Annotated in this window: 48 protein-coding genes, 1 tRNA gene and 2 riboswitches (1 of these 51 running past the window's edge); of the genes, 18 read left to right on the top strand and 31 right to left on the bottom strand. The window is 66.8% G+C overall.

Features of this window, described 5'->3' with window-relative positions:
- From PNO31109_RS10610 to PNO31109_RS10520, 19 genes are all read right to left on the bottom strand, one after another.
- On the bottom strand, positions 1–111 hold the beginning of the coding sequence (locus tag PNO31109_RS10610; RefSeq protein ID WP_150555576.1) for a replication initiator protein A. The gene continues 873 nt to the left of window position 1, outside the view; only the first 111 of its 984 coding nucleotides appear in the window; it begins with the start codon at positions 109–111; its stop codon lies off the left edge, out of view.
- Between the two features lie 3 nt (positions 112–114).
- Positions 115–450 carry a hypothetical protein gene (locus PNO31109_RS10605; RefSeq protein WP_084663995.1) on the bottom strand — a complete coding sequence of 112 codons (336 nt, stop codon included), beginning with the start codon at positions 448–450 and terminating at the stop codon, positions 115–117.
- Positions 451–753: 303 nt separating this feature from the next.
- Positions 754–829, bottom strand: a tRNA-Ala gene (locus PNO31109_RS10600).
- A gap of 224 nt (positions 830–1,053) precedes the next feature.
- Complete coding sequence (soxB, locus tag PNO31109_RS10595) at positions 1,054–2,763, bottom strand: thiosulfohydrolase SoxB (RefSeq protein WP_150555575.1); 1,710 nt, start codon at positions 2,761–2,763, stop codon at positions 1,054–1,056.
- A 159-nt stretch (positions 2,764–2,922) separates the two neighbouring features.
- A complete protein-coding gene (locus tag PNO31109_RS10590; RefSeq protein ID WP_150555646.1) occupies positions 2,923–3,369 on the bottom strand; it encodes a TlpA family protein disulfide reductase in 447 nt (148 codons plus the stop codon).
- A 332-nt stretch (positions 3,370–3,701) separates the two neighbouring features.
- The gene (soxX, locus tag PNO31109_RS10585) at positions 3,702–4,352 is read right to left on the bottom strand and encodes a sulfur oxidation c-type cytochrome SoxX (protein WP_150555574.1); all 651 of its coding nucleotides are present in this window, start codon (positions 4,350–4,352) and stop codon (positions 3,702–3,704) included.
- A gap of 19 nt (positions 4,353–4,371) precedes the next feature.
- Positions 4,372–5,157, bottom strand: a complete 786-nt coding sequence (gene soxA / locus PNO31109_RS10580) for a sulfur oxidation c-type cytochrome SoxA (RefSeq protein WP_150555645.1) — start codon at positions 5,155–5,157, stop codon at positions 4,372–4,374.
- 227 nt (positions 5,158–5,384) lie between these two features.
- Positions 5,385–5,696 (bottom strand): thiosulfate oxidation carrier complex protein SoxZ, encoded by a 312-nt coding sequence (gene soxZ / locus PNO31109_RS10575; RefSeq protein WP_150555573.1) that lies wholly within the window; start codon positions 5,694–5,696, stop codon positions 5,385–5,387.
- 32 nt (positions 5,697–5,728) lie between these two features.
- Positions 5,729–6,196 (bottom strand): thiosulfate oxidation carrier protein SoxY, encoded by a 468-nt coding sequence (gene soxY / locus PNO31109_RS10570; RefSeq protein WP_150555572.1) that lies wholly within the window; start codon positions 6,194–6,196, stop codon positions 5,729–5,731.
- A gap of 123 nt (positions 6,197–6,319) precedes the next feature.
- Positions 6,320–6,649: a c-type cytochrome gene (locus tag PNO31109_RS10565; protein ID WP_150555571.1), complete on the bottom strand. Its 330-nt coding sequence runs from the start codon at positions 6,647–6,649 to the stop codon at positions 6,320–6,322.
- 82 nt (positions 6,650–6,731) lie between these two features.
- Complete coding sequence (locus PNO31109_RS10560) at positions 6,732–7,934, bottom strand: c-type cytochrome (protein ID WP_150555570.1); 1,203 nt, start codon at positions 7,932–7,934, stop codon at positions 6,732–6,734.
- The gene (gene soxC / locus PNO31109_RS10555; RefSeq protein ID WP_150555569.1) at positions 7,918–9,282 is read right to left on the bottom strand and encodes a sulfite dehydrogenase; all 1,365 of its coding nucleotides are present in this window, start codon (positions 9,280–9,282) and stop codon (positions 7,918–7,920) included. The genes PNO31109_RS10560 and soxC overlap by 17 nt, the downstream gene beginning before the upstream one ends.
- A gap of 192 nt (positions 9,283–9,474) precedes the next feature.
- Positions 9,475–9,822, bottom strand: a complete 348-nt coding sequence (locus PNO31109_RS10550) for an ArsR/SmtB family transcription factor (RefSeq protein ID WP_150555568.1) — start codon at positions 9,820–9,822, stop codon at positions 9,475–9,477.
- Positions 9,823–10,311: 489 nt separating this feature from the next.
- Positions 10,312–12,099, bottom strand: a complete 1,788-nt coding sequence (locus PNO31109_RS10545) for a ShlB/FhaC/HecB family hemolysin secretion/activation protein (protein ID WP_150555567.1) — start codon at positions 12,097–12,099, stop codon at positions 10,312–10,314.
- A gap of 200 nt (positions 12,100–12,299) precedes the next feature.
- Positions 12,300–13,619, bottom strand: coding sequence for an NAD(P)/FAD-dependent oxidoreductase (locus PNO31109_RS10540; RefSeq protein WP_150555566.1), 1,320 nt, complete (start codon positions 13,617–13,619; stop codon positions 12,300–12,302).
- Between the two features lie 10 nt (positions 13,620–13,629).
- Entirely contained in the window at positions 13,630–14,157 is a 528-nt protein-coding gene (locus PNO31109_RS10535; RefSeq protein ID WP_241013766.1) for a c-type cytochrome, read from the bottom strand.
- 55 nt (positions 14,158–14,212) lie between these two features.
- Positions 14,213–14,992, bottom strand: a complete 780-nt coding sequence (locus PNO31109_RS10530) for a BON domain-containing protein (protein ID WP_150555565.1) — start codon at positions 14,990–14,992, stop codon at positions 14,213–14,215.
- Between the two features lie 118 nt (positions 14,993–15,110).
- A complete protein-coding gene (locus PNO31109_RS10525; RefSeq protein WP_150555564.1) occupies positions 15,111–15,698 on the bottom strand; it encodes a phosphoheptose isomerase in 588 nt (195 codons plus the stop codon).
- Between the two features lie 132 nt (positions 15,699–15,830).
- Positions 15,831–16,214 carry a YraN family protein gene (locus PNO31109_RS10520; RefSeq protein WP_370750090.1) on the bottom strand — a complete coding sequence of 128 codons (384 nt, stop codon included), beginning with the start codon at positions 16,212–16,214 and terminating at the stop codon, positions 15,831–15,833.
- A 66-nt stretch (positions 16,215–16,280) separates the two neighbouring features.
- Here PNO31109_RS10520 and rsmI point away from each other — a divergent pair, with 66 nt between their 5' ends.
- The gene (gene rsmI / locus PNO31109_RS10515) at positions 16,281–17,165 is read left to right on the top strand and encodes a 16S rRNA (cytidine(1402)-2'-O)-methyltransferase (RefSeq protein WP_150555562.1); all 885 of its coding nucleotides are present in this window, start codon (positions 16,281–16,283) and stop codon (positions 17,163–17,165) included.
- Positions 17,166–17,325: 160 nt separating this feature from the next.
- On the opposite strand, the gene PNO31109_RS10510 is transcribed toward rsmI, so the two are convergent.
- From PNO31109_RS10510 to PNO31109_RS10495, 4 genes are all read right to left on the bottom strand, one after another.
- Positions 17,326–18,120, bottom strand: a complete 795-nt coding sequence (locus PNO31109_RS10510; RefSeq protein WP_150555561.1) for an ABC transporter ATP-binding protein — start codon at positions 18,118–18,120, stop codon at positions 17,326–17,328.
- Positions 18,121–18,122: 2 nt separating this feature from the next.
- The gene (locus PNO31109_RS10505; protein WP_150555560.1) at positions 18,123–19,031 is read right to left on the bottom strand and encodes an ABC transporter permease; all 909 of its coding nucleotides are present in this window, start codon (positions 19,029–19,031) and stop codon (positions 18,123–18,125) included.
- Positions 19,032–19,262: 231 nt separating this feature from the next.
- Positions 19,263–20,249 (bottom strand): ABC transporter substrate-binding protein, encoded by a 987-nt coding sequence (locus PNO31109_RS10500; protein ID WP_150555559.1) that lies wholly within the window; start codon positions 20,247–20,249, stop codon positions 19,263–19,265.
- Between the two features lie 369 nt (positions 20,250–20,618).
- Positions 20,619–21,320 carry a septal ring lytic transglycosylase RlpA family protein gene (locus tag PNO31109_RS10495; protein ID WP_150555558.1) on the bottom strand — a complete coding sequence of 234 codons (702 nt, stop codon included), beginning with the start codon at positions 21,318–21,320 and terminating at the stop codon, positions 20,619–20,621.
- 361 nt (positions 21,321–21,681) lie between these two features.
- Here PNO31109_RS10495 and PNO31109_RS10490 point away from each other — a divergent pair, with 361 nt between their 5' ends.
- Together PNO31109_RS10490 and PNO31109_RS10485 are read left to right on the top strand one after the other, a co-directional pair.
- On the top strand, positions 21,682–22,338 hold the full coding sequence (locus PNO31109_RS10490) for an MBL fold metallo-hydrolase (RefSeq protein ID WP_150555557.1): 657 nt from the start codon (positions 21,682–21,684) through the stop codon (positions 22,336–22,338).
- Positions 22,335–23,084 carry a 3'-5' exonuclease family protein gene (locus PNO31109_RS10485; protein ID WP_150555556.1) on the top strand — a complete coding sequence of 250 codons (750 nt, stop codon included), beginning with the start codon at positions 22,335–22,337 and terminating at the stop codon, positions 23,082–23,084. Before PNO31109_RS10490 ends, PNO31109_RS10485 begins: the two co-directional genes overlap by 4 nt.
- Before the next feature lie 120 nt (positions 23,085–23,204).
- Here the strand turns inward: PNO31109_RS10485 and arsC are convergent, their stop codons facing one another.
- A complete protein-coding gene (arsC, locus tag PNO31109_RS10480) occupies positions 23,205–23,561 on the bottom strand; it encodes an arsenate reductase (glutaredoxin) (protein WP_150555555.1) in 357 nt (118 codons plus the stop codon).
- A 359-nt stretch (positions 23,562–23,920) separates the two neighbouring features.
- Between arsC and PNO31109_RS10475 the strand changes: the two genes are divergently transcribed.
- From PNO31109_RS10475 to PNO31109_RS10455, 5 genes are all read left to right on the top strand, one after another.
- Positions 23,921–25,159, top strand: a complete 1,239-nt coding sequence (locus tag PNO31109_RS10475; RefSeq protein WP_150555554.1) for a dienelactone hydrolase family protein — start codon at positions 23,921–23,923, stop codon at positions 25,157–25,159.
- Between the two features lie 145 nt (positions 25,160–25,304).
- Complete coding sequence (locus PNO31109_RS10470; RefSeq protein ID WP_150555553.1) at positions 25,305–25,811, top strand: energy transducer TonB family protein; 507 nt, start codon at positions 25,305–25,307, stop codon at positions 25,809–25,811.
- Positions 25,812–25,869: 58 nt separating this feature from the next.
- Positions 25,870–26,658: a 2-oxo-tetronate isomerase gene (otnI, locus tag PNO31109_RS10465; protein WP_150555552.1), complete on the top strand. Its 789-nt coding sequence runs from the start codon at positions 25,870–25,872 to the stop codon at positions 26,656–26,658.
- 822 nt (positions 26,659–27,480) lie between these two features.
- A complete protein-coding gene (locus PNO31109_RS10460) occupies positions 27,481–27,954 on the top strand; it encodes a CoA-binding protein (RefSeq protein ID WP_150555551.1) in 474 nt (157 codons plus the stop codon).
- A gap of 150 nt (positions 27,955–28,104) precedes the next feature.
- Entirely contained in the window at positions 28,105–29,043 is a 939-nt protein-coding gene (locus PNO31109_RS10455) for an alpha/beta hydrolase (RefSeq protein WP_150555550.1), read from the top strand.
- 86 nt (positions 29,044–29,129) lie between these two features.
- Here the strand turns inward: PNO31109_RS10455 and PNO31109_RS10450 are convergent, their stop codons facing one another.
- Positions 29,130–29,948 carry a transporter substrate-binding domain-containing protein gene (locus PNO31109_RS10450; RefSeq protein ID WP_241013789.1) on the bottom strand — a complete coding sequence of 273 codons (819 nt, stop codon included), beginning with the start codon at positions 29,946–29,948 and terminating at the stop codon, positions 29,130–29,132.
- Positions 29,949–30,243: 295 nt separating this feature from the next.
- Between PNO31109_RS10450 and hemE the strand changes: the two genes are divergently transcribed.
- The 8 genes from hemE to PNO31109_RS10410 all read left to right on the top strand — a co-directional run bounded on the left by hemE (position 30,244) and on the right by PNO31109_RS10410 (position 45,620).
- Positions 30,244–31,314, top strand: coding sequence for a uroporphyrinogen decarboxylase (gene hemE / locus PNO31109_RS10445; RefSeq protein WP_280525223.1), 1,071 nt, complete (start codon positions 30,244–30,246; stop codon positions 31,312–31,314).
- Positions 31,315–31,710: 396 nt separating this feature from the next.
- Positions 31,711–34,218: a primosomal protein N' gene (locus PNO31109_RS10440; RefSeq protein WP_150555547.1), complete on the top strand. Its 2,508-nt coding sequence runs from the start codon at positions 31,711–31,713 to the stop codon at positions 34,216–34,218.
- A gap of 152 nt (positions 34,219–34,370) precedes the next feature.
- Positions 34,371–35,726: a SorA family sulfite dehydrogenase catalytic subunit gene (gene sorA, locus PNO31109_RS10435; RefSeq protein ID WP_150555546.1), complete on the top strand. Its 1,356-nt coding sequence runs from the start codon at positions 34,371–34,373 to the stop codon at positions 35,724–35,726.
- Positions 35,727–35,740: 14 nt separating this feature from the next.
- Positions 35,741–36,082, top strand: coding sequence for a SorB family sulfite dehydrogenase c-type cytochrome subunit (sorB, locus tag PNO31109_RS10430; RefSeq protein WP_241013767.1), 342 nt, complete (start codon positions 35,741–35,743; stop codon positions 36,080–36,082).
- 336 nt (positions 36,083–36,418) lie between these two features.
- Complete coding sequence (locus PNO31109_RS10425) at positions 36,419–38,335, top strand: hypothetical protein (protein ID WP_150555545.1); 1,917 nt, start codon at positions 36,419–36,421, stop codon at positions 38,333–38,335.
- Between the two features lie 129 nt (positions 38,336–38,464).
- Positions 38,465–42,388, top strand: coding sequence for a trifunctional transcriptional regulator/proline dehydrogenase/L-glutamate gamma-semialdehyde dehydrogenase (gene putA / locus PNO31109_RS10420; RefSeq protein WP_150555544.1), 3,924 nt, complete (start codon positions 38,465–38,467; stop codon positions 42,386–42,388).
- Positions 42,389–42,721: 333 nt separating this feature from the next.
- On the top strand, positions 42,722–44,266 hold the full coding sequence (gene putP / locus PNO31109_RS10415; protein ID WP_150555543.1) for a sodium/proline symporter PutP: 1,545 nt from the start codon (positions 42,722–42,724) through the stop codon (positions 44,264–44,266).
- A 208-nt stretch (positions 44,267–44,474) separates the two neighbouring features.
- A complete protein-coding gene (locus PNO31109_RS10410; protein WP_150555542.1) occupies positions 44,475–45,620 on the top strand; it encodes a branched-chain amino acid ABC transporter substrate-binding protein in 1,146 nt (381 codons plus the stop codon).
- A gap of 203 nt (positions 45,621–45,823) precedes the next feature.
- Here PNO31109_RS10410 and PNO31109_RS10405 read toward each other — a convergent pair whose 3' ends face one another.
- From PNO31109_RS10405 to PNO31109_RS10385, 5 genes are all read right to left on the bottom strand, one after another.
- Positions 45,824–47,227, bottom strand: coding sequence for an L-serine ammonia-lyase (locus tag PNO31109_RS10405; protein WP_150555541.1), 1,404 nt, complete (start codon positions 47,225–47,227; stop codon positions 45,824–45,826).
- 137 nt (positions 47,228–47,364) lie between these two features.
- Positions 47,365–50,301, bottom strand: coding sequence for an aminomethyl-transferring glycine dehydrogenase (gene gcvP / locus PNO31109_RS10400; RefSeq protein ID WP_150555540.1), 2,937 nt, complete (start codon positions 50,299–50,301; stop codon positions 47,365–47,367).
- 179 nt (positions 50,302–50,480) lie between these two features.
- Positions 50,481–50,864, bottom strand: coding sequence for a glycine cleavage system protein GcvH (gene gcvH / locus PNO31109_RS10395; RefSeq protein ID WP_150555539.1), 384 nt, complete (start codon positions 50,862–50,864; stop codon positions 50,481–50,483).
- Between the two features lie 80 nt (positions 50,865–50,944).
- On the bottom strand, positions 50,945–52,051 hold the full coding sequence (gene gcvT, locus PNO31109_RS10390) for a glycine cleavage system aminomethyltransferase GcvT (protein WP_150555642.1): 1,107 nt from the start codon (positions 52,049–52,051) through the stop codon (positions 50,945–50,947).
- Positions 52,052–52,189: 138 nt separating this feature from the next.
- Positions 52,190–52,325: riboswitch (glycine riboswitch) on the bottom strand.
- Between the two features lie 8 nt (positions 52,326–52,333).
- Positions 52,334–52,430: riboswitch (glycine riboswitch) on the bottom strand.
- A 205-nt stretch (positions 52,431–52,635) separates the two neighbouring features.
- Positions 52,636–53,556 (bottom strand): zinc finger Ran-binding domain-containing protein, encoded by a 921-nt coding sequence (locus PNO31109_RS10385; RefSeq protein ID WP_150555538.1) that lies wholly within the window; start codon positions 53,554–53,556, stop codon positions 52,636–52,638.
- Between the two features lie 272 nt (positions 53,557–53,828).
- Between PNO31109_RS10385 and PNO31109_RS10380 the strand changes: the two genes are divergently transcribed.
- A complete protein-coding gene (locus PNO31109_RS10380; protein WP_150555537.1) occupies positions 53,829–55,940 on the top strand; it encodes a UvrD-helicase domain-containing protein in 2,112 nt (703 codons plus the stop codon).
- A 474-nt stretch (positions 55,941–56,414) separates the two neighbouring features.
- Entirely contained in the window at positions 56,415–57,191 is a 777-nt protein-coding gene (locus PNO31109_RS10375) for a metallophosphoesterase (protein WP_150555536.1), read from the top strand.
- Between the two features lie 131 nt (positions 57,192–57,322).
- Here the strand turns inward: PNO31109_RS10375 and PNO31109_RS10370 are convergent.
- Positions 57,323–57,671 (bottom strand): c-type cytochrome (locus tag PNO31109_RS10370; protein WP_150555535.1); only part of this gene is annotated, 349 nt, incomplete at its 5' end.

Here is a 57,671-nt window from a genome sequence, read left to right as displayed (position 1 = left end):
ATCTCGTTGCTGATGCCTGTGCGGTGCAAGGCGCGAGTGCGTCGATGCGGACGCATCGCAAGCACCGCCAGGCGACGCCAGCGGCGTCGCCTCGACGATGAATGCTTGCATGGCTTACACCTCGGCCGCGGCTTCGGTGGACGAGGATCGGATGCCGGATTGCTTATGACGTTGGCTTCGCTGTCGTGCAATCTGCTCAGCCTTGGTAGGCCGGCCTCGGCGCGGTCGCGAATCTTCCGCGACCACCGAGGCCACGGGTCGAGAGATGCCCTCGACATGCGCGGCTAGCCAGTGTTCAACGTCCTCAACACGCCAGAGTAGGCGCTTGGTGCTCGGAAGACGACAGATCGGAGGAAGAGATTGTGGATTGCGGGTCGCATCGCTTCGGATGCTCGCAACGGACTTGTGCAGATAGGCGGACAGCTGCTCGACCGTGATCAGTTCTTTCATCAAAGAGATCCCACGGCGGGTCGACAAGAAACCCGGCCGGATACTCTCTCCGCGCGCGATTGATGAAAGACGGTGCCAGCCGTCTGCTGCCGATGTAATCGGCTCGCGGCTAAATCATACAACGAATCGAAAGGATGCTGAGCATACGTGCGCACTTGATCGCAGCCCGGAAGACGCAGGGTCGTGGCGCGAGCGTTGCCGATTGGCACAAATTTGGCACACACGATGTGCCAAAACCTGCTTCCGAAAGCAAAACAACGCACTACATCGCAAGACGTAGTGCGTTGTTTTTAAACGAAATCTTGGTGGAGCGGAGGAGGATCGAACTCCCGACCTTCGCATTGCGAACGCGACGCTCTCCCAGCTGAGCTACCGCCCCACACGAAGCAACGATTATAGCGACTTTTTTGGACGCGGCGAGCACCCGACCAAAATGGTCGGGTTTTGGCCCCTGGACGGCCCGAAATCCCGCAACGAACGACGCTTCCCGTGCCGGGACAGCGACCTCAACGCCGCTCCGTTGCCCGGTCCTCACCTGCCCTCACCCCGCTCACGCCCGCCCATGCCTGCCCGCGTCCGTCAGGCGGAGCGGCCGAGCGGCCTTCAAGCCGCCCCGAGATTGCCCTTCATCCCCTTGATGACGGGCACCTTCGGCGCTTTCGCCACCACTGTCTTCTGCGCACGGAGATAACGCGCCACCACATCCCATACCGGCTCGCCCTGCGCCCCTTCGGCCACCGGCGCCCACCCGGCCACCTTGTACGTCTTGCCCGCCTCGATCGGCTTGCCGTTCAGGCGCATCTCCGTGATGCGCTGCCCCATCGGGGCCATCGGGTCGATCGCATAGTCCATGCCGCCCACGCGCACCATGTCCCCGCCCTGCTGGTAGTACGGGTCCGGGTTGAACAGGTTGTCGGCCACATCTTCGAGCACCGTCTTGATCGTCTCGCCGGTCATGGGCGTGAGCGTTGTATACGGATAGGTGATGGCCGTCTGGTCGAGCAACTGCTCCATCGTGATCGCCTGCCCCGGCAGCAGCGACGTCCCCCAACGGAAGCCCGGCGAGAAGCCGATCTCGGCATCCTTTTCCGCCATCACGGCGTCGAGCAGCAACTGGTCGAACGTGCCGTTGAAGTTGCCGCGGCGATATAGCACACCTTCGGTCACCGCCAGCGGCTCCGCGAGCTTCGCCGCGAACGGCGCACGCACGCGTTCGATGAGCGCCTGCATCTGGGCGTCGGCCGGCAGCAAATTGGCGAACACCGGCAGCAACTTGTAACGGAAGTCCACCGGCTTGCCGCCTTTCACGTCGAAGTCCAGCACCGCCAGGAACTTGCCGTTCGAGCCGGCATTGGTGACGAGCGTCTTGCCGCCGGCGTTCTCGACGATCACGGGCCTGGGCACGCCGTCGTGCGTGTGCCCGCCCATGATCGCGTCGATGCCGCGCACGCGCGACGCCAGCTTCAGATCCACGTCCATGCCGTTGTGCGAGAGCACGACAACGACCTGCGCGCCCTTGCCGCGCACTTCGTCGACCATCGACTGCAACCGCTCCTCCTGAATGCCGAACGTCCAGTCCGGCACGAAGTAGCGCGGATTGGCAATCGGCGTGTACGGGAACGCCTGCCCGATGATCGCCACCAGCACGCCGTTCATCGTCTTGATCGTATACGGCGCGAAGACGGGATCGCCGAAGTCGTTCGTCTGCACGTTCTGCGCAACGAAGTCGATCTTGCCCTTGAGCTGCTCCTCGACCACCGACTTCACGCGCTCGGCGCCATACGTGAATTCCCAGTGTGCCGTCATGACGTCAACGCCAAGCGCCAACGTGGCGTCGACCATGTCCTGGCCCTTGGTCCACATGGCCGTGCCGGAACCCTGCCAGGTATCACCGCCATCGAGCAGCAGCGCGCCGGGACGCGACGCCTTCATACGCTTGACCAGCGTGGCCAGATGCGCGAAGCCGCCAACCTTGCCATACGTGCGCGCCGCCGACGCGAAGTCCAGATATGTGAACGCATGGGCTTCGGGCGTTCCCGCGCGCAGCCCATACGCCTTGAGGAACGCCTCGCCCACCAAATGAGGCGGTTTGTTCGCCTGCTCGCCGATCCCGAGATTGACGCTCGGCTCACGGAAGTAAATCGGCAGCAGTTGCGCGTGACAGTCGGTGAAGTGGAGCAGGTGCACATTGCCGAACTTCGGCAGATCGTAGAACGCAGCGGCCGCCGTGGCAGCCGCCGTCTCGCGATGCGAGAGCGCCATTCCCCCGGCTGCCGCCACCGCCAACACCTGCATGAATTCGCGTCGATTCATTTCGTCTCCGTGGCAAGCGCATCCGGCGACGCACCGCCCTTGTCGTTATCCATTACGCGACGATGGCGTCGCGCGACATCCGTCCGGCATTCGCTGCCGGACCATAACCCTCTGCGCACCGCATCGGCGCGCGGCCGGTTTTCGCGTGCAGCCACCACCTCACTTGCCGGCATAGTCGGCAAGCGCCGCCACATCCTCGCCGAACATCTCACCGACTTCCTTGCGCAGCACACGCCCGTTTCGGCCGATCACATACAGCTCAGGCAAGCCGCGGCGCTTGCCGAGCGCCGCGCGCCATGCGTCGTTTTCCATCCCGGCGGGGAACGTGTAGCCATGTGTCCGGATGTAATCGGCCGCTTCCTTCGGCGTCTTGTCGATGGACAGCGTGACGATCTGGATCGGCTTGCCGCGCGTGGCTTCGTAGAGCCTTTGGACGTGCGGGTTCTGCTGCGCGCAGAACGGACACCACGACGCCCAGTATTCGACGATGACCGTGCGGTCCCTGAACGCGCTGGCCGGCAAGGTCTTCCCGTCGAGCAGGGTGAGCGACGGCAGCGTTACCGTATCGCCGACTTCCACGGCGTGCGCCGGCGCCCCGGCGAGCATGGCCAGCGCGCTCAGCGCGGCACCGAGCGCGCGCCTGGCACCCCGGAGCGGCCATGCAGGCGTTCTCGCGTGGCGAATCCAACCGGTCTCGGGTTTCATGCGGTACTCCGGAAGTCGACGGCGAACGAAATCTCACTAAACGGTGAATTCAACGGTGAATTCAACGACGAATGACGGCAACGGGCGGCCGCGAGGCTCGCGTGGGCGCCGTCCGGACAGATCGCCCGCCACGCAGTGGCACCGTGGTAGACGCCGATGCGCACGATCTCACGATCACGCGCACCGGCCGCGGACCTCGTCCATGTCGGCGGAACGGCGTCCGCCTCGCCGCCTTATTGATTGACCGGCGAGGCCGGATCGAGCAGCAGCGCCATGACGTCCTTCAACTGCTTCTCCGTGAGGATGCCCGCCGCGCCGAAGCGCGGCATGTTCGAGCACGCCATGTAGCTGTGCGAGTCGTAGACCTTCGCCCACGTGTACTTGAGAACCTCGGGCGAGTCGCCGCGCAGCTTGCCGTAGTTGTAGAGCGACGGGCCGATGTTGCCGAACGAGATCTCGCTCTTGGTCAGTTGATGGCACGCATAGCAGTTGCCGCCGTTGACGGTGTCGGCCTTGTCGGAGAACTGCATGCCGCGCCCGTTCTGCGCGACCTTCTCGCCCTCCTTCCAGTCGCCGAGATACTTCCCGTCGGCGGGCGCCTTCACGTTCGCCAGCTCGGCCTTTTGCAGGCGCTCGGCGATCTTCGCGGGCATCGGCTTGGTAGCGTACTGCGTACACAGCTTCTGCAATTCGCTCTGATCGATGCGGTCGAGCTGCGCAATGCCCGAGCCACGGAACGAATCGCGCAATTCCTGAACCACGGCCGCGTCGGACGTCCCGGTGACGAGTTTCACACCTTCGCCCTGAGCGAAGGCCATGCCGACGACGAGAGCCCCGGCCGCTGCCAGCGCGAGCCCCGTCGCGCGCAATGCGAATGTTTTCATGGGTATGCCTCGCGGTCGGTCAGCGCTTCAGGCCCGGGGCGTCCATCTTGCCGCCGTTGGCCATCACACCGAGGAAAGTAATGAGGTCGATCGACGCCTGCGAGCCGTAGTTGAGCTCCGGCATGCGCTGCTGGCGGAAGCAGTCGTACATCCGCCACTGGATGGTGCGCAGCGCGCCTTGCGAGACACGGTAGCCCGGCCACGTCGCGAACGCCTGACGCGCGGCCGCCGGCTTGGTCAGATTCGGCAGATCCTGCAGACGGATGCGCTTGTCGTCCGCTCCGTGGCACGACGCACACGAGAAGTCGTAGGGCCCGGCTCGGTAATAGAAAATCTTCTGCCCGCGCGCGTAGGCTTCCTTCTCTTCCTTGTGCGATTGCGGCACGCGAATGAGCGCCCCGCGCGACTGGCCCGCGACGTAAGCCGTCAACGATTCAAGGTCGGTCGGGTCCTGGCCTTCCTTGGAGAACGGCTGCTTGATGACGTCCGCGCGCTTGAAGCCCTGCAGGTTCACCATGCACTCGACGATGCGCGACTCGGCGTCGAGCACGCGCTTCGAGTCGGGGAAGTAGCGCGGCAGTTGCGCGTAAGCGTCCTTCACCACGCCCGCGCCAAGGCCGAGGTCGCATTGCGCGAGCGACACGTTGTTCGGGCCGCGCGGCGTCTTCCAGAGCTCCTCGCCACGCATTTCGATGAGTTCCGCCGGGTTGCCGTCGGCGAGCATCTCGCGGTATTGCGCGATGGCGTCGGCCGTCGAACTGTCGGCTGCGAATGCGGGGCCGCTGATGCCCCCGATGGCGAGCATGCCGCCGAGCACGCCGCGTCGCAGCCACTGGCCGCCTGCGGTGCCGGCTCGCGCAACGGCCCGTGCGCTGCTCGCTCGTGCGCTCTTCCGCGCCTCTTTCATCTGGCTCTCCTCTTGTGGGTTGGTTGGCACGACGACAGGGGCGGAACACCCCCGTGCACACAACGCGACGCGCACGACGCGCGTGCGAGCCGCGCGTCCTACTCGGCCGGGGCCGGCATTCGCCGTCAGGCGACAGTCGTCTCGTCCGTACGCGAGTCGCCCTTGTTGTCGGTCCACGTCACCGTGACCTTGTCGCCTTTCTTGGCGCCCTTGAACTTGAACGACAGGAACGGATCCTTCGACACCGCCGGCCCCCATTCGGCCGACAGCACCGTCTTGCCGTTGCAGGCGACCGTGACGTTCTGGATGAAGTGTGCCGGCACGATATTACCGGAAGCGTCCTTGCGCTGGCCGGTTTCCATGATGTGGCTCATCAGCACCTTGACCTCGACAACGCCGCCGGCCTCGGTTGCGCGAATGCGCATCGGATTACCCATGTTTTGGCTCCTCTTGTTCTACGATGCGCCGCTCAACCGCCGCAGCCGCCCAGCGTGACCTTGATTTCCTTTTCGGCCACGAGGAATTTGTTGTCCGCCTTGACGAGCGCGTAGACCTTCGAGGTCTGGCCCATCTTCACGCGCGTGGTCACCGACGGCTCCGTGCCGTCGGGAATGTCGAACGACGCGGCGAGCGTGTTCGGATTCTTCTCGATCAGGATCGCGATCGATTGCGTATTCGGCGCCTTGCTGGTCACCGCCACCGGCACGACCGCACCGTTTTCGGCAATGTCGGGCGCGTTCAGCACGACCAGGTCGCTCGGGCTCGCGCTCGTGCCGCCGAGCGCCTTGACCGTGTCGGCCACGCTCTTGGTGGCAAACGCCGCCTTGTTCCACTCCACCTGTGCCGCGCGTGCCTCTTCGGGCTTGATCAGCCCGGCGGCCACCGCCAGCCCCATTACCGCGGAAAACCGCAGCATGTCGCGTCGCTGTTGGTTCATCTCTGTGTGTTTCCTTCTCTGAGGGCCGCCGGCGCGATTTTCGTATGCCGCACCGGCCGCCGTTCGCTCGCCCGGCCGTGCCGCATTGCCGCGCGGCCGACCGGCGAGCCCCCTGCCCCGGGCTTACTTCGCCGGGGCGCCGGCCAGAACCCAGTCCACCAGGATCTTGGCGTCGGCATCCGACATGTTCGGGTGCGCCGGCATCGGGATCGGACCCCACACGCCCGAGCCGCCGCCCTTCACTTTCTTCACCAGCTTGGCCACGGCATCCTTGTCGCCCTTGTACTTGGCGGCGACATCCTGATAGGACGGGCCCACGAGCTTCTTGTCGACCGCATGGCAACCCATACAGGCGTTGGCGGCGGCGAGCTTGGTCGCTGCTGCAACATCGACACCGGCATGGGCCAGCGAGGCGCCGGCCAGCATGGCCGCAGCGATCAGAATCTTCTTCATCGTATCTCCTTCGATTTGGGTAGGGGATGGCGTCCTGCGGCGACCTGTGTGGTTTGGCCCGGCCGTCGGACGCCCTGCCCGCTCAATGTGCACCACGGAGAATCCAGTCGACCATCGTGTGGACGTCGGCTTCGGCGACCTGCGACTGCGGCGGCATCGGCATGCTGCCCCAGTTGCCGGCGCCGCCGGCACGTATCTTCGCCACCAGTTTTTCAGTCGCATCCGACTGCCCATGATACTTGGCGGCGACCTCCGAGAAGGCGGGCCCGATCTTCTTGTCGGTCACGCCGTGACAGGCCAGACAACCGTTCTTGTCCGCAAGCGTTGCTGCCGATGACGTCGCAGCGGCGGTTTGGGCCGGCGCGTCCGGACTCGCCATGCCGAGCGTGGCGAGAGCCGCCGTCTTGCGCACCGACGCATTTTGCGCGGCAGTGCCCGACAGCGGAGGCAGCTTCGTATCGACACCGCGCACCGGTCCGATGACACGGTTTTGCGCGGCCAGATCTCCATGCGCGTCGCGGGCGTACGCAGGGAGTGCGGACGTCACGATACCAGCCTCGGGACAATCCTGCATACACGCCTTGTTATGAGTATCCGGTTTGTCGCCCACGCGCCACATGCCGTGCGCGCGCGTCATGCCGTTGCGATTCGGCATGCGTTTCTGGACGTCGGCAATGTTCTTGTCCGAGAGCACGAAGTCCGACGGCACGATTTCGCCGAGGTTGAGAATGTAGGCCGTCACCGCGTACACCTCGTCGGGTGTGAGCGAGCGCGGCGCATTCCACGGCATGGCGCGGCGGATGTAATCCCAGAGCGTCGAGACGGTGTCGACCTTCATGAGCGTGGTGCGCACCGGCTGATTGTTCGCGCGCAGCGACGCCACGTGCCCCGTCTTGATGTCCTCGGGGGTGGTGCCGCCCACGAGCGGATTGAAGACCTCGTTGCTCTCGCCGAACGTGCCATGACACGACGCGCAGCGCGCGTCGAAGAGCTTCTGACCGTCGGCCACCGAACCCTGCCCTTTCGGCAGGCCCTTGAAGTCGGGGCGCACGTCGATGTCCCACGCGCTCAGCTCGGCCGGCGTGGCGTGGCGTCCGATGCCTGACGGCGCCTTGATGGCCGGCGGCGTCCCGGCAGGCGCCGCTGCGGCGGCCCTGGACGTCCACGCGGCAAGCGTCAGCCCGACCACCACCACCAGCGCACTCGCCCACAGCGCGCCCAGCAGGAACAGGCCGACATGGCGGCTCACGGCGGGCAGCGACTCGCGTTCAATCGACGTGGACATTGGTCACCTCCCCGCTCGTTGCCACTTGCCACGTCTGGATCGCGTTGTTGTGATAGATCGATTTGGTGCCGCGCACCTCGCGCAGTTGGCGATAGCGCGGCTGTACGAAGCCGGTTTCGTCCACCGCGCGGCTTTGCAGCAGCGCCGGCGAACCGTCCCAATGCCAGTCGAAGTTGAAACGCGTGAGGCATTTGGGCAGCACGGGCGACTCCAGGCGCGCCTGCCGCCACGACTTGCCGCCGTCGGTCGACACGTCCACGCGCTTGATGCGCCCTCGCCCCGACCAGGCCAGCCCCGTCACGTTGAAATAGCCGCGATCGAGCAATGCCTGGCCGCCCGAGGGCGACGTGATCACCGATTTGCACTCCTGGATCGAGGTGTATTGACGATGCTGGCCGTCGGGCATCAGATCGACGTAGTGGCTCGTCTCGTCCTTGGTGTTCCACGGGGCATCGCCCACCTTGATGCGACGCAGCCACTTCACCCACGAAACGCCCTGCACGCCGGGCACGACGAGCCGCAGCGGATAGCCGTTCTCGGGGCGCAGCATTTCGCCGTTCATGCCCCAGGCGACCAGCACGTCCGAGAGCGCCGCCTCCATCGAGATCGTGCGCGTCATGCCCGAGCCGTCGCCGCCTTCGGCGAGCACGAACTGGCCGCGCCGGGTGTCGGCGCCCACGTCGTCGAGCAATACCGACAGCGGCACGCCGGTGAATTCGCAGCACGAGAGCATGCCGTGCGTGTACTGCACGGTCGGCACGGCGGCGTTCCCCCATTCCATGCCGGTATTCGCGCCGCATTCGATGAAATGCATGCGCGAGACGGACGGCAGACGCATGATGTCGTCCATCGTGTAGACCTTGGCCTCGCGCACGAGCCCATGCACCATCAGGCGATGCTGTGTCGGGTCGATTTCTTGCCAGCCCTGATGGTGGCGCTCGAAGTGCAGGCCGCTGGGCGTGATGATGCCGAACAGGCCCTGCAGTGGGGTGAACGCCACGGAGGCCTGTGCCGTCTGGGTGAGGCCCGGCGACTGACGGCGCTGCAGGTTCGCCTCGAACCGGGACGGCACGCCGTAAGCACGCGCGGCGACCGGCTGGCCCAGCGAGGTGGCCCAGGCGCGCGGCTCGAGAATCATGGGGTCGCCTGCGCCGGCCGTCTTCGGGGCGTCGGCGGCAAAGGCCGCGCCGCCTGCGAGCGCGGCGCCCGCCGCCAGGAAGCTGCGCTGCAGAAAACCGCGCCGCGTGGGGTTCAGCCCCTCGCGTGCGATATCGGCGGCGAGTGCGCCGTCGATGAAATTCTCCGGTGCTCGGCGCAAACGGCCGGCCCGCGATGGTTTGTCGCTCACCCTGTCTCCTCGCGTTTTGTGGCACCCGTCGGCGTCCGCGAGGACACTGACGGGCTTAAGGCACTTGCGCGCAGTCTCGTTGCCGCGCTGTCCTGCGGGTCTTGCGGTATTGCGGCGTCACTGGAGCGCCACATCGGGTGCGCAACGCCAAAGCGACGCGCCCCCGGCTTTCCCATCGGCCTGCGGCGTGTGTCAGCGCCCTCGCGGCATGAAGCCGTCGACGGCCTGCTCCGGCAGAGCCTCCTCCTCGATTCGGCCGGCGACCTGCACGCATACGGCGCGGCAGATCTCGACCACCCCGGTGTCCGCGATCGCGTAATACACCTGATTGCCCTCGCGACGGCGCGCCAGCACCCCCGCCTGGTACATCGCGCCGAGATGCCGCGATACGTTCGTCTGCGACGACCCCACCTCCGTCACCACCTCGTTCACGGAACGCTCGCCCCCGCACAGCGCGTGCAGAATTCGCAACCGCGTCGGCTCGGAGAGCAGGCTGAAGTAGTGCGATACCTTTTCGAATACGCGATCGAGTTCTTCCATGACGGTCTTTCTTTGGGTTCGTGTGAAGGCACAGGAAATTTCGTATATGCCTACATACGCATATACGGATAATCAAAATAACGGGCGACGGACGCAAGCTGCACTGCAACATATCGGAAGCCGACGTATCGGACATATCGCGCGCGAAAGCCGGCTCGCTCTTGCCGTTTCCATGTATACGACGAGATATAGCGGCCTTCTTCTCGGGCATTAGCGGGCCGTTCGGCGCGACGCGCCTTGATGGGGCAGCCGAGCGGTGTAAGCAATGCGGATGGCGCGGCATCAGGGAAAAACCTGATAAGAAAAATGGGTGGGGAACGTCGCAACAGCGGTGATCCGTGTTGCTGGCATCGTCGAACGAGGGCGAGGGCAGCGCGACACTCACCCGTGCGACGGCAGCCGAAAACGACAAAGGCGGACGCCGTGGCGGCGCGCGCCCTTGCTCCTCATCCTCGTCATCATCCACGTCGTCGCTGTCGCCGCCGCGCATCACTCGAACTGATAGGACCAGTTGGCGTTAAAGCGCAGCGGCCGCCGCGGCGCGTTGGTCGGCGCGTCGGCCATCGGCTTGGCGAGCGACAGATCGAGCGAATAGTACTTGCTGTCGGAGATGCGCACCCCCAGCCCGAGCGACGCGAGCTGGTTGTGGAACAACTGCCCGTAGTTCATGTAGACCTTGGCGGTATCGAACAACAGATAGGGCTGTACCGTCTTGAGATAGCGGAAGTCCATGCGGAACATGCGGTTGACCTCGATGGACGCCCCCCAACCCTTGTCGCCGGCAATCTCCCCGGCGGGATAGCCGAGGCCGTAGCGCTGGCCGCCGAACGTGGCCTGCTCCGAGGTCGGCAGCGTGTTGCTGCTGTACTGCGCGCCGGCCGAGACGACGATGCCGAAGTCCCACGGCAGCACCACGCCCTGCTTCGCGTCGAGAGTGAAGCGCCAGAAAGCGAGATCGTACGGGCCGAGTATCTGCACCACGCCGGCCGGCTGCGTGGTGTACGACTGGCTCGCGCCCATCCCGTTGAAGCCCTTGAAGACGCCCAGCGTGGCGCTGCGCGTCTGCTTCTCGGTCACTTCGTTGTAGGCGAGCTGCGCCTGCGCGGCGCGCACGTTGGTCTGCGAATTGATGAAATTCGGGCTATCCGGCACTTCATAGCGATCGCGGGAATTCACCCCGTACATGCCGCCGCTGATCGTCAGGCTGCGCTGGTTGTTGAGCAGCAGCGGGTACGACACGCCCACCGCCAGACGCTTGGTGTCGAGGTGGCGCGTGAGGCCCGGGAGGCCCTGGTCGTCAGGCTGGCCGCGATAGTGCGACGCATCCACGCGCGCCTGCAGGCCGTTCGAGCCCAGCGGCTGGATGTAGGACGCCGCGTAGAATTCCTCGTCGTTGTGCCCCTTGGGCGCGATGGCCGTGAGCTGGATCTGTTCGCCCAGCGGGGTGAGCGCGTTGCTCGTCACGGTAAACACGCCGCGAATGCCAGGGTTGTTGTATGAGAGCGAGGTGCCGAGCGCCACCGGCTGTCGCGAGACGTCGAGCGACAACTCGGTCGCGCCATCGGTCTGCGTGGGCGGTTGCACGTCCGCCTTGATCTTCATGCCCGGCACGAGCGTGAGCAGATTCAGGTAGCGCTCGAACGTGGCCCGCTTGAGCGGGCGTTCGGCCTCGATGTGCGCCGCGATGTCGCGCAGGCGCTGCTCCGACGGGCCGGGCGTGCCGGAGATCTTCGTGCCGGAGATGTAGCCCTCGACGACGGTCACGCGCACGAAGCCGCCGGCAAAGTCTTGCGCGGGCACGAAGGCGAACGACAGCAGGTAGCCGGCGTCCTGGTACATCTTCGTGACCTGGTTGGCCGTCTCGACGAGATCGCCGATGGTCACTTCCTTGCCCGCCATGGGCGCGAACAGCGCCGCGATCTGATCGAACGGCAGCGATTTCACGCCTTCGATCCCGAAACGCTGCGGCGTGATCTTGCGCGCGAGCAGTGCCTTGAGGGCGTCTTCCTGGGTCGGCGGCTGAATGCGGATGGTCGCGGCCGGGGCCTTGGGTGCCTCGATCTTGGGAAGACTCTGCATCGGGTCGCCGCGCACCGGACTGGCGTCGGCGCGCGCCTGCTGCGCGCCGAGCAGGCCGATGACCGCCGTCGCGGCGGCCACGAACCGAACGGCGCGACGGTGTCGGCGCAACCCGCGATGAAACGCACGATGTGATTCGATGGTGTCCGCACGCGCAACGCGCGACGCGAGACGGGACTCTCCCTGGCGATGCGCCATCCCTATGCCCCCCAACGATTATTTTTTCGTTGGGGCAGTGTAACCGAGAGGTCCGAGCCCCCGTCAACGAGGCCGGCTGCCGCAAATGCGGCACTCACACAACATTGCCGGAGTCGCTCGTGGCCACACGCACATTGCGGCACTTAGAGAAAGTCCTCCAAACGCACTTGCCGCGACCGGGAATGCCGTCGAAATCCGCGTCAGGCCAGCATGTCGGCCCAGATGCCCTGCGCCCATGCGAGTCCCAGCGCGAATTCCTCGCGCGTGGCCCGCGGCGACGCGCCGCCGGTGCCCTGGACCGGCATCATGGTGCGCTGCGAGGCGTCGTATCGGTGCACGCTCGCGACGTGCATGGCCTCGGTCCCCGAGACGAACGTGTAGCAGGTGTTGCTGTAGAGCGGTTCGGGGTTGACCGGGCGGCCGGCCAGCATCGCGACGATCGCCGCCGCGCACACCTTGCCGTGCTGGTTCGCCATGTGGCCGGACTTGGGCATCTGGGGCGCGATCTGGACGGCATCGCCCAGAACGTGGATATCGGGTTGCACTGTCGAGGCGAAGGTCAGAAAGTCCACGTCGCACCAGCGGCCGTTGGCCGTCGCCAGGCCACTCGACGTGGCGATCTCGCCCGCACGCATCGGCGGGATCACGTTCAGCACGTCCGCGCGGATCTCCTCGCCAAGCTCGAAACGCGCGAGCTGCCTGGCGCCATCGAGCGCAACCTCGGTGCAGTTGAATTGTGGGTGATACTCGAGCATGCCGCCGAATTGCGTGCGCCAGACGTCGTGGAACTGCTCGGCTTCGGCCAGCACCTCGTCGTTGGCATCGAACACGAGCACCTTGGCACGCGGCTTGTGCTGCTTGAGCCAGGCCGCCGCCTGGCACGCGCGCTCATACGGCGCAGGCGGGCACCGGAACGGCGCTTCGGGAATCGTGATGGCAAACACCCCGCCGTCGGGCATCGCGCGAAGCCGGGCGTGCAACATGGCGCTCTCGCGCGCGTCGGTCCACCCGACCGGCAGAGCCTCGGCGGTGGCGGGCTCCGATAGTCCGCCGATCGCCTCGCGGTGCAGCGCCACGCCGGGCGACACGATCAGCCTGTCGTATGGCAGGCGGCTGCCGTCGGCCAATTGCACCTGTTTGCGCCCGGCGTCGATGCGGCTCACGCGCGTGCGCCGCCAGGCCACGCCGTGGCGTGCGACGAGTGCGTCGTAGGGCACCGTGAGATCGGTCACGCGCAAGTTGCCGCCGACGACCAGATTCGACAACGGGGCGGAGACGAAAGCGGCGTTCGGCTCGATCAGCGTGACCTCGACCGTATTGCCGGAGAGCGTCCGCAGTGCTTTGGCCGCCGTCGCCCCGCCAAAGCCGCCGCCGACCACGACCACGCGAGCGCGCGCCTTCACTGGCGTGGGCCAGAGCGGCGCGAGGCGCGTTTGTGCGCTCGCGGCGCATGGCGCGCCCGCCATGCCTGCCAGCGCGGCCATCGTCCCCAGGTGCAAAAGGAAATCGCGACGTTGCATGCGGGCGTGCCTATCGTGATGTACGCGAAGCCGCACGCGGCCCTGGCCGGGCGGGCCGCCCCGGGAGTCGGGGCTGTGCGGCGAAGTACTCGGCGATGCGCCGCAGTTCGTCGTCGCGGTAGCCCCGAAGAAGTTGCGGCATGAGCGTGGCGGGCTGCCGGCCGTCGCGCATGGCCTGCAGCGCGGCAACGAGTTCGGCGCCCGGGCGGCCCTCGAGCGTCGGTAGTGTGGGGAGCGTTGCGTTGCCGGCGCTCACCGGCGCCGACGCGTGATGGCAGCTCATGCAGGCAAGCGCCCAGTCGCGGGCTTGCCAGTCGGGCGACGCGGCGCGTGCCGTGGATGGTTGCGGGACCGGTTGCGCTGGCGATGGCGCCAGCGATTGCTCCGGCGATGGTGCCGCCGCGGGCGCGCCTTCGGCGAAAGCGGCATGGCCCGCCGACGCTACGAGCATCGCGGCGCCCAGAACGAGAGCCGCCGGCGTCGCCCACCCTTGGCGGGTGCGATACCGGCGGTTCGGCATGGGAGGAATGGCGCGCATTCGCAACGCGTGTGGGAGCACTTCGGGACGCGTCGGCACGCGCCGCCGGCGCGCGTCAATTACCCGTCTTGTTCGACGGCCCGGGCTTGACCGGTCCCTCGGTGATCGGTGCGGGCGTCGACAGCGGCTTGGCCGTGACGGTGTCGTTGCCGATCGGGGTGGTCGTGACGGTCGCCGCGTTCGCGTCGTCAGGCTGCGCCGGGGCGGGGTTCTTCGCGGCTTCGGTCGACAGACGCTGCGCCTCTTCCGGCTTCACGTATTCATAGAGCTTGACGACTTTTTCCACGCCGCCGACGCGGCTGGCGACGTTTGCGGCAATGCGGCCTTCCTCTTCCGAGACGAGGCCCATCAGATAGACGTCGCCGCGTTCGGTGACGACCTTGAACACGTTGGCCGAAATCTCCTTCGTGTTGATCAGGTTCGCCTTGACCTTGCTGGTGATCCACGCGTCGTTCGAGCGCGCGCCGAAGGAGCTTGCCGGCCCGATGGCCAGCTCATCGACGATGCCACGCACATTGCTGATCTGCCTGACGATCTCGACGGCGCGCTGCTTGCTGGCCTCGTCCGGCACTTCGCCGGTGAGCAGCACGCGGCGGTTGAAGACCGTGACGTTGACGTGCGCCGCTTCAGGCAGCGTGTTGGCGATATTCGCTTCCGCCTTGATCTGGATTTCGCGATCTTCCGTCTGGGCGCCGACGGAGCGGCGATCGGTGGCCACGAGCGCGCCGGTGGCCGCGCCGCCGAGGATGATGGGGGCGCAACCGGCCAGGGTCGCGGCAATCAACGCTGCCGCTACGAGCGGCTTAACAACGCCTTGCGCGCGTTGGAAACTCATCGGTCATTCTCCTTGTTGGATGATCGAACGGGGCGGCCCCCGCCGCGCCCGGCCGGCACCGTCCGCCCCCGCGACCCGATGCCCGTCATGATCTTGACGCCTCAGGATGACAATAGGTTCACGCGTCGCCGAAAAGCATCGCGTCAACCAGATCGCAGAGGCAGTGAATCGTCAGCAGATGCACTTCCTGAATCCGCGCGGTGCGATCGGCCGGCACGCAGATGTGCACGTCCAGCTCGCCCAGCGCGTCGTTGACCTTGCCACCGCCCTTGCCCGTGAGGGCGATCACGTGCATTTCGCGCTCGTGCGCGGCTTCGATGGCGGCGAGCACGTTGGCCGAGTTGCCCGACGTGGTGATGGCCAGCAGGATGTCGCCCGGCTGGCCAAGCGCGCGCACCTGCTTGGCAAAGATGGCGTCGAAGTTGTAGTCGTTGCCGACGGCCGTGAGGATCGACGAGTCCGTGGTGAGCGCGATGGCCGGCAGTTCGGGACGCTCGCGCTCGAAGCGGCCGACGAGTTCGGCCGCGAAATGCTGGCAGTCGGCAGCCGACCCGCCGTTGCCGCAGGCGAGGATCTTGTTGCCGTTGGACAGCGCGTTGAACATGACCTCGGCGGCGGCGGCAATGGGGTCCGCCAGGGCGTCGCGCGCGGCCAGTTTGGTTTCGACGCTATCCGTGAAGTGTTGCTGAATTCGTTCGATCGACATGGTCGTTTGCCAGGGTGTCGCAAAAGCAGCCGGCCTCGCGAGGGCAATGCCCGGCGTCGGCCGGCAATCCGGGGCCGTATATCATGAAACGGCACTTTCGCAAGTGTAACAGGGCCGACGGGGCGGGTTTCGTCAGAGATCGTCGGCACTGAAGGCGTTCGGCAGCCAGTGTGCGACGGGCGGGCGCCCGTCGAAGGCCACGACGTCGAAGCGGCAGCGCGCGGCCGGGCGCCGCAACAGGTAGTGTCGCGCGGCCAGCGCGAGGCGCCTTCGCTTGGCGCGGGTGATGCTCTCGGCCGCGCCGCCAAAATCGCTGCGCGCCCGTGCGCGGACTTCGACGAACACGAGCACGCCCGCGCGATCGCGCATAATGAGGTCAATTTCACCGCCGCGGCACCGATAGTTGCGCGCGACGAGCTGCCAGCCGCGTCGCTCGAGCAGGGTCTGCGCGCGGCTCTCGAACGAAACTCCTAGCTGATTCGACATGGTTGTTCCAATGTTTACCGTTTCCGGCAATGCCGGTGTCGCTGCGTCCTGCGGGGTGCGTGAGGCGACGACTTCGCTTTACCGGAGGCCCCGCGCATGAGCGACCGTCTGTTGTCGCTGGCCGAGGGCCAGCATTACCCGACGGGCACGCTGTATGTCGTGGCCACACCGCTGGGCAACACCGCCGACATCACCGTGCGCGCCCTGCACATCCTGGGCATGGTGGACGCCATTGCCTGTGAAGATACGCGCAACAGCGCACAGCTGCTGCAACGCTATGGCATCGATCGTCCGTTGATCGCGGCCCACGAACACAACGAGAATGCCGCCGCGGCGCGGCTGGTGGAGCGTCTGCGAGCCGGCGAGCGCATCGCGTATATTTCGGACGCTGGCACGCCCGGCATCTCGGATCCGGGCGCACGGCTCGTCGATGCGGTGCGCGCAGCCGGGCTCGGCGTGGTGCCGATACCGGGCGCCAGCGCGGTAATCACGTTGCTGTCGGCGGCGGGCGCGTGGGTGGAGTCGTTCACGTTCGTCGGCTTTCTGCCGCCGAAGGCGCAGCAGCGCGCACAGGCCATCGCGGCGTTGGCGGCGTCGCCGTGCGCGCAGGTGTTCTACGAAGCGCCGCACCGGATCGTCGAGACGGTCGACGCGCTCGCGGCAGGACTGGGCGCCGGGCGCAGGCTACTGATCGGACGCGAATTGACGAAGCGCTTCGAGGACATTCACGAGTGCGCGCTCGGCGACGGCGTGGCGTGGCTCAAAGCGGATGCGAATCGCCAGCGCGGCGAGTTCGTCCTGGCGGTGTCGGGCGCGGCCGCGAACGCCGCCGAGGACGGCGTGGACGCCGAAGCGCAGCGCGTGCTCGCACTGCTCGTGGCCGAATTGCCAACGAAGAGCGCCGCCAAGCTGGCCGCCGCCATCACCGGCGCCCCTCGGAATACGCTGTACGAGCGGGCGCTGGCGCTCAAGAACGGCTAGCGGCGCCATCAGGGCGGCCCGGGAGAACGACATCGGATATTTCCGCGGGCATTTCCGGCATTCCCCCACACTTTCCCGCCGGCGATTGGTCTGCCAGTCCCCGTGGCACGCAAGGAAAAGCCCGCCGAAGCGGGCTTTTTTCCGTGGCGGCAACGCGCGCTCAGCTCAGCAGCAGTGCGTCGTCGTCGAGCTGTTCGCCGCGCGTGCGCTCGAACATCTGGAGCAGGTCGGGCACGTCGAGGCCCTTGCGCGCGTCGCCCGAGACGTCGAGCACGACCTTGCCCTGGTGCAGCATCACCGTGCGATCGCCGTAGTCGAGCGCCTGGCGCATGCTGTGCGTGACCATCATGGCCGTCAGCTTGCTCTGCTCGACGATGCGCGCCGTCAGCTCCAGCACGAACGCCGCCGTCTTCGGATCGAGCGCCGCCGTGTGTTCGTCTAGCAAGAGGATTCGCGATGGTTGCAATGAGGCCATCAGCAAACTCACGGCCTGACGTTGGCCGCCCGAGAGCAAACCGATGCGGTCCGAAAGACGGTTTTCCAGCCCCAGGTTGAGCAGGCTCAGCTTCTCGCGAAAGCGCTCGCGCAGTTCCCTGTTCAACGCAAACCGGAAGCCGCGGCCTTCGCCGCGCTTGACGGCCAGCGCCATGTTCTCTTCGATGGTCAGCGCCTCGCATGTGCCGGCCATCGGGTCCTGGAACACACGCGCCACCTGGCTCGCGCGCTGCCATGCCGTCTTTTTCGTGACGTCGTTGCCGTCGATCGAGATGGTGCCCGAGTCGACCGTCAGGTCGCCGCTGATGGCATTGAGGAACGTCGACTTGCCGGCGCCATTGGAGCCGATCACCGTCACGAACTGGCCCGTCGGAATATCGAGCGACATGCCGCGCAACGCGCGGTTTTCGATCGGCGTGCCCGGATTGAAAGTGATCTTGAGGTCTTTTGCGCTCAACATGATCAGGCGCCTCCGTTCTTGCGTGCGAACAGCTTGCGGCGCGTTGCCGGCAGCACCAGCGCCACCGCCACGAGCAAGGCCGTCACCAGGTTGAGATCCTGCGCCTTCAGTCCGATGAAGTCGCTGTTGAGCGCCAGCGCGATGAAGAAACGATACAGCACGGCGCCGATCACCACGGCGAGCGTGGTGAGGATAAGCCGGCGTGCCGGCAGGATGGTCTCGCCGATGATCACCGCCGCCAGACCGATCACGATGGTCCCGATCCCCATCGAGATGTCCGCGCCGCCCTGCGACTGCGCGAACAGCGCGCCCGCCAGCGCCACGAGCGCGTTCGACAGCGCCATGCCCGCGAGAATCTCGCGACCGGTGTTCACGCCCTGCGCCCGCGCCATGCGGGGGTTGGCGCCCGTCGAGCGCATCGCAAGCCCCTGCTGCGACGAGAAGAAGTAATCGAGGCCCAGCTTCACGACCACGACCACCACCAGCAGCATGGCCGGACGCAGCACGTAGTCGGGCAGCCAGCTCGGGCCGTTCTCGGGCAGCAGCATCGTGAAGACGGTCGGCGACGTGATCAGCGGCACGTTCGGCGCGCCCATCACGCGCAGATTCACCGAGTAGAGCGCGATCATCATCAGGATACTGGCGAGCAGGTCCATGATCTTCAGACGCACATTGAGCCAGCCCGTGATGAAGCCGGCCACCGCGCCGGCCGCCATGGCGGCCAACGTCGCCGCGAACGGATTGGTGCCGCCGGCGATCAGCGTGGCGGCCACCGCGCCGCCAAGCGCGAAGCTGCCGTCAACGGTCAGATCAGGAAAATTGAGGATGCGAAAGGAAATCAGCACCCCGAGCGCCACGAGACTGAAGATCAGACCGATCTCCAGCGCGCCCATCATAGAAAAAAGGGACATTTTCGTAATTCCACTGCGCAAGACGGCCCTTGCCGGGTCACGGCATCAGCGCTCGCACGGCCGACGTCGGCCAATCGGGTCATAGCCGGTCGTTTTGCGACCGCGTTCGGGGGGAGCCGTCCCGCCCATTCGATAGGAAAAGAGCGGCGGGGACAGATCGTGTCCGGGCGCCGCCCTGTCGCTCGCCGGCGCCGCGGGCAGGCGGCCCGCCGCACCGGTGTCACGCACGCTTTACTGTTTGATGACCGTCTTGGCTTCCTTCACCAGGTCGTCGGACAGCGTGGCGCCCTGGCGCGCGGCCGCCGCAGTGTTCACGAACAGTTCCAGATTCGAGCTGGTCTGCGACGCGATCGAACCCGGCTTCTCGCCCTTGAGGATGCGACCCACGACCTTGCCCGTCTGGCGGCCAAGGTCGTAGTAGTTGATGCCCAGTGCCGCGATGGCGCCACGCTTCACGCTGTCGGTGTCCGAGGCGACGAGCGGGATCTTGCGGTCGTTGGCGACCTTCACCAGCGACTCGTAGGCCGACACGACGTTGTTGTCCGTGTTCGTGTAGATCACGTCGACCTTGCCGACCAGGCTGCTCGCCGCCGAACTGATGTCGACGGTGCGAGGCGCCGCGGCTTCGACCAGCGTCATGCCGGCGGCCGGCAACAGCTTCTTGAGCTCGTTGACGACCACGACCGAGTTCGCTTCGCCCGGGTTGTACACCATGCCCACGCGCTTGGCGTTCGGCACGACGCGCTTGATGAGCGCAACCTGCTTGTCCAGCGGCAGCTTGTCCGACACGCCCGTCACGTTGGTGCCCGACGGCTCCCAGCTCTTCACGAGTTGTGCGGCCACCGGATCGGTCACGCCGGAGTACACCAACGGCACACTCTTGGTCGCGGCGGCCACGGCCTGCGCGGTCGGCGTGGCAATGCCGATGATCGCGTCGGGCTTGTCACCCACGAACTTGCGAGCAATCTGCGCCGCGGTGCCGACGTTGCCCTGCGCGCTCTGGTATTCCCACTTGAGGTTCTTGCCAACCTCATAGCCTTCTGCCTTGAGTTCGTCGCGCGCGCCGTCGCGGATGGCATCGAGCGCCGGGTGCTCCACGATCGCCAGCACCGACACCGACTTCGTGTCCTGCGCGAATGCCGCGCCGGTCGTCCCCAACAACGTAGCGGCCACCGCGCACAGCAGGGTGCGCTTGGCGTATTTACCCATCGTCGACATTAAAACTCCTCCAGGAATGCGTTTTTTTGAAAGGTGCGCCGGGCCCGGGTCTCGGCAGGCCTCAATCGGATGCACACAAAGCGTGCATCTGCGCGTGGGGCACAGTCTACCCACATCGTCTGCGGCGAACAACGGTTGCCAACGCAACCTCCTGGAAAGCCCGTCATGCGTCGCATTGCGGCCAAAGGCTGGCAGATTGATGCGAGGATCGGAAAAAAAATAGTGGATTTGGTCGCGGGCGATTTGAAGTGCGCACATTCATGCGACGCACTCCGCCGCAAGGTTGGCGCGGAAAGCGAAATAATTGAGGTGATTTTTCCCGCAATGTGCGTGAATTGCACAATAAACCGGTCGTGCGCGTCCCGATTTTTAAGACGCTTCCGGCGTCGGTCGCGGCGCAATCGCATCGGCTGAGGGCGCCGACGCCTCGGTGGGCGACGACGATGCGCGCGCAGCGCCGTTGCCGCTACTGTTCCTGTTGCCGCCGTCCTCGAGGCCGAGCGCCGCGATTTCGCTGCGCGACAGGCGCCGGATCTCGACCTTGGCATGACCGGCGTTGACGAAGTCCAGCTTTTTGGCCGCGCCGTAGGACAGATCGATGATGCGCTTGCGCGTATAGGGTCCGCGATCGTTGATCTTCACCACGACCGCCTTGTTGTTGGCGACGTTGCGCACCAGCACGAAGCTCGCGAGCGGCAGTGTGGGATGTGCGGCAGTCAGTTCGTTCATGTCGAACGTCTCGCCGGTAGCGGTGCGGCGCCCGTGGAACTTCTTGCCGTACCACGAGGCGGTGCCGGTCTGGAAGAACGTGCCCGCGTCCGCCCGCAGACGGGCTTCGCCGTCGCGCTCCGGGGCGTCGGGGTCGCCGGGATTGAGCCCCCCGTTGTGGTACACCCGTCCCGGCCAGTGCAGGTCGAAGCTCGAGCCGACCGGTGCGTTGGCTTCGCGCGCACGCGTGCCTGCGCCTGTCGCCGAAGGGGCGGCAGCCGACTGGCTGGGGGGTTCGAGCGGCGTTGTGCAGGCTGTCAACGTCAGGGCGAGGGCGCAGCCGACCGCGAACCGTGTGAGCATGTCGCGTGTTCGCATAGGGCCGGAGTTTAACATGCCACCGAAGTCAACCTATCAGCGAGCGTTCACTTACTTCGTAAGTCTTGTTACCAAGCGTTACTGCCGAACATCACTGCCGGGCGTTACAGGCGCTACAAACGTGACGGGCGCCGCCGCGCCGCTCGCGCATGGCAGCGCCTTTCGCAACGGGTCTCCGGGCGCCTCGGCGCACCGTTTGCGGGCCGCTCTCGTGCCGCTCTCCTGCCGCTCTCCTGCCGCTCTCGGACCAGGGCGCGCCCCCGGGTGGCGACCGGGGCGTCGGCACGCCGGGCGGTGCGGCGGCGGCCCGAATTACAATAGACGAAAACCGCGTCCCCAATACCTCATGAACGTCACCCTGATACCCGTCACACCTTTCCAGCAAAACTGCACCCTGCTCGTCTGCGATGCAACGCAACGCGCCGCCGTGGTCGACCCCGGCGGCGACATCGACCGGATCGTGGGCGAAATCGAGCGCCAGGGGGTGACGCTCGAAAAGATCTTCCTCACGCACGGCCACCTCGATCACTGCGGCGGCGCGGGCGCGCTGGCCGAGAAGTACGGTGTGCCGATCGAAGGTCCGCACCCGGACGACGCCTTCTGGATCGACCAGCTCCAGACGCAGAGCGCGCGCTTCGGCTTCCCCGAACCGCAGCCATTCACGCCCGATCGCTGGCTCGGCGACGGCGACACCGTCAAGTTCGGCGACATCACCCTCGACGTGCTGCATTGCCCCGGCCACACGCCCGGCCACGTCGTTTTCTTCTCGGCCGACGAACGGCTCGCCAGCGTGGGCGACGTGCTGTTCGCCGGCTCCATCGGCCGCACGGACTTTCCGCGCGGCAATCATGCCGACCTGATCGCGTCCATCCGCGACAAGCTTTGGCCGCTGGGCGAGGACGTCACGTTCATCCCGGGGCATGGGCCCGTGTCCACGTTCGGCCAGGAACGCCAGACCAATCCTTACGTCGCCGACGCGGTGCTTGCCCGGAGCGCCGTATGAGCGAAGCGATGTCGCGCACGCCGTCGCGGATCATTCCCGTCGACGAGGAAGTTTTCGTCAGTACCGACGTCGAAGCCGACGGTCCGATCCCGGGTCCGCATTCCATGCTGAGTTTCGCGTCGGCAGCGTACACGGCCGACAAGGAGTTGATCGGCACGTTCAGCGCCAACCTCGAGCTGCTGCCCGACGCCAAGGGGCATCCGCTCACGATGAAATGGTGGAAAACCGAGCCGCACGCGTGGGCCGCCTGCCGCGTCGATCCGGAAGATCCGGCCACGGCGCTCAAGGCGTATGTGAAGTGGGTGGAGAAGCTGCCGGGCAAGCCGGTGTTCGTCGCCTACCCGGCCGGCTTCGACTTCACGTTCATGTTCTGGTACATGATGCGTTTCGTTGGCCGATGCCCGTTCTCGTGGTCAGCACTCGACATCAAGACGCTGGCGTTTGCGATGACCGGCATGCCGTATCGCAAGTGCATCAAGCCGCGGCTGCCGCAAGCCTGGCTGGACCCGCTGCCTCACACCCACGTGGCGCTCGACGACGCGCTCGAGCAAGGCGCCCTCTTCTGCAACATGCTGGCCGAGCTGCGTGAGCAGCAAAGGACACTCGCCGCCCTGCCGGGCTGGCAAGGCGTGGACCTCACCGCGAACGCCGACGCGCCCGTGTCCGGGGCGGCGGCGCAGGCCGAAGCCACCGACGCCGAATCGCCGGAGACCGGCCCCGGCAAGGACAGCGCGGCGCACGGCTGACGCGGCCCACACGCAGCCCACACGCAGCCCACACGCGCCCACACGCGCCGACCGGGGCGGCGGGGCGACCGGGCGACCCGCTGTCCAGGCCGCAGGACCGGCGCCGGCCGCCGCGGTCGGCTACAGCACCTCGTTTGCCAACGCCGGCGGACGCGCAATCACCGCCTTGTCGCCGTTGACGACGATCGGGCGCTGCAACAGCTTCGGATGCCTGGCGATCGCCGCGAGCAGTTCGCTGTCGGTAAGCGAGGCATCGTTGAGCCCCAGCTCGGTGTACTCGGTTTCGTTGCTGCGAATCATGTCCCGCACGGGCACGCCGAGCAGCTTGTACAGGCGTTTGAGTTCGGCGAGCGTGGGCGGCGTTTTCAGATATTCGATGATTTGCAGATCGCCGCCGGCAACGGAGGGCGACCCTTCCACGAGGGCCAGCGCCTCGCGCGACTTCGAGCAGCGCGGGTTGTGATACACGGTGATCATGGTGACTCCAATGCGTCGAAAAGTGCGTCCGGCGTGACGTCGTCGGTCACGCCGCGAACGTGCGCTCCGAGTATGCATGGTATCGTCGGATGTCGCTACTCACGGCGCGTCCGTGACGGCACGACCCGCTTCTTTGTCGGCTTCACCCCGTTCACTTCATGCATCGCCCGACGCAGGCGCCGCCGCGGCGCTCGCCCGGCAGCTTCGTGCCGTCCCGGTCCATCTCGGTCCGTCTCGGTCCATCTCGGTCCATCTCGGTCTATCTCGGTGTTAACCGCGCTGCGCATCGCGCGGGCGACGCCTAAGATAGGCAAGGAGCGTCTGCGTCGCACGGTGGCTTTTTTTGAGGAGGCAGTGACATGGCAGGACGCTTCATCAGCATCAAGTCGCGAGACGGCAAGACCTTTCAGGCCTACCTGGCAGTCCCTGAAGGCGGCGCCCACAAGGGCCCCGGTCTGGTGCTATGCCAGGAGATCTTCGGTGTGAACGCTTACATCCGAGAACTCGCCGACCGCTATGCCGAGGAAGGCTATGTCGTGCTTGCGCCGGATCTGTTCTGGCGCATCGAGCCGGGCATCGAGCTCGGCTACTCGCCCGGCGACTGGCAGCGGGCCTTCGCGTTGTTCCAGAGCTTCGACGTGGATCTCGGCATGGAAGACGTCGGCGCCACCGTGGACGCGCTGCGCGCGCTGCCCGAATGCGTCGGCGGGGTGGGCGTGGTGGGGTACTGCCTCGGCGGCAAGCTCGCCGCGCTGTCCGTCACGCGCACGAGCGCGGACGTGGCCGTCGGCTACTACGGCGTGGGCCTGGAGCAGCATATCGACGAACTCGCCGGCGAGCACCCGCCGCTTGTGCTGCACATCGCCGAACTCGACAAGTACGCGCCGCCGGAAGTGCGCGCGACGCTGGCCGAGCGCCTGGGCGAACACGCCAACGTCACGCTGTACCACTATCCGGAGGCCGACCATGCGTTCGCGCGTCCCGGCGACCACTTCAACCGGGCGGCAACGCAACTCGCGCATCAGCGCACCGTGGGCGCGTTGCGCCGCGTGCTCGGCCCACACTACGACTTCGCGTCGCTTTGGGAGACGCACTGCGCCTACGAATTCGCCACCCGCGAGATCGATCCGCTGATGAAGACCATGGTGGCCGAGCCCTACGTCAACCACATTCCCACGATGACGGGCGGTGTCGGCCATCAGCAACTGGCGCATTTCTACCGGAACCACTTCGTCGACAGCAATCCGCCGGATACGCGCCTGATTCCGATCTCGCGCACCATCGGGGCGACGCAGCTCGTCGACGAACTGCTGTTCTGCTTCACCCATACGACGCCCGTCGACTGGATGCTGCCGGGCGTGGCGCCCACCGGACGCCGCGTGGAGATCCCGCTGGTCGCCATCGTTCGTTTCCGTGGCGACAAGCTCGAGCACGAACACATCTACTGGGATCAGGCGAGCGTGCTCGTGCAGATCGGCCTGCTCGATCCGACCGGGCTGCCGGTGGCCGGCATCGAGACGGCGCGCAAGTTGCAGGACGAGAACCTGCCGTCCAACACGCTCATGCCGAACTGGTCGTTCGGCACTCGCGCGCAGTAGTCAAACCGCCCGGCAGGAAACGACGGCCCGGCGCGCACACGTACAGCACGCATAGTACGTATGCGCATCGGGCGCGCCGCGCAAGGCGCGTGCGGCGGGGACGTGAAAAGAAGCAAAGTGTCGCGGACGTTGCGGGAGACAGCGCATGAATACGCAACTTTCTCAAAGGCGGTGGGTAGCGCGTGCATTCGCGTGGTGGGCGCTCGCGGCGCAAACGTTCCTCTGGGCGGGCTGTGCCAATCCGGACTTCGAGCCCAAGAAGCCGCTCGTCCTGAATCTGACACCCGGCCCGGCGCCGCTCTCCGCGCTCGATCAATACAAGGTTGCGGCCGCGCAGCGCGTCACCGAAGTCAATGCGCGCGAGATTACGCCGGGCAATCCCCAACCGATGCTGCGCTCGGTCGTCTCGCTCGAGTACTGGGTGGACCGCAACGGCAACGTGACGAGCGTGGCGCTCTACCGCAGCAACGGCGATCACGAAGCGGAACGCATAGCCGTGGCGAGCCTGCGGCGGGCCAGTCCGCTGCCCGCGCCAAGCCGGGCGCTCGTGGACAGCAGCGGACGAGTGCGCGCCGTCGAGACCTGGCTCTTCAACAACGACGGTCGCTTCCAACTGCGCAGCGTGGCGGCGCCTCAGATCGACGGGCAATGATATTGTGACGGGCATGGCCCCGCGCGCGTCGGGCCGCCCTGGGCTTCGGAGATTTCTCATGCCGCGATTTGCCGCGAACCTGACCCTGCTGTATCAGGAAGTCCCGTTTCTGGAACGTTTCCGCGAAGCGGCCAGCGATGGCTTCCGCGGCGTGGAATGCCTGTTTCCCTACGAGCATTGCGCGCGCGACATTCGGGCACGCCTGGACGATGCCGGGCTCACGCAGGTGCTGTTCAACACACCGGCGGGCGACTGGGCGAGCGGCGAGCGGGGACTCGCTGCACTACCGGGCCGCGAAGCGCAGTTTCGCGACGGCGTCGAGCTCGCCCTCGACTACGCCGACGCGCTCGGCTGCCGCCAGTTGCACGTGATGGCCGGGTGCCCCGACGCCTCGCAATCGCCGGCGCAATGCCGCGCGGTGTATCTGGAAAACCTCGCCTATGCGAGCGAGCAGGCGGCCGCGCACGGCGTCACCCTCCTGATCGAGCCGATCAACGTGCGCGATTTTCCGCGCTATTTCCTCACGCGCCAGGACCAGGCGCACGCCATTCGCCAGGAAGTGGGCGCGAGCAATCTCAAGGTGCAGTTCGATGCGTACCACTGTCAGATCGCCGAGGGCGATCTCGCCATGAAGCTGCGCCAACACATCGCCGACATCGCGCATGTACAGGCGGCGGGCGTACCGGCGCGTCACGAGCCTGACACGGGCGAGGTGAACTATCCGTTCATCTTCCGTTTGCTCGACGAACTCGGCTACAGCGGTTGGGTGGGGTGCGAGTATCGCCCGCAGGGCGAGACGCGCGCCGGACTCGGCTGGCTCAAACCGTGGCTCCGGGCCACGCGATAGCCACGCCGCGGCGGCACCCCGGCGCACGCAATGCCGACTCGGAGCCGGTATTGTGCAGGCGCAAGGCGGCGCCGGCTCGATTTCATTGCGCGCGCACCTCTCATGCGCCCCTCGTGCGCTTCCGATGCGCTTCTCAAATTACGCAGGAGTGAATTCATTTCCGAATTTCTCGGACAGCGAACGATTTTTCGCACTTGTCGGAGAAAGGGTTAGGAAAGATGTAGGAGGCCGCAGGCAAAAAAATGGCGGGACACACGGGCCCGCCAAAACCACACGCTACGGGGTTAGCGCGAGGAGACCAGATTCGGAGCACTGCATCGAACCACCTTGCAAACCGCGCCGGGGGACGCCTTTTGCCGATACAGTCGCGCTGCTGCGTTACCGGGGGATAAGCACATCAGCGTTGAGATGCATTGTGGTGGAAACGTATGGCGTGAGGGGTAACAAAGTGTTTCAGGTTGTAACACCTCGGGCGTTTCACCTTTGCTCACGCCGTCCCCAACGCCTTGCCGGACAAGGACCTGGCACGCACGCCGGTCCGCGCAATTTTGTTCGCATTCCTGAATAACTTGCGGAAACAGGCATCGGCCGCTCACCCGAGCGCGCCCCCCGCTGCGTCAACAGCCCCCTACGGCGGCCATTTCACGCGAACTTCGTCAATGTGCTAACGTCATTCTTTGTGCGTGGCAACAAAGTGTCCAGCCGCCCGGAAATCCCGGAAATCCCGGGAATTGCTCGGAGATGACCGGCAGACGACGAACGCCGCGCAAGAAGCGCACGCTTTTTCTCCCTACAGCCACGGCCTGGCAGGGCCGAATTCGCATGGACACCATCGAACGTCTGGGACAGATTCTGGCGCGCGACCGCGTGATCGCGGTCGTCGGCCTGTCGCCGCGGCCGGACCGGCCGAGTTTCACCACGTCGCGCTACATGCAGCAGCATGGCTACCGGATCGTGCCGGTCAATCCGCAGGCGGCGGATTCCGACGCGACGATTCTCGGCGAGACCGTGTACGCGAGCCTCACCGAAGCGGCCGATGCGCTGCGGGCCGAGGGGGTAAAGATCCAGATGGTCGATTGCTTCCGGCGCAGCGGCGGCATTCCGCCGATCGCCCAGGAGGCTGTGGCCATCGGCGCGAACAGTTTGTGGATGCAACTCGGCATCGAAAACGACGAGGCGGCCGCACTCGCGCTGGCCGCCGGGCTCGATGTCGTGATGGACCGCTGCGTCAAGATCGAGCATCAGCGCTGGCTGATGCAGGGCGGCCACGCCCGGCAGCATGCGAACCCACGGTGAAGCCCCGGCGTGAGCGGCCTGCGCCGCCCTCGGGGGGAATGCGCCGCGCGCCGCCGCGCATCGATCGCTCGCAGAACCGAAGCACTCCCGTTTCCGGAAATAACGACGAATTCTCTAACCACCAAGCGCTGAGCACCGAGCACTGCCGACATGACCATCGACGCTGACCTTCTCGCCTACTACGACCAGATGGCTCGCAAGTATCCCGAGCCCGCCGACGCTGCCCCGCCGAGCCCGCAGGCGGTGCGCGCCAGGTTCGCGACCGTTGCCACCGAAGCCTTGCGTCCGTTGCCGGCGGGCCTGCGCAGCGAGACGTTCGAGATTCCGCTGCCGGGACGCCATCTGCGCGCCCGGCTGTACCGCCCGGTCGGCCGACAGGTGCCGCTCGTCGTGTACTTCCATGGCGGCGGGTGGGTCGTGGGAGATGTCGACACGCACGGCACCCTCACCGCCTTTCTTGCGCAGGATGGCGACGTGGCGGTGTTGAGCGTCGATTACCGGCTCGCCCCGGAGCACCCGTTCCCCGCGGCAGCCGACGATGCACGCGAGGCGCTGGCGTGGGCGGCCGAGCAGCGGGCGCGTCTGGGACTGAGCCTGGACCGCCTCGCGGTGGCCGGCGACAGCGCTGGCGGCCATCTGGCGGCGCAGGCGGCGGCATGGTTCAACGACAGGCATCCGGGCATGGTGGGCGCCCAGTTGTTGATCTACCCCGTCGTGCAATACCGGTTCGACACGCCGAGCTACGAGCGCCTGGCCAGCGGCACGGGTCTCACGCGCGACGAAATGCGCTGGTACTGGAAGCACTATCTGAGCGACGTGGAGCCGGCGGCGGACGACGTGCGGGTGAACCTGACGGCGCAGGCGCCACGGCACCCGTTGCCCAATACGCTGGTCATCGCGGCGCAATACGATCCGCTGCACGACGAGGCGCTGGCGTATGCGCAGTTCGTCGCGCAGTCGGGGGGGCGCGCCGAGGTAATAGAAGCGTCGGGACTGACGCACAGCTTCGCGAGATTGCAGCCGTTCGTGCCGCAGGCGAGGCTGGTGATGCACGACGCGGCGCAACGCCTGCGCGATTGGCTCGGCTGACGCTTGGAAGGCTCCAGCCCGGCCTGGAGCCTTCGGTCAGCGGGTGAATCGCCTCACCTGCTGACCGGCGCGAACCGACATGTCCCTTATTTAAGCCACTTGTCGACCACCGCCTGATACTCGCCGGTCTTTTGCGCGAGGTTGAGCCACTGGTCGACATAGTGCTTGAAGATGTCGTCGCCGCGCGGCAGCAGGTAGGCCTTCTCGCCGAACTGGAGCGGCTTGTCCGGGTTCACCGGGCAGAGCGAGGGGTTGAGCTTGTGCTGGAGCAGCGTCTCCGAGGCGTCCGTGACCATGACGTCGGCCTTGCCATCGGCGATCTGCCTGAAGATTGTCACGTTGTCCGGGTAGATCGTGAGCGTTGCATTGGGCAGGTACTGACGCGCGAAGCGTTCGTTGGTGCCGCCGGGATTCGCGATCGCGCGCGTGCTCGGCTTGTTCAGATCGGCGAGCGTCTGGTACTTCGCCACGTCGGCGCAGCGCACGATCGGCGACTTGCCGTCGACCATGACGACGCTGCTGTAATAAGCGCGGGCGGCCCGATCGAGCGTGACGGAGATGCCGCCCACGGCGATGTCGCACTTGCCGGCGGTAAAGTCGTCCATCAGCCCCTTCCACGTGGTCGGGACGATCACCGGCTTCACCCCGAGCGACTTGGCGAGCGAAGCGACCAGATCGACGTCGATGCCTTCGAATTGCCCGTCGGGACGGCGATACGAATACGGCTTGTAGTCGCCCGTCGCGCAGGCGCGCAGCGTCCCGGCCTTCTGAACATCGTCGAGGCGCGAATGTACGGTGGCCGGGGCGGGCGGTGCGAGCGGTGCGGCCGGTTGTGCCTGAGCCGCGGTCGCGGCGAATGCCACGCCCGCCACGAGCGCCGCGTGAGCCGCGCAAGCGGCCGCCATCATGACTTTCATACGTATCTCCTGATTGTTGTCGTTGTGACGCAGTTGCCTGTCTGGCGGACCGTTCGGGGCGGCCCGCCAATCTCGCGCGCCCAGCCGGGATGCGGGGGCCGTGAAGCGGTGAAGCGAGCCCCTCATGGTAATGACAGCGCGCGCTCGCGCCAACGAGTCTTTATCAGTCCGCGGCATAAACCGCGGAACATGAATCCGCGACATAACGGCCGGCCGAGGGCTGGCCCCCGGATACCCGAGTAAAATGGCCGCTTGCCCAACACCATTCCACCACCGCTTCGACGTGTCCCAAGCCCTGCAAAACGATACTTTCCTGCGCGCACTGCTGCGCCAGCCGACCGAGTACACGCCGATCTGGCTGATGCGCCAGGCAGGCCGGTACCTGCCCGAGTACAACGCCACACGCGCCAGGGCCGGCAGCTTCCTGGCGCTGGCCAAGAACCCCGCCTACGCGACCGAAGTCACGCTGCAGCCGCTCGAGCGCTTCGCGCTGGACGCCGCCATCCTGTTCTCGGACATCCTTACCATTCCCGACGCCATGGGCCTCGGCCTGTCGTTCGAAGCCGGTGAAGGCCCGCGCTTCGCGCATCCGCTTCGCACCGAAGACGACGTGCGCCGCCTGCGCTCGCCGGATCTCGACAGCCTGCGCTACGTGTTCGACGCCGTGAGCGAGATTCGCCGCGCGCTGAACGGCCGCGTGCCGCTCATCGGCTTCTCCGGCAGTCCGTGGACACTCGCGTGCTACATGGTCGAAGGCGGGGGCTCGTCCGACTTTCGCACCGTCAAGACGATGATGTACGAGCGTCCCGACCTCATGACGCACATCCTCGAGACCAATGCGCGCGCCGTCGGCGACTATCTCAACGCGCAGATCGAAGCCGGCGCGCAGGCCGTCATGGTGTTCGACACCTGGGGCGGCGCGCTCGCCGACGGGCGTTATCAGCAGTTCTCGCTCGCCTATATGCGACAGGCGCTGGCGGGCGTGCATCGCGAATGGAACGGCGCGCGCGTTCCGCACATCGTCTTTACCAAGGGCGGCGGACAGTGGCTCGAAGCGATCGCCGACACCGGCCCCGACGCCATTGGCCTGGACTGGACGGTCGATCTGGCGGGCGCGCGCCGCCGCGTGGGAGACCGTTGTGCACTGCAAGGCAATTTCGATCCGACCGCCCTGTTCGCGTCGCCCGATGCCATTCGCGGCGAGGTCCGTCGCCTGCTCGACGCCTACGGCAATGCACCAGGACATGTGTTCAACCTCGGCCACGGCATTTCGCAGTTCACCGACCCCGAACACGTCGCGGCACTGGTCGACGAAGTGCATTCCTATAGCCGGAAGGTGCGCCAGAGGCCGTAAGACGCGATGCACGCAAGTAACGGTGCGGGTTCGCAACGCATTTCTGCCGCGCAAGCCCGACCGCCGTTCCAGCGATGGAATGTCAAGGAAAAAACAGTCGAGGAAGTCCTCCAATTTGGTGCGTTGTCCCAAAGACTTATGCACAAATTCTCGCTGCGCCGCCGCAACCGGGGAATGCGTTGGGGATACTTTGGGGCTTGTTCATAAGCTATTGATCAAAAAGCAATTTTGATTCTGCCTGCACGGCAGCGCCATACGGCGCGAAGGCCGTGCGGCGAGGCTGACGGACGATAGTCCCCACAGTTCTCAACATAGTTATCCACAAGCATTTCGAGCCCACCGGAAAGGCGACTCAAATCCGGGGTTTAGCGAAACTTCTCAGGATTCACTTTAAGTTTGACCCGCGCCGACGACCTTCCAGCACCCTCGGCGACATCGGCGGACGATGTCGCTTCTCCGGCGGAAAAATCCCGCACCGGCGCGCCGGCTATCGCCCGCGTGGCGCTCGACACCCCGCTGCTCACGCTGTTCGACTACCGTCTGGATCAAGCCGCGAGCCCCGGCCAACTGGTGCAGGTGCCGTTCGGCAGACGGCAGGTCGTGGGCATCGTGTGGGAATTGACGCAGCGCAGCGAAGTCGACCCCGGCAAGCTGCGCGAAGTAACGGCCGTCTGGCATGAGTTGCCCGCGCTGGGCGACGAGTGGCGCGCCCTCATGCAGTTCGCTTCGCGCTACTACCAACGCGGCATCGGCGAAGTCGCGCTGCCTGCCGTGCCCGGACACCTTCGTACCCCGATGCGCTGGCCAAGACTGCTGGCCCGGCGCGGCGTGCAGCGCTACCGGATTGCCGACGGGGCGCTCGGGGCGCTGATGGAGAACGTTCCCGCCCGGCTTCGCGCGCAGCGCCGGCTCGCCCAAGGGCTGGCGCAGGCCGGTACGCTCGACGCCGACGAAGCCCGCGCCCTGTGCGCCAAGGCTGCCGATGTCCTCAAGCAGTGGGCGGCGGCCGGCTGGGTAGCCGTCGAAACCGTGCCGTTGCACGAAGCCATGCACGAGACCCGTGACGAGATCGATAGCCGCATCGATCACGAAGCCCGCGACGCCGCAGACGACGAGACGCCGGCTTCGCACACCGCGAAGACGCTCACCGCCGGGCAGGCCCACGCCGTCGCTGCGATTCACGATGCACTTGTCGCGGCCGGTGCGCGGCGCCTCGGCTCGATCGCGTCGAACCCACCGCAGTCCACAGCATCGGCCCCCCCCCCGCCATCGTCCCCGTCCGGCGTGTGCGCCGACTCCGCGAGCACTACGGCGGAACCTGCCGCCTGTCCGCCGTTTTTGCTGTATGGCGTGACCGGCAGCGGCAAGACCGAGGTCTATCTGCGCGCGGTGGCCGAGGCGCTGCGCGAGCGCGATGCACAGGTGCTCGTGCTGGTGCCCGAAATCAACCTGACGCCGCAGCTCGAAGGCGTCTTTCGCAGCCGCTTCCCGGGCGAGACGCTGGTCACGCTGCACAGCGGGCTGGCCGAAGGCGAGCGCGCCCGGCACTGGCTCGCGGCGCATCGCGGCGAAGCGCGCGTCGTGCTGGGCACGCGGCTGGCGGTCATGGCGTCGCTGCCGCACCTGCGGCTGATCGTCGTCGACGAGGAGCACGATCCGTCCTACAAGCAGCAGGAAGGGCTGCGCTACTCGGCGCGCGATCTGGCCATCTGGCGCGCGAACCGGCTGCGCATTCCCGTCGTGCTGGGCTCGGCCACACCCTCGCTCGACAGTTGGCGTCGCGCGGAGCAAGGCCGCTACGTGCGCCTGTCGATGCCCGAGCGCGCCACGCCCGACGCCGTGCTGCCGCGCGTGTCGCTCATCGACATGGAAATCGAGCGCAAGCGCCAGCGTGTCGTGCACGAGGGGCTGTCGCAAGCGCTGCTGGCCGCGGTTCGTGCGCGCCTCGAAGCGGGCGAGCAGAGCCTGCTGTTCCTGAATCGCCGCGGCTACGCGCCGGTACTCAACTGCGACGCCTGCGGCTGGGTCAGCGACTGCCGCCGGTGCAGCGCGCACATGGTGCTGCACAAGCCCGAGCGGCGGCTGCGCTGTCATCACTGCGGCGCCGAGTCGCGCATTCCGCACGCCTGCCCCGATTGCGGCAACCTCGATCTCGCCCCGCTCGGGCGCGGCACGCAGCGCATCGAGGAAACGCTGGCCGAGCATTTCCCCCACGCGCGTCTGGCGCGCATCGACGCCGACAGCACGCGTCGCAAGGGCAGCGCGCAAGCCCTCTTCGCGCAGGTGCACGCGGGCGAGGTCGATATCCTGATCGGCACGCAGATGGTCGCCAAGGGGCACGATTTCCGCAACGTCACGCTCGTGGGCGTGGTCAACGCGGACAGCGCGCTTTTCTCGCATGACTTCCGGGCCGCCGAACGCCTCTTCGCGCAACTGATGCAGGTTGCGGGGCGCGCCGGCCGCGCGGCCAGGGCCGATGGACCCGGCGACGTGCTCATCCAGACCCGCTACGCCTCGCATCCGCTGTTCGCCTCGCTCATGCGCCACGACTACGCGGGCTTCGCGGCCCAGCAACTGGAGGAGCGCCGCGTCGCCCTGCTCCCGCCGTTCACGCATCAGGCGCTGCTGCGCGCGCAAGCCCGCAAGCTCGACGACGCCATGGCGTTTCTGCGGCAGGCCCGCGACATCGCCGCCGATCCGTCGCTGCACGACCCGCGCATCTCCCTGTGGGACCCGGTGCCGATGACGATGGTGCGCATCGCGGGCACCGAGCGTGCGCAACTCGTCGTGGAAAGCCCGCATCGCGGCGCATTGCAGCGCTTCCTCTCGCACTGGATGGGCGAGCTGCGCGCGCTCAAGACGCCTGTGCACTGGCATCTCGAAGTGGACCCGCTCGAGATCTAGAGCGAAGTATTAAACGGTATATAACGTTCCGGAAATTTGACAACGTCGGCAGAATCTCCGACCATGCAGGCATTCGTTGCACGCTGAGGTTGCCGGTGCGCACGCGCTCACACGTCGTTCGCGCCATGAGAAGTCCTACAGGAGACGATCCGATGAAGTCGCACGATCAGAGCGCCGCCCCCACGGCGCCGCATGCCGCCCCACTGTCCACCTCGCTGTCCGCCGCGCCGCCCGGCGACGCCCTGCTGGCCGCCCCGCCCCTCGAATCACCGCTCGCTGCTGCCTCGCGCCGCCGTTTTCTGCGACGCGCCGGTGCGCTCGGCGTAGGCGCCAGCCTTGCGGGCCGCGCGCTCGACGTGATCGCCGCGGCCGCCGCGCCGCAGACGGTCACGCTGCCGTTCGCCAACGGCGAGCGCGAGCTGGTCGCGTACCCCCAGAAGCGGCCGCTGATCCGGCTCACGGCACGCCCGCCGCAGCTCGAGACGCCGTTCGAAGTGTTCAACGATGGCCTCATCACGCCAAACGACGCCTTTTTCGTCCGTTACCACCTCGCGGGTATTCCGACCGACATCGACCCGGCGAAGCACCGCATTCGCGTGGGCGGCAGCGTCGCCAGGCCGCTGGAAATCTCGCTCGACTCGCTCAAGAAGGATTACGGCGCGCCGGTGGAACTCGTGGCCGTACACCAGTGCTCCGGCAACAGCCGGGGCTTCTTCGAGCCGCGCGTGGGCGGCGGGCAGATCGCCAATGGGGCGATGGGCAACGCGCGCTGGCGCGGCATCCCGCTCAAGCGGATCCTGGAGCGCGCCGGCGTCTCGCCCGGCGCGAAGCAGGTCACGTTCGAAGGGCTCGACCGCCCGATCGTGCCGGCCACGCCGGAGTTCGTGAAAGCGCTCGACATCGAGCACGCGATGGACGGCGAAGTGATGATCGCGTTCGCGATGAACGGCCAGGACCTGCCCATGCTCAACGGCTTTCCCGTGCGTCTGGTCGTGCCGGGCTATTACGGCACGTACTGGGTCAAGCATCTGGTCGACATCAACGTCATCGACAAGGTATTCGACGGCTTCTGGATGGCCAGCGCGTATCGCATTCCCGACAACGACTGCAATTGCGTGGCCCCAGGCGCCGCGCCGCAGAAAACGAAGCCGATCGGCCGCTTCACGGTGCGCTCGTTCGTGACCAGCCACACCGACGGCCAGCGCGTGGCGGCGGGCAAGGCGGTGCGTGTGCGCGGCATTGCGTTCGACGGCGGCGAAGGCATTCGCGACGTCCAGTTCTCCTCCGATGGCGGGCAGACGTGGCAGGTCGCACAGCTCGGCGAAGAACTCTCGAAGTACTCGTTTCGCGAGTGGACGGCGTCGTTCACGCCAGCGCAGCCCGGCGAATACGCGCTGAAGGTTCGTGCCACGAATCGGGCAGGCGTTACGCAACCGCTGCAATCGCTGTGGAATCCGGCTGGCTATCTGCGCAACGGGGTGGAAACCGTGCGCGTGCTCGCGGCTTGAGACGGGGGACGATCATGAACGCCAGAAAATTCGCAACGCGCGCGGCGGCCGTGCTCGGCCTGACGGGCCTGCTCGGCGCCGCTGCCTTCACCCCGGCCCACGCTCTCGAGATCAAGCTGCCGCAGGAGAGCGCGCAGCTCAAGGCCTCCACGCTCGCCGGCCATCAGGCCGCCAGCGCGTGGTGCGTCATGTGCCATTCCATCGACTACATCAATAGCCAGCCGCCCATGCCGGCGTCGTTCTGGAGCGCGGAAGTCACGAAGATGGTGAAGGTCTACGGCGCGCCGATTCCGGAAGACCAGGTCAAGCTGATTTCCGAATATCTCGGCAAGACATACGGCAACGACGCGAAGTAAGGCGCATCCCCCGGGGAAGCCCCCGGGGGATGGCCAGCGAGGGTCGGTGAGAGTCGGTGAGGATCGGCACGGGTGGGCGATGGCCGGCTCACCGCCTTTTCGCCGACCGGACTTTTCTTTCGTGCAAATCCTTTCGATTCCGATCACGCCGACCGCCATATAAGACTTCTCCCGGCGCCTATTCCCAAGCGGTCGCCAATAAAATCGTTCGCTGGCCCGGGGACCATCGACACGCGCGTTTCCCGGTCTTTTCCTTGACCGGGGACACCCATGCGGAACCGACAATCCGGCTTCTTCCTGATCGGCGCGACCATTGCCGTCGCCATCGCAGGGATCTTGCTGACCCTCTACATGAGGCAGCAAGTCCACGAAACCCGTATTCAACGCGCCGAGAACATCGGCAGCGCGCTCAGGATCATTGGCAATGGCGTCGAGTCCTTCATCGTCGAGCATCACGACAACATCGACAAGGCGCTGAACGGCGTGCCGGGCGTCACGCTCGCCCGCGCGGGCGAGCTGACCAACGTCCCGCTCTCGCGCACGACGGACGTTCGCTTCGGCCACGTGCTCCAGATGCGCATCGACGGCCACACCGGACCACCGAGCGCCGCGGCAATCATTCGGATGACGCGTCTGCCTGGGGTCGGAGACCGGCCGCCGTTACCGGGCGCAAATTACGTCGTGCGGATCTTCCGGGATGTGAACAATCCGAACATCCGCGCCGTCGTCCATCTCGACAGGACGCTGCGCACCACTTACGGGCCTGATCCGGACTGGGACATGCTCGGCACCGCCGTTCGCAAGATCGGCCCGAACGGCGGCCTGTCGCGCGACGACAGTGGACGCTTCACCTTCCCGCTGACGCCGCCCGGCGACACGACGCTCCAGAACACGCTCCCGAGCACGAGCGACACGCCCGGTCTGCTGGCGGTTCGGGCCGGATATTCGCTCAGCCCGCTCAATCGCTATCTCAGACGCGACGGTACGGACGCAATGACCGGGCCTCTGAGGATGGGCGGCAAGGACATCGTCGGCGCCGGCAATATCCGGCTTGACGGCAACCTCGAGTCGCCCACCGGCACGCTCAAGGCGAAAACCCTGGACGCTCAGGAGGACGTGGCGGCCCGTCGCAATGCACTCGTGGGCGGAGAGGCGGCCCGACGGCGGGCGAATGCGGTCAATGGCGGCGATGCGCCCGGCTGGGTCATTGCCGGCAAGGGCATCGCATCGGGCCAGGTGGTCGCGGGAACCGACGCGCAAATGCTCGCGGACGTCAGGCGACAAGGCGACGGGATCGTGGCGGGCTCCAAAGGCGTCTGGTCTTACGGCGACCTTCGGGCCAAAGGGGACATCCAGAGCGAAGGCGGGAACATCCGTGCCGAGCGCAGGCGAGCCGGCAACAACACTGGCAACGTGATCGCGGACGGCAGCGTCACCGGCGGCACGCTGCACTCGAGAGGCACGGTCACGGCGTCGGGAAACCTGATTTCCCAGGGAGGCGCGCTGCAACTCAAGGACTTCCGCGCCGAGGCCAACACATCATGTTCCGGCATGGAGGGCGGCATTGCGGTAAACCGCGCCGGCCGCGTCGTCTCGTGCCAGTCGGGGCGCTGGCAAATCAGTCTCAAGACCGAGACGTACTACGTCGATCGCCCCGTGAAATGGAGCTATCGCGAGTGGGACCTGTCGGGCACCAACGACTCAGGCGTTCGGAACCATCGATTCGGCAACGCGAAGGTGTGCCGGCTGTTGTCGAACCAGCACTTCAACCCGGCCTCCCAGCACCCCAGCATCTCCCCGCGATACCTGCGGTTCGACGGCAGGGAGTACATCGTCGACGTACCGCACGAAGTACGCGCGGCGCTGCCGCGCATGACGGTCGCCTGCCTCTATACCGATACGCCGTCGGCGGCTTACGCGGCGCGCTACGGCGGGTACAAGACTTACCTGCAGCCCATCGCGAGCGGCAGTTTCGACGGCGCCGCCGCGCGCAGCTTCGTACAGGCCAATCCCCCCACCACCGAATACCGGTCCTTTACCTACGACCGCTTCCGGTTCCTGTCGGGCGACGCTGGCTATCATTACAAGCTCGGTGACTGGGACCACTGCATCGTCGACGGATCATATGGAAACAGTTGGCCCGGCTGGGAGTTGGACCTCTACCCGCCGCAGACGTACTACGAGAACACCGAATGGCTGTTCCGCGTCAAGAAACGCGACGGACGAGCCATCTGCTGGCGCACCAGAATCTGACCCTTCATAGGGTGCAACCCCAATATTGACTCTGGTTGCACCTGCCCGGAAAGCCGGTTACGATGCCGCAATTCACCCGCTATGGGTGTCACGCTTTTTTGCTCTCTTGCGTCATCAGGTAACCCTTCCATGGCTAACACCACTCTCGGCGTCAAAGTCGACGACGTCCTGCGCACCCGGCTCAAGACCGCCGCCCAGCAAATCGAGCGCACCCCCCATTGGCTGATCAAGCAGGCAATTTTCGCCTATCTGGAGCGCGTGGAGAGCGGCGTGCTGCCGCCCGAACTCAGCGGTGCAACCCAGTCGGGCACCGAGGTGATCGACGGCCACACCGGCGACGACACCGTGCCGCACCCGTTCCTGGAGTTCGCGCAGAACGTGCAACCGCAGTCGGTGCTGCGCGCGGCCATCACGGCCGCCTACCGCCGTCCGGAACCGGAATGCGTGCCAGTGCTCATCGGGCAGGCCAAGCTTGCGCCGGCCACGGCCGCCTCGGCCTCCGCCCTGGCCCGCAAGCTCGTCGTCGCCCTGCGCGGCAAGAGCACCGGCGGCGGCGTGGAGGGCCTCATTCACGAGTTTTCGCTTTCCAGCCAGGAAGGCGTGGCGCTCATGTGCCTTGCTGAAGCGCTGCTGCGTATTCCCGACAAGGCCACGCGCGACGCGCTCATTCGCGACAAGATCAGCAAGGGCGACTGGCACGCTCACGTGGGCAATTCGCCGTCGATGTTCGTCAACGCGGCCACCTGGGGCCTGATGATCACCGGCAAGCTCGTCACCACCACCAGTGAAGCCGGTCTCACCAAGGCGCTCACGCGCCTGATCGGCCGTGGCGGCGAGCCGCTCATCCGCAAGGGCGTCGATATCGCCATGCGCCTCATGGGCGAGCAGTTCGTGACGGGCGAGACCATCTCCGAAGCGCTCGCCAACAGCCGCAAGTATGAGGCCCAGGGCTTTCGCTACTCATACGACATGCTCGGCGAAGCGGCGACCACCGAGGAGGACGCGCAACGCTACTACGCGAGCTACGAGCAGGCGATCCACGCAATCGGCAAGGCGTCGGCCGGACGCGGCATCTATGAAGGCCCGGGCATCTCGATCAAGCTCTCCGCGCTGCACCCGCGCTATTCGCGCAGCCAGCACGAGCGCACGATGAACGAGCTGCTGCCGCGCGTGCAGGCGCTCGCCAAGCTGGCGCGTTCGTATGACATCGGCCTGAACATCGACGCCGAGGAAGCCGACCGCCTCGAGATCTCGCTCGATCTGCTCGAGGCACTGTGCTTCGACCCCGATCTGGCCGGCTGGAACGGCATCGGCTTCGTGGTGCAGGCGTATCAGAAGCGTTGCCCTTTCGTGATCGACTTCATCATCGATCTGGCGCGCCGCAGCCGCCATCGCATCATGGTGCGTCTGGTGAAGGGCGCGTACTGGGACACGGAAATCAAGCGCGCGCAGGTCGACGGGCTCGAAGGCTACCCGGTCTACACCCGCAAGATCTATACGGACGTGTCGTACCTCGCCTGCGCCAAGAAGCTGCTCGCCGTGCCGGACGCGATCTATCCGCAGTTCGCCACGCACAACGCCTACACGCTCTCGGCGATCTACCACCTCGCCGGCAACAACTACTACCCCGGCCAGTACGAATTCCAGTGCCTGCACGGCATGGGCGAGCCGCTCTATGAGGAAGTCGTGGGCCCCATCGCGGCGGGCAAGCTCGCACGACCATGCCGCGTGTACGCCCCGGTCGGCACGCACGAGACCCTGCTCGCCTATCTGGTGCGACGCCTGCTCGAGAACGGCGCGAACACGTCGTTCGTGAACCGCATTGCAGACGACACCATCAGCGTCGACGAGCTGATCGCCGACCCCGTCACCGAGGCCGAGAAGGTGCAGCCGCTCGGCGCGCCGCATGCCAAGATTCCGCTGCCGCGCGACCTGTACGGACCTGCGCGCGCCAATTCGTCGGGCTTCGATCTGTCGAACGAGCACCGCCTGGCCTCGCTGTCCTCGGCGCTGCTCGCGAGCGCGGGCACGCCCTGGCGCGCCGCGCCCATGCTCGCCGATGGCGAGCGCACCGACGGCACGCCGCGCCCCGTGCGCAACCCGGCCGACCTGCGCGACACCGTGGGTCAGGTCATCGAAGCCACGTCGGCCGACGTGCAAGCCGCACTCGCGCACGCCGTGGCCGCCGCGCCGATCTGGCAGGCCACGCCGGTCGAGGAGCGCGCCGACTGCCTGATGCGCGCGGCCGACCTGCTCGAAGCGCACATGCCCACGCTCATGGGCCTTTGCGTGCGCGAAGCGGGCAAGTCGCTACCCAACGCCGTGGCCGAAGTGCGCGAGGCCGTCGACTTCCTGCGCTACTACGCCGCGCAGATCCGCCAGGGCTTCTCGAACGACACGCACCGCCCGCTGGGCCCCGTGCTGTGCATCAGCCCGTGGAACTTCCCGCTCGCGATCTTCGTGGGCCAGGTCGCGGCCGCGCTGGCCGCCGGCAATCCGGTCATCGCCAAGCCGGCCGAGCAAACACCGCTCATCGCCGCCGAAGCCGTGCGACTGATGCACACCGCCGGCATTCCGGCGGGTGCGCTGCAACTGCTGCCCGGCACCGGCGAGACGGTCGGCGCCGCGCTCGTGGCCGACGCACGCACCAAGGCCGTGATGTTTACGGGCTCGACCGAAGTGGCGCGCATCATCGCGCGCACGCTGGCCGAGCGGCTGGACGCCAACGGCCGCCCGATCCCGCTGATCGCCGAGACCGGCGGGCAGAACGCCATGATCGTCGACTCGTCGGCCCTGCCCGAGCAAGTCGTGTACGACGTGCTCGCCTCGGCCTTCGACTCGGCCGGCCAGCGCTGCTCGGCCCTGCGCGTGCTGTGCCTGCAGGACGACATTGCCGACAAGACGCTGCACATGCTCAAGGGCGCGATGCAGGAACTGGCCATCGGCAACCCGGACCGCCTGGCCATCGACGTCGGCCCCGTGATCGACGCCGAGGCGCAGGGCAACATCAATCGCCACATCGAACAGATGCGCGGCAAGGGCTTCCCGGTCGAGCAGTTGCCGCTGCCCGAAGCAACGCGCCACGGCACGTTCGTCGCCCCGACGCTCATCGAGCTCACCGACCTCAAGGCGCTGCAGCGCGAAGTCTTCGGCCCGGTGCTGCACGTGATCCGCTTCAAGCGCGCCCAGCTCGACAAGCTGCTCGAGCAGATCAACGCCACGGGTTACGGACTGACGTTCGGCGTGCATACGCGCATCGACGAGACCATCGCCTATGTGACCGAACGCGCGCATGTGGGCAACATCTACGTGAACCGTAACGTCATCGGCGCCGTGGTCGGCGTGCAGCCGTTCGGCGGCGAGGGTCTGTCTGGGACGGGTCCGAAAGCGGGCGGCCCAATGTATCTGCCGCGCCTGCTCGCCACGCGCCCGGCCTCGCTTGCGCCGGAGCTCAATCGCAACGAGGCCGCGCTCGCGCCGCTCGTGGTGTATCGCGACTGGCTGCGCCAGCAGGGCAATGGCGCGCACACCGCTGCCGCGATCGATCGCGTCGACCGCTATCTGGCGACCTCGGCGCTCGATGCGACCGCCGTGCTGCCGGGCCCGACCGGCGAGCGCAACACCTACGGCCTGGAGCCGCGCGGCCCGGTGCTTTGCGTGGCCGCCACGCCGCTCGGCGCGCGCACGCAGTTGGCCGCCGTGCTGGCCACCGGCAACCACGCGCGCTTTGCCGACGGCGCCGCGGCGCGCGAGTTGATCGATGCGCTGCCGGCCTCGCTCAAGGACCGCGCGTCGGTGTTGCCCGCCGGGGCGGACGTTGCCGGCGAACCCTCGCTTGCCGCCGTCCTGTTCGAGGGCGACAGCGACGAACTGCGTGCGCTCAATCGCCGCATCGCCGCGCGCAGCGGCCCGATCCTGTCGACGCAGGGGCTCTCCCCGGAGGCGCTGGCCGCCGGTGACGACTACGCGCTCGAGCGTCTGCTGTGCGAGCGCTCGGTGTCGGTCAATACGGCCGCCGCCGGGGGTAACGCCAACCTCATGACCATCGGCTGATCACGCCGTGCCGCCCGCGGCCACCCGTGTCCCGCGTCTGCGGGGCCGGGTGGCCGTCGTCGTTCTGCCGTTCCGCCCCCCTTGCCTCCTTGCCGGCAACGGCGTCCGCCCTTTGCGTTCACACGCAAACCCCGTAGCCCAGCACCGCCGGCCCATTCGCGGTATCGTCGCGCCCGCCCCCGACATATCACGCGTCTCACCGCCTTCGCGCGGTCAACCCGTGCCGGCGACGCGTATCGCCGGCCGCCGCGATCGCCGCCCTGCGCCGCCGCCTCCCTCGTCATGCCGGGGCAGACGCGCAGCGTGCGTGGCGGTGTCGCACAAGGAGGCAACATGTCCCTTTGGAATCCCACCGCGGTGTCGTTTACCGTCTACCTGCTGCTGATGCTGGCGATCGGCTGGCTGGGCTACCGTTCGACCCGCAATCTCTCCGACTACATTCTGGGCGGACGGCGGCTTGGCAGCTTCGTCACGGCGCTCTCCGCCGGCGCGTCCGACATGAGCGGCTGGCTGCTGCTCGGACTGCCGGGCGCAATCTACGCGGGCGGCCTGTCCGGCGTGTGGATCGCCGTCGGCCTGGCCGTCGGCGCATGGGCGAACTGGCATCTGGTCGCCGCGCGCCTGCGCGTGCATACGGAAGTCTGCGGCAACGCGCTCACGCTGCCCGAATACCTCACACAGCGCTTCGACGATCGCAGCCACGTGCTGCGCATCGTCACGGCGCTGGTGATTCTCATCTTCTTCACGATCTATTGCGCGTCGGGCGTCGTGGCGGGCGCGCGCCTGTTCGAGACGATGTTCGGCCTTGAATACCACACCGCGCTGTGGATCGGCGCCGTGGCGACCATCGCGTATGTCTTCATCGGCGGCTTCCTGGCGGTGAGCTGGACGGACACGGTGCAGGCCTCGCTGATGTTCGCGGCGCTGGTCGTCACGCCGATCGCCGTGGTCGCGCTCGACGGCAGTCCGGCCGCGGCCGTGGACGCCGTAACGGCCGTCCACCCGTCGCATACCGACTGGTTCGGCGATCTGGCGCCCATCGGCGTGATCTCGATGCTGGCCTGGGGCCTGGGCTACTTCGGGCAGCCGCACATTCTGGTGCGTTTCATGGCCGCGCGCTCGGCCGCGGCAATTCCGCAGGCGCGCCGCATTTGCATGACATGGATGGTGCTGTGCCTGAGCGGCGCGGTGGCCGTCGGCTTCTTCGGGCTGGCGTTCTACAGCGCGCGTCCGGACCTCGGTGCGGACGTCGCGGCCAACCCCGAGACCATCTTCATGTCGCTCACGACGCGTCTCTTTGCGCCGTGGCTCGCCGGCGTCCTGCTCGCGGCGATTCTGGCCGCGGTCATGAGCACGCTGTCGTGCCAGTTGCTCGTGTGCGCCAGCGCGTTGACGGAAGACCTCTACAAGATCTTCGCGCGCGGGCCGGTAAGCCAGCGCCGCCTGGTGTGGATCGGCCGCACGATGGTGCTCGCCGTGGCCGTGGTCGCCGTGTTGCTGGCCCTCGATCCCGAGAGTCGGGTGCTGGGCATGGTGAGCTACGCGTGGGCCGGCTTCGGGGCCGCCTTCGGTCCGCTGGTGCTCGCCACGCTGTTGTGGCCGCGCGTCACCCGCAACGGGGCGCTCGCGGGCATCGTGGTCGGCGCGGCGACGGTGCTCGTCTGGAAGCAGTTCGGCTGGCTGGACCTGTACGAAATCGTGCCGGGCTTCGTGCTGGGCGGTCTGGCCCTGGTCGCGGTAAGCCGGCTCGGCCAGCCACCCGGCGCCGAGGTGCTGGATCGTTATGCAGCCGCTGAAAAGACCCTGGCGCAAATCCGTCAGGGCACGCCGGCCGAGCCGGGTGCCACCGACGCGCCAACGGCGCAACCTTCGCCATAAGCCGGTAGCACCTTCTATCGGAATATGTCCCTCTTGACCGGCGCGCGCAGCCATCCAATACTGCCGCGTCGGACGCATAGTGCGTTTGATTTCGGTCGATGCCGTCCCAGAGTCAACCGGCTTTGGGCAGACAGCGTTCCAAGAAAGCGCGTCGCGGCGATCCCGCAGGCGCGCCACTCAACGACATACACATGCAAGGAGAGGGTTGATGCAATCGAAGCTTACGGCTGGCGCACTGGCAGTTGCGGGACTGCTCGCATTCGGCGGCGCCGCGCACGCCCAACAGGCGCAGGAAGTGAAGCTGGGCTTTGCCGCACCGCTCACGGGCGCCCAGGCGCACTACGGCAAGGACATGCAGAACGGCATTCAGCTCGCCGTGGACGAATACAACGCGACGAAGCCGACCATCGAGGGCAAGCCGGTGAAGTTCGTGCTGCAGTCGGAAGACGATCAGGCGGATCCGCGTCAAGGCTCGCTGGTCGCACAAAAGCTCGTCGACTCGGGCATCAAGGGCATGCTGGGCCACTTCAACTCGGGCACCACCATTCCGGCGTCGCGCATCTACGCGCAGGCGGGCATTCCGGAAATCGCCATGGCGACGGCCCCGGAATATACGAAGCAAGGTTTCAAGACGACGTTCCGCATGATGACCTCGGACATTCAGCAAGGCTCGGTCGTCGGTAACTTCGCCGTGAAGAAGCTGGGCTTCAAGAACATCGCCATCGTCGACGACCGCACTGCCTACGGCCAGGGTCTGGCGGACGAATTCGAGAAAGCCGCCAAGGCCGCCGGCGGCAAGATCGTGCGCCGCGAATTCGCCAACGACAAAGCCGTGGACTTCCGCGCCATTCTCACCAACCTCAAGCGCGCCAATCCGGACGTGATCTTCTACGGCGGTGCCGACGCGCAAGCCGGCCCGCTCGCCAAGCAGATGCGCGAACTGGGCATGAAGAGCACGCTGATGGCCGGCGAGATGGTCAAGTCCGACGCGTTCCTGAAGATCGCCGGCGACGCCGCCAACGGCTCGGTCGTGTCGCTCGCGGGCCTGCCGCTCGACAAGATGCCGGGCGGCGCCGCCTACGAGCAGCGCTACAAGGCCAAGTTCGGCGCGGCGCCGGAAACGTATTCGCCATACGCATACGACGGCGCCATGGCCATGATGTCGGCCATGAAGAAGGCCAACTCGACCGACCCGGCGAAGTACCTGCCGGTGCTGGCCAAGACGAGCATGCCGGGCGTGACCACGCGCGAGCTGGCCTACGACAACGTGGGCGATCTGAAGTACGGCTCGATCACCGTCTACAAGGTCGTGGATGGCAAGTGGACCGTGCTGGAGACCGTCGGCGGCAAGTAAGCCGTCGGCGTTACCCGCGATCCGCGGTACGAGGGGCCGACGAGACAGTCTCGCCGGCCCCTTTTTGTTCGTCCAATAAAAAAGCCGCCCGGCAGTTGCCGGGCGGCGTAAAGACAAGGCAAGGAGACATCGGGGAGCAGGTTAATCGCGGCATGTGTCGGCCGCGTGACAGTCCCGCCGTGCCGCCATGGCCCACCGCGCCATCAGCACTCCACGATATTCACCGCCAGGCCGCCGCGCGCCGTCTCCTTGTACTTCGTCTTCATGTCGGCGCCGGTCTCGCGCATCGTCTTGATGACGGAGTCGAGCGAGACGTAGTGGGCGCCATCACCGCGCAGCGCCATGCGCGCGGCGTTCACGGCCTTGACCGACGCCATCGCGTTGCGCTCGATGCAGGGAATCTGCACAAGACCGCCCACCGGGTCGCAGGTGAGCCCCAGGTTGTGCTCCATGCCGATTTCCGCGGCGTTCTCGACTTGCTCCACCGTCCCGCCCAGCACCGCTGCCAGCGCACCCGCGGCCATCGAGCACGCCACGCCGACCTCGCCCTGGCAGCCCACTTCCGCGCCCGAAATCGACGCATTGAGCTTGTACAGAATGCCGATGGCTCCTGCCGTGAGCAGAAAGTCGATCACGCCCTGCTCGTTCGCGCCGTGCACGAAGCGGTCGTAGTAGTGCAGCACCGACGGGATAATGCCCGCCGCGCCGTTCGTCGGCGCGGTCACCACGCGCCCGCCCGCGGCGTTCTCCTCGTTGACGGCAATGGCGTACAGGTTCACCCAGTCCATCACCGAGAGCGGGTCCGACAGCGTGCGCTCGGCGCGTTGCGTGAGCTGGCGATACAACTCCGGCGCGCGGCGACGCACATGCAGCGGCCCGGGCAGTTCGCCGTCGGCTTCGTCGTTGCCGATGCCGCACCCGCGCGTGACGCACGACTGCATCACCGCCCAGATGTTGAGCAGGCCGCGGCGGATGTCCTCCTCCGCAGTGTCGCTCTTGTGCCAGACCTTCTCGTTCTCCCACATCAGCCCGGCGATGCTCTTGCCGCTCGCGCGACACATCTCGAGCAGTTCCTTGCCGGTGCGAAACGGGTACGGCAACTGGTCGTGCGCGGCGAGCACCTGCGTGTTCGACGCGCCCGCCGTCACCACGAAGCCGCCGCCCACCGACAGGTAGCGCCCTTCGCGCAGCTTGTTGCCGTCGCTGTCGAAGGCATGGAACTTCATGCCGTTCGGATGCTCGGCCATCGCCTCCCGGCGGAAGAACACCATGTGCTCCTTCTCGACAAAGGGCACTTCGTGCTTGCCGAGAATCGACAGCACCTTCTCGCGGCGCAGCGTGGCGAGCCGCCCGGCGATCGTCGACGGATCGACCGTGTCCGGCGCTTCGCCCATGAAGCCGAGCAGCACGCCCTTGTCGGTGCCGTGGCCCTTGCCCGTGGCGCCGAGCGAGCCGTAGAGCTCCGCACGCAGTGATGCCACCTTCGGCAGCAAAGCGTCGCGCTCCAGTCCCTGTACGAACATCAGTGCTGCGCGCATCGGCCCCACGGTATGCGAACTCGACGGTCCGATACCGATCTTGAACAAATCGAAAACTGAAACGGCCATGAGGCTTTCCTGATTTAGCTGAAACGTTGTGATACCCGGCGAGCGCCTTCACGCTGACGCATTCGCGTGACATCCATAGAGACAAAAAAGGGCCAGCAATGTTTCTGCCGGCCCCGGTTCGTCGAATTTCGCGGCGCTTACTCGTAGTCGCTCATCGGCACGCACGCGCAGAACAGGTTCCGGTCGCCGTACACGTTGTCGGCGCGGCCTACCGGCGGCCAGTACTTGCGCTCGCGCAGACCGGCCACCGGATACGCCGCCTGGCTGCGCGCGTAGGCGTGCGGCCATTCGTCGGCGGTCACGACATCCGCCGTGTGCGGCGCATGCTTGAGCGGGTTGTCTTCCCGGTCGGCACGACCTTCTTCCACCGCGCGGATTTCTTCACGGATCGCGACCATCGCCTCGATGAAGCGATCGAGCTCGTGCTTCGACTCCGACTCGGTCGGCTCCACCATGAGCGTGCCCGGCACCGGGAAGCTCATGGTCGGCGCGTGGAAGCCGAAGTCCATCAGGCGCTTGGCCACGTCGTCCACCGTGATGCCGCTCGTTTCCTTGAGCGGACGCAGATCCAGAATGCACTCGTGCGCCACCAGACCGCCCGGCCCCGTATAGAGCACCGGATAGTGCGGCGCGAGCTTCTTGGCGAGGTAGTTCGCGTTGAGAATCGCGGTTTCGGTCGCCGCGGCGAGGCCGGACGCGCCCATCATGGCAACGTACATCCACGAAATCGGCAGAATCGACGCCGAGCCATACGGCGCGGCCGACACCGCGCCGATGCCATTCGGATGGCGCGAGCCACCGGTCGAGCGCTGATTGGGCAGGAACTGCGCCAGATGCGCGCCAACGGCCACCGGGCCCACGCCCGGGCCGCCGCCGCCGTGCGGAATGCAGAACGTCTTGTGCAGATTCAGGTGCGAGACGTCGCCGCCGAACTCACCCGGCGCGCACAGGCCGACCATGGCATTCATGTTCGCGCCGTCGACATACACCTGACCGCCGTTGGCGTGCACGATTTCGCAGATCTGACGCGCGCCCGCCTCGAACACGCCGTGCGTGGACGGGTACGTCATCATGATCGCGGCCAGCCGGTCGCGGTGCTGCTCGGCTTTCGCCTTCAGGTCGGCCAGGTCGACGTTGCCGTTCGCGTCGCATGCCACGACCACGACCTGCATGCCCGCCATCTGCGCCGACGCGGGGTTGGTGCCGTGCGCGGACGCCGGAATCAGGCAGATGTCGCGATGCGCCTCGCCGCGCGAGGCGTGATACGCCTGGATGATCAGCAAACCCGCGTATTCGCCCTGCGAGCCGGCGTTCGGCTGCAGCGACACGGCGGCGTAGCCGGTGGCGGCCACCAGCATCTGCTCGAGCTGATCGATCATCGTGCGATAGCCGACGGTCTGCTCGGCCGGCGCGAACGGGTGAATCTGGCCGAACTCGGGCCACGTCACCGGCAGCATCTCCGACGTGGCGTTGAGCTTCATCGTGCACGAGCCCAGCGGGATCATCGTGCGGTCGAGCGCCAGATCCTTGTCCGCCAGGCTGCGCAGATAGCGCAGCATCTCGTGCTCGGAGTGATAACGGTTGAATACCGGGTGCGTGAGGTACGCGCTCTGGCGCGCCAGCGCCGCCGGGAAGCCGTTCGCCACGCCCGCCTCGATCGCGTCGAAGTCCAGCCCGCCCGACGATTGGGCGCTCTTGCCCAGCCCCTCGGCGATCACCTCCCACAGCGCGATCACGTCATCGCGCGTGCTCGTCTCGTCGAGCGAGATGCCAACGGTGTCGGCGTCTTCGCGACGCAGGTTGAAGCGACGTGCGGCGGCGGCCGTATGCACGGCGTCGGCGCGACCGGCGACGGGCACCGTGAGCGTGTCGAAGAACGTGGCGTTGCGCGGCGCGGCGCCCAGCTTCGCGAGGCCCGCGGCGAGCACCGCCGTCAGGCGATGCACGCGCTCGGCGATCACGCGCAGCCCTTGAGGGCCGTGATATGCGGCGTACATGCTGGCCATGATGGCAAGCAGCGCCTGCGCCGTACAGATGTTCGAAGTCGCCTTCTCGCGACGGATGTGCTGCTCGCGCGTTTGCAGCGCGAGGCGCAGCGCCGGCTTGCCTTGCGAGTCGATCGACACGCCGACCAGACGGCCCGGCATGGAGCGCTTGAGCTCGTCGCGCGTGGCCAGGTAGGCGGCGTGCGGGCCGCCGAAGCCCATCGGCACGCCAAAGCGCTGGCTGTTGCCCACGGCCACGTCCGCGCCCCATTCGCCCGGGGGCGTGAGCAGCGTAAGCGAGAGCAGGTCGGCCGCGGCAATCAGCATGCCGCCCTTGGCGTGGACCGCGTCGGCCAGCGCGCGGTAGTCGCGCACGTCGCCGCCCACGCCCGGGTACTGCACCAGCACGCCGAACGCATCGACGCCGGAGGCTGCCGCGACCGGCCCGACCTGCACTTCGATGCCGAGCGGCCTGGCGCGCGTGTGCACCACTTCGATGGTTTGGGGCAGCACGTCGTCGGCCACGAAGAACGTGTTCGACTTCGACTTGCCCGTGCGCTTGACCAGCGTCATCGCTTCGGCGGCGGCCGTCGCCTCGTCGAGCATCGACGCGTTGGCGATCGCCAGCCCGGTCATGTCGATGATCATCTGCTGGTAGTTGAGCAGCGCTTCGAGGCGACCTTGCGAGATTTCCGGCTGATACGGCGTGTAGGCGGTGTACCAGGCGGGATTCTCGAGCACGTTGCGCAGGATCACGCCCGGCGTGAACGTGTTGTAGTAGCCCTGACCGATAAACGACTTGAAGACCTGGTTCCGGTCGGCGAGCGCGCGCAGTTGCGCGAGCGCTTCCGATTCGGTCTTCGGCGCGGCGAACTGGCCCAGCGCCGCGGCGAACTGCCTGCCGTCGCGGCGGATCGACGCGGGCACGACGGCGTCGATCAGCGCGGCGCGCGACGCGTAGCCGAGCTCGGCGAGCATCGCCTGCTGTTCGGGGGTGTCCGGGCCGATATGGCGGGCGGAGAAATTATCGCGCTGCTCGAGCTCGGCGAGCGAGCGGCGCGGCTGATGCAGGTCGGACGGGGCGTTCATGGTCGGATCTCTCGGGCGGTCACGGCAAGTGACAACGGCAATGGATTGCTTCGGTGCGGGTCTGCGGGCAAGTCTGCAGGCGCATCGGCGGGTGGGGAACCGGGAGACTCGCGAAGATCGCGATTCATCGATTCACCGAACCGCCGAGCCGCCCGGCTGGTCGCCGGACGCGGACGGACTCAGGCGCCCGGGCCGGCGTTGTATTGCTCGGCGGTGAGCAGTGCGTCGAGTTCCTTCACGTTCGACGGCTTGATGCGGAACAGCCAGTTGGCATACGGGTCGCTGTTGACCAGCTCCGGCGCGCCCTGCACTTCGCTGTTCGTCTCGAGAATCTCGCCACCGATCGGGGCGTAGATGTCCGAGGCGGCCTTGACCGACTCGACCACGGCCACGGATTCCTTGGCAGTCACCGTGCGGCCGGTGTCCGGCAGCTCGACGAATACCACGTCGCCCAGCGCTTCCTGCGCGTGGTCGGTAATGCCGATGGTCACGGTGCCGTCGGCTTCGAGGCGAGCCCACTCGTGGGACTCGGCGTACTTCAGGTTATCGGGGGTGTTCGCCATTTGTGACGCTCCGGTTTCAGTATGGGGTGTCGTATTGAGAGTCTGTCGTGCCGTCTGCCGCGCGGGGTGAGCCTGTCCGCTCACGCCACCACGGCCTTGCCGTGACGCACGAACGGTAATTTGACCACACGTGCGGGCAATTGCTTGTCACGAATTTGCACATGAACGATCGCGCCGTCGGGCACGCCCTTGGGCAGGCGGGCAAAGCCGATGGACTGCTGCAGGCTCGGGCTGAACGTGCCGCTGGTGATTTCGCCTGCGCCGGCATCGGTCACCACGACCTGATGCGCGCGCAGCACGCCGCCCTTGCCGTCGAGGACGAGACCGGCGAAGCGCCACGTCTGGCCGCGCGAGAGCAGCGAGTCCTTGCCGACGAACGTGCGCTCGCTGTCCTTCTCGACCGTCCAGCCCAAGCCGGCGTCGAGCGGCGAGACGTTGTCGTCCATGTCCTGGCCATACAGGTTCATGCCGGCCTCCAGACGCAGCGTGTCGCGCGCGCCGAGCCCGGCCGGGCGCACGCCCGCGTCGACGAGCGCCCGCCACAGGGCCACGACGTGATCGGCCGGCACGATGACTTCGAAGCCGTCCTCACCGGTGTAGCCGGTGCGCGCGATCATCAGCTCGCCGAACGGGGTGTCCTTCGCAAAGGCGGCATTGAACGGCTTGAGCACTTCGCTCACGGCCTGGCTGCCCGGCACGGCCTGCCACACCCTGGCGCGCGCGTTCGGGCCCTGCACGGCCACGATGGACAGATCGCGGCGCGGCACGATCGTCAGGCTGTAGTCGCCGTGCGCGTTGAGCTGGCCGAGCCAGGCGAGGTCCTTGTCGGCGGTGCCGGCGTTCACGACCAGACGGAACCAGTCTTCGGCAATGAAATAGACGATGAGATCGTCGATCACGCCGCCGCTCGGGTTGAGCATGCAGGTGTAGAGGGCCTTGCCCGGGCTCTGCAGCTTGTCGACGTTGTTGGCGAGCGCGTAGCGCAGGAACTCGCGGCAGCTCGGGCCATGCAGGTCCACCACGCACATGTGCGAGACGTCGAACATGCCGGCATCGGTGCGAACGGCGTTGTGCTCTTCGATCTGGGAGCCATAGTTCACCGGCATGTCCCAGCCGCCGAAGTCGACCATGCGGGCACCGGCAGCGCGGTGCGTATCGTTGAGCGGGGTGCGTTTGAGTTCGGTCATCGGGGCGTCAGGCATCAAGGATTCGGGAATTTCGGATAAGCCGCGTCCGAAAACGCAAAAAGGGGTCATCTCGACGACCGGCACTTAGCGCGTGCGGACCGTGCTGACGCACTTGCCCGACGCAATGCCAGTTGGCGAGATGACCCCTCTGTCCTTGGTACCTGAGAGATTGCCCGGTCCGTGCGACGCGCCCGCGTCTGCCACCGGTACCGGCCCCTTCGGTGGGTTGCCAGCGCGCTCCCGCTTGCTGCAACCGCTCTCCAGAGATCGAAGGCGATGCCTTCGGCGCGGACGGTCCTTGATGCCTGAGAGTTTGTGGGTATTACCCCTTCGGCGGCCCCGGCATGTGCTTCCCGGTGCGCTCTCCCGACCACGCTCGCGCACTTTACGGGGAAAGCCGGGGACTGTCAATTTGACGCGCCCGGCTCGAGCGTCGCGCCGCGTGGCGCCGGTTTCCGGCACTCCGCTCCCGCGCCTACACACCCGCAACGCGCCCACACGCCCACGCGCCCACACGCCGGCCATTCTGACCGTTGCAATGCGGTGCGGCGAAGCCGCCGCCGGTCGGTGCATGTCGCTGCGCGTCAGTGCGTGTCTCCCGGATTGGCGCCGGCGGGACAGCCGTCCTTGCCCCAATGCCCGTTGCACACGGCCCAGATGCAGCGCTGCTTCGGAATCACTTCGTACCAGCGATAACGCTCGCATTGCGCGAGGGCGGCCGCGATGGCGCTCGCGGCGCCGGGCCGGGAAGCCGCCGGCGCCGCGGCGGCATGCTGCGTGGACGCCGGGGCGGCCGGGCCGAAGTCTTCGTTGTCGTAGTGGGCCGGCAGGTCGGCGTTGGCGCCCGGACGCGCCACGTTGCCGGCGTCAAGCGCGTTGCGGCGGCTCAGCATCTGCATCATGGCGTCCGGCGCGTCGCTGCCGGTGGGGGCGGTGAGGGCCGGCGACGCCGGTGGCATCGCGGTGGCGCGCGCGGTGAGCGCGGCGGTCGCCGCCGAGGCCGTAAGCGGCGCGCTCGAGGCCGATACAGCCTCCGATACAGCCTCCGATGCAGCGCCCGACGCCGCAGCATCGGCCGCGGCCAGCGCCTGTGCCCGGGCCAGCGCCGCCGAGGCTTCGTCGACGGGGGGTGCGGGCGCCGCCGCGCTTGCGGCCGAGGCGCCTGCCGGGGCGGGCAGGCTGTTGCCGCTGTTGAACGGGGTGACGGCGAGTCCGCCGGGAGGTTTGGGAACGGGGTCGACGTAAGGCGCCCGCAGGTTCCACCAGATGCCGATCAGCGCGATGGCGGCAAAGACGGCGGTACCGATGACGAGCGCACCGTTGAGCCAGGCCGGCTCGCCGTCGCGCCTGCCGCGCTGGAACCGGCCCCGCGGCGCCGCGGGGGCGCCCGCCGCCGCCAGCTCGCCGTCCCGGAATCCCGGTTCGGCGTCCCCGAGTGTCGCGCCGCACTTCTCACAGTGCAGAGCACGCGGCGCATTGTTCGTCCCACAGGTTGGACATTGCACGGCGACCTCACCACGATGGCAACGTTTTTCATTATAGGCACCGCCCGCGCGTCGACGCCAGCGCACGCGTCGCGTCCGCCCCACAGTGGCGCATGGGGACAAGTGTGCGTGCGCGTCGCGCACCCTGCGTGTCACGGCGACGTGCATGCCGCGTGATAGACTTGCCCGCTATCCGGCAGGCCGACGCTCGCCACGCCGACGCCGCCGGTACATGCGCACCGCGCCGTGCGCGCACCCGCCGGCTGCCACTCCCGTCCCCATCGCTTCACGCCATGTCGTCCTTCCCGCTCAACCCTGCTCAGAACGAAGCCACGCATTACTTCGACGGCCCCTGCCTCGTGCTGGCCGGCGCGGGCAGCGGCAAGACGCGCGTGATCACGCAGAAAATCGCGTGGCTCATCGAGGCGAAGGGTTTCGAGCCGAAGCACATCGCCGCGGTGACCTTCACCAACAAGGCCGCGGCCGAAATGCGCGAGCGCGTGGCCAAGCAGCTCGAAGGCAAGACGCTCACCACACCCGGCAAGGAAGGTCGCAAGGTCCCTGTCAATCAGCTCACGATCTGTACGTTCCACTCGCTGGGCGTGCAGATTCTGCGACGCGAAGCGGAGAACGTCGGCCTCAAGCCGCAGTTCTCGATTCTCGATGCGGACGACTGCTTCGGTCTGATCCAGGAGCAGCTCGGCACCACCGACAAGGCGATGATTCGCGGCGTGCAGACGGCCATCTCGCTGTGGAAGAACGGGCTGATCACGCCCGAGACGGCGCTCGCCGCGGCCGAGACGGCCGAGGAGCACCAGGCCGCGCTCGTCTACCGCAACTACATGGCGACACTGCAGGCCTATCAGGCGGTCGACTTCGACGACCTGATCCGCCTGCCCGCGGAACTCTTCGAGCGCGACGAGCAAGTGCGCGAGCGCTGGCAGAACAAGCTGCGCTACCTGCTCATCGACGAGTATCAGGACACCAACACCTGCCAGTACCTGCTGCTCAAGCTGCTCGCAGGCAAGCGCGCGGCCTTCACCGCGGTGGGCGACGACGACCAGGCCATCTACGGCTGGCGCGGCGCCACGCTCGAGAACCTCAAGCAGCTGCAGGTGGACTTCCCGACGCTCAAGGTCATCAAGCTCGAACAGAACTACCGCTCGACGTCGCGCATTCTGACGGCGGCGAACAACGTCATCGCGAAGAATCCGAAACTCTTCGAGAAGAAGCTGTGGAGCGAGCACGGTCTGGGCGATCCGATCACCGTGACCGCGATGAACGACGAGGAACACGAGGCCGAGTCGGTCGTCTTCCGGCTGTCGGCCCACAAGTTCGAGCGTCGCGCCGAGTTTCGCGATTACGCGATTCTCTATCGCGGCAACCATCAGGCCCGCATCTTCGAACAGGTATTGCGCCGCGAGCGCATTCCCTACGTGCTCTCGGGTGGCCAGTCATTCTTCGACAAGGCGGAAATCAAGGATCTGTGCGCCTATCTGCGCCTGCTCGCCAATCCGGATGACGACCCCGCATTCATCCGCGCCGTGACCACGCCGCGGCGCGGCGTGGGCAGCACCACGCTCGAAGTGCTCGGCGGCTTCGCGGGGCAGGCCAAGGTGTCGCTGTTCGAGGCCGTCTACATGGGCGCGGTCGAGGCGCGGCTGCAGCCGCGGCAGCTCGAGCCGCTGCGCGCGTTCTGCGACTTCATCCAGCGCATCGCGGCGCGCGCGGCCCGCGATCCGGCCAACGAAGTGATCGACGACCTCATGGAAGGCATTCACTACGAGGCGTATCTGTACGACACGTTCGACGAACGTCAGGCGCAGGCGCGCTGGACGACGGTGCTCGAATTCCTCGAATGGATGAAGCGCAAGGGCACGCGCAGCACAACGGACGCCGCCACCGGGCTCGACCCTCTCGACGACGCCGACGCGACCGACGACGACGGCAAGAGCCTGCTGGAGCTCACGCAGACCATCGCGCTGATGTCGATGCTCGAGGGCCGCGACGGCGACGATCCGGACGCCGTGCGTCTGTCCACGTTGCACGCGTCGAAGGGACTCGAGTACCCGCACGTCTTTCTCGTGGGCGTCGAGGAAGGCATCCTGCCGCACATCCGCGAGGACGAAGAGGTCACCGCCGAGAAGATCGAGGAGGAGCGGCGCTTGATGTACGTGGGCATCACGCGCGCGCAGCGCTCGCTGCAGTTGTCGTGGTGCAAGAAGCGCAAACGGGCCCGCGAGACGTATTCGTGCGAAGTATCGCGGTTCGTCGCCGAGATGCAACTGGACGACGCGCCGCCCCCGCCGCCGGAAGAAGCGCCCATGTCGCCCAAGGACCGGCTCGCCAGCCTCAAGGCGATGCTCGCGGGCGGCGGCAAGGCGCCGTCGACGTCGGGCGCGTGACCCCAGCGCCTTGACGTCGTAAACGAGTCGCCCCCCGCGAGCGGGGGGCTGGCTTGAGGTGCGGCGATGTCCGTACCGGGGCTGTCGGCGGCGGCAGGCACGCCGTGTACGCAATGCTTGCTGCTATTTGCCGCCGCCCGAAGACGTCTGGTCACATGCGGCCGCCGGACTCGATACTGCGACAACGCCCGTCAGACCGGCCAAACAAAGCAGGACGGCGACCCACAGTTTGCGCATAGGCTCTCCTCCACTCGTCAGGTGAAGTTTCACTATAGAAGCGCGTTCTATCGATGACAAAGACATCTTGACCATCGGCGCCGCGCAGGTGATAGTCGGTAAAAAACGGGCGAAACAATGCGCAAATTGCGTTGATTTCGATCCAATGCCCACACGTCCGACGCACGGCGATGCGTCCGGCACGCAGGCGCGCGGCACGTGTGCGGCACCGATCCTCAAGCCTAGTGGAGCGTGTGCGTGAGACTGCATATCCTGTCAGACCTGCATTTGTCCGTAGCCCCGATGGCCGTACCCGACGTCGACGCCGACGTCACCATTCTCGCCGGCGACATCAGCCGTCCGGCGCAAGCGATCGAGTGGGCGAAGCAGTTGCCTCGTCCCGTCATCTACGTTCCCGGAAATCACGAGTTCTATGGCGCGACGCTTGCCGGCACGCTCGCCGAGCTGCGCCGCCTCGTCGCGGGCACCCAGGTGCATCTGCTTGAGCGCGCGGCCGTGGTGATCGACGGCGTGCGCTTCGTGGGCACGACGTTGTGGACGGACTTCGCGCTGTACGACGCGCTGGGCAAGCACAACGAAGTGATCGAGGAATCGCGCAAGTTCGTGCGCGACTTCACGCGCATTCGCGTAGGCGACCCGGCAGCGCCATGGTCGGATCTGCCGTTCTTCTCGCCGGAGGATTCGGCAGCGCTGTGTCGCGAGAACGTCGCGTGGCTCGCGCGCGTGTTCGCCACGCCCCATGAGGGGCCGACGGTGGTCGTCACGCATCACGCCCCCACGCCGAGAAGCATCCATCCGCGCTTTGAGGGCTCGCTGGTCAATCCGGCGTTCATTTCGGATTTGACCTCGGTCGTCGAGCAGTCGGAGGCCGCCTTGTGGATCCACGGCCACACGCACGATTCGTTCGACTACAAGGTCGGGCGCACGCGCGTGCTGTGCAATCCGCGCGGCTATTGCTTCGAGGCACGCGTGGAGAACGCCAGCTTCGATCCGCAGCTGTGCGTGCGAGTATGAGCGCTGAGGGCTGACGCCGCGCGTGCGAGCCTGCGCGACGCCGCCCCCCGGGACGCCAAAAAGAAAAGCCCCGCCGAGGCGGGGATTTTCAGGGTGGCGATTGCGAAACGCTGCCGTTGCGCGCGCCGGTATTACTTCGCGGCGTTCACCATGTAATCGACGGCGGCCTTGACGTCGTCGTCCGAGGCATTCGCGGCGCCCCCCTTGGGCGGCATGGCGTTCAGACCCTTGAGCGCGGCGTTGTGCAGCGTGTCGATGCCGGTCTTGATGCGCGGCGCCCATGCGGCCTTGTCGCCGAACTTCGGCGCGTTCATGACGCCGGCGGCGTGGCAGGCCATGCAGACAGTGTCGTAGAGTTTCTTGCCGGCTTCGAGGTTGCTGCCCGCGCCCGCTGCGGCCGGTGCGGCCGTCTTGAGCGACGCCATGGCGGCGGCGGCGGCCGCGGCACTGCCGGCGTCGGCGCCCGAGGCGGGGGCCGGG

The organism is Pandoraea nosoerga, assembly GCF_902459585.1.
Lineage (GTDB): Bacteria > Pseudomonadota > Gammaproteobacteria > Burkholderiales > Burkholderiaceae > Pandoraea > Pandoraea nosoerga.
The sequence above is the reverse complement of the archived record's forward strand: the minus strand, read 5'-3'. Positions and strand labels throughout refer to the sequence as shown.

What these genes read in the sequence shown, in the direction of transcription:
- PNO31109_RS10605 (WP_084663995.1), bottom strand. Translation starts at nt 450, where the DNA reads ATGAAAGAACTGATCACGGTCGAGCAGCTGTCCGCCTATCTGCACAAG.
- soxB (WP_150555575.1), bottom strand. Translation starts at nt 2,763, where the DNA reads ATGAATCGACGCGAATTCATGCAGGTGTTGGCGGTGGCGGCAGCCGGG.
- PNO31109_RS10590 (WP_150555646.1), bottom strand. Translation starts at nt 3,369, where the DNA reads ATGCTCGCCGGGGCGCCGGCGCACGCCGTGGAAGTCGGCGATACGGTA.
- soxX (WP_150555574.1), bottom strand. Translation starts at nt 4,352, where the DNA reads ATGAAAACATTCGCATTGCGCGCGACGGGGCTCGCGCTGGCAGCGGCC.
- soxA (WP_150555645.1), bottom strand. Translation starts at nt 5,157, where the DNA reads ATGCTCGCCATCGGGGGCATCAGCGGCCCCGCATTCGCAGCCGACAGT.
- soxZ (WP_150555573.1), bottom strand. Translation starts at nt 5,696, where the DNA reads ATGGGTAATCCGATGCGCATTCGCGCAACCGAGGCCGGCGGCGTTGTC.
- soxY (WP_150555572.1), bottom strand. Translation starts at nt 6,196, where the DNA reads ATGAACCAACAGCGACGCGACATGCTGCGGTTTTCCGCGGTAATGGGG.
- PNO31109_RS10565 (WP_150555571.1), bottom strand. Translation starts at nt 6,649, where the DNA reads ATGAAGAAGATTCTGATCGCTGCGGCCATGCTGGCCGGCGCCTCGCTG.
- PNO31109_RS10560 (WP_150555570.1), bottom strand. Translation starts at nt 7,934, where the DNA reads ATGTCCACGTCGATTGAACGCGAGTCGCTGCCCGCCGTGAGCCGCCAT.
- PNO31109_RS10550 (WP_150555568.1), bottom strand. Translation starts at nt 9,822, where the DNA reads ATGGAAGAACTCGATCGCGTATTCGAAAAGGTATCGCACTACTTCAGC.
- PNO31109_RS10545 (WP_150555567.1), bottom strand. Translation starts at nt 12,099, where the DNA reads ATGGCGCATCGCCAGGGAGAGTCCCGTCTCGCGTCGCGCGTTGCGCGT.
- PNO31109_RS10540 (WP_150555566.1), bottom strand. Translation starts at nt 13,619, where the DNA reads ATGCAACGTCGCGATTTCCTTTTGCACCTGGGGACGATGGCCGCGCTG.
- PNO31109_RS10535 (WP_241013766.1), bottom strand. Translation starts at nt 14,157, where the DNA reads ATGCGCGCCATTCCTCCCATGCCGAACCGCCGGTATCGCACCCGCCAA.
- PNO31109_RS10530 (WP_150555565.1), bottom strand. Translation starts at nt 14,992, where the DNA reads ATGAGTTTCCAACGCGCGCAAGGCGTTGTTAAGCCGCTCGTAGCGGCA.
- PNO31109_RS10525 (WP_150555564.1), bottom strand. Translation starts at nt 15,698, where the DNA reads ATGTCGATCGAACGAATTCAGCAACACTTCACGGATAGCGTCGAAACC.
- rsmI (WP_150555562.1), top strand. Translation starts at nt 16,281, where the DNA reads ATGAGCGACCGTCTGTTGTCGCTGGCCGAGGGCCAGCATTACCCGACG.
- PNO31109_RS10510 (WP_150555561.1), bottom strand. Translation starts at nt 18,120, where the DNA reads ATGTTGAGCGCAAAAGACCTCAAGATCACTTTCAATCCGGGCACGCCG.
- PNO31109_RS10505 (WP_150555560.1), bottom strand. Translation starts at nt 19,031, where the DNA reads ATGTCCCTTTTTTCTATGATGGGCGCGCTGGAGATCGGTCTGATCTTC.
- PNO31109_RS10500 (WP_150555559.1), bottom strand. Translation starts at nt 20,249, where the DNA reads ATGTCGACGATGGGTAAATACGCCAAGCGCACCCTGCTGTGCGCGGTG.
- PNO31109_RS10495 (WP_150555558.1), bottom strand. Translation starts at nt 21,320, where the DNA reads ATGCTCACACGGTTCGCGGTCGGCTGCGCCCTCGCCCTGACGTTGACA.
- PNO31109_RS10490 (WP_150555557.1), top strand. Translation starts at nt 21,682, where the DNA reads ATGAACGTCACCCTGATACCCGTCACACCTTTCCAGCAAAACTGCACC.
- PNO31109_RS10485 (WP_150555556.1), top strand. Translation starts at nt 22,335, where the DNA reads ATGAGCGAAGCGATGTCGCGCACGCCGTCGCGGATCATTCCCGTCGAC.
- arsC (WP_150555555.1), bottom strand. Translation starts at nt 23,561, where the DNA reads ATGATCACCGTGTATCACAACCCGCGCTGCTCGAAGTCGCGCGAGGCG.
- PNO31109_RS10475 (WP_150555554.1), top strand. Translation starts at nt 23,921, where the DNA reads ATGGCAGGACGCTTCATCAGCATCAAGTCGCGAGACGGCAAGACCTTT.
- PNO31109_RS10470 (WP_150555553.1), top strand. Translation starts at nt 25,305, where the DNA reads ATGAATACGCAACTTTCTCAAAGGCGGTGGGTAGCGCGTGCATTCGCG.
- otnI (WP_150555552.1), top strand. Translation starts at nt 25,870, where the DNA reads ATGCCGCGATTTGCCGCGAACCTGACCCTGCTGTATCAGGAAGTCCCG.
- PNO31109_RS10460 (WP_150555551.1), top strand. Translation starts at nt 27,481, where the DNA reads ATGGACACCATCGAACGTCTGGGACAGATTCTGGCGCGCGACCGCGTG.
- PNO31109_RS10455 (WP_150555550.1), top strand. Translation starts at nt 28,105, where the DNA reads ATGACCATCGACGCTGACCTTCTCGCCTACTACGACCAGATGGCTCGC.
- PNO31109_RS10450 (WP_241013789.1), bottom strand. Translation starts at nt 29,948, where the DNA reads ATGGCGGCCGCTTGCGCGGCTCACGCGGCGCTCGTGGCGGGCGTGGCA.
- sorA (WP_150555546.1), top strand. Translation starts at nt 34,371, where the DNA reads ATGAAGTCGCACGATCAGAGCGCCGCCCCCACGGCGCCGCATGCCGCC.
- sorB (WP_241013767.1), top strand. Translation starts at nt 35,741, where the DNA reads ATGAACGCCAGAAAATTCGCAACGCGCGCGGCGGCCGTGCTCGGCCTG.
- putA (WP_150555544.1), top strand. Translation starts at nt 38,465, where the DNA reads ATGGCTAACACCACTCTCGGCGTCAAAGTCGACGACGTCCTGCGCACC.
- putP (WP_150555543.1), top strand. Translation starts at nt 42,722, where the DNA reads ATGTCCCTTTGGAATCCCACCGCGGTGTCGTTTACCGTCTACCTGCTG.
- PNO31109_RS10410 (WP_150555542.1), top strand. Translation starts at nt 44,475, where the DNA reads ATGCAATCGAAGCTTACGGCTGGCGCACTGGCAGTTGCGGGACTGCTC.
- PNO31109_RS10405 (WP_150555541.1), bottom strand. Translation starts at nt 47,227, where the DNA reads ATGGCCGTTTCAGTTTTCGATTTGTTCAAGATCGGTATCGGACCGTCG.
- gcvP (WP_150555540.1), bottom strand. Translation starts at nt 50,301, where the DNA reads ATGAACGCCCCGTCCGACCTGCATCAGCCGCGCCGCTCGCTCGCCGAG.
- gcvH (WP_150555539.1), bottom strand. Translation starts at nt 50,864, where the DNA reads ATGGCGAACACCCCCGATAACCTGAAGTACGCCGAGTCCCACGAGTGG.
- gcvT (WP_150555642.1), bottom strand. Translation starts at nt 52,051, where the DNA reads ATGACCGAACTCAAACGCACCCCGCTCAACGATACGCACCGCGCTGCC.
- PNO31109_RS10380 (WP_150555537.1), top strand. Translation starts at nt 53,829, where the DNA reads ATGTCGTCCTTCCCGCTCAACCCTGCTCAGAACGAAGCCACGCATTAC.